Source organism: Treponema vincentii, from assembly GCF_018336815.1.
Classification (GTDB): domain Bacteria; phylum Spirochaetota; class Spirochaetia; order Treponematales; family Treponemataceae; genus Treponema.
The window spans coordinates 1037806-1095476 of record NZ_CP050497.1 but is presented as its reverse complement, the minus strand read 5'-3'; the positions used below and the strand labels follow the sequence as shown (position 1 = coordinate 1095476).

Genomic DNA, 57671 nt, shown 5'->3' with positions numbered 1-57671 from the left:
TTATCGATATTGGAGGAGGCACCACCGATATTGTGGTGATGTCGGGCGGAGCGCCGGTGCTTACGACCGTGTTGCCGGTAGGCGGCGGCCATGCGACAAATGATTTGGCGATTGTGAAAGGGCTTTCGACCGAAACCGCCGAAAAGGTTAAAATAACCGACGGATGCTGCTGGCAGCCGCTTTTGGAAGATAATAAATCCGTACTGATTTCCGCTCCGGGCGGACGAGCGCCGATACAGATTGAAAGAGCGGATATATGCGATATTCTGCAAGCCCGAATGGCGGAAATTTTTACGATGGCAAAAGATAAAATCGCACCGGCGACAGCGTCCAACCGATTCGCAGGCAATGTGATCCTCTGCGGCGGCGGCTCTCTGATGCCGGGCGCTACGGAACTTGCTTCCGAAATCTTCGGCACGCCTGCAGTACGGCTCGGGATTCCGGGAACTTTCGGCGGGCTTACCGGAGAATACCGAAGCCCCGAATTTGCGGCCGTACTCGGACTGATTTTATCGCAGTACAAACAGCGGGCGGCATCCGGTGAGGAAACAAAAAAAACAGAAGCCGAGCAGGGTAAAATTGTCGGTAAACTCAAAAACTTTTGGAAAAATTTATTTTAACCAGCAAGGGGGAGGGAATATATATGGATTATCAAGTGATGCAGCAAAATGAACTGTTACCGGTCAATCCTACCGTTATTAAGGTAATCGGCGCCGGCGGAGGCGGTTCGAATGCGGTTAATAGAATGTTGGAGTGCAATATCCGGTACGTCGATTTTATCGTAGCGAACACCGATGTACAGGCGCTCAATTATTCAAAGGCGCCGATGAAATTGGTGATAGGTTCAAAGTTGACCGGAGGACTCGGCGCGGGAGGCAAACCGGAAGTCGGCGAAAAAGCCGCTATGGAAGACACCGAAATTATTGCGAATGCCGTCCGCGGAGCGCACATGGTCTTTATCACTGCCGGTATGGGAGGCGGCACTGGCACGGGTTCCGCACCGGTCATCGCAAAGATAGCCCGTGACCAGGGAGCCTTAACAGTCGGCGTCGTTACCAAACCATTCAGTTTTGAAGGACGTGCAAAAATGCGCACCGCCGAAGCGGGGATTGAAAAACTCAGGCAAAACGTCGATACGCTGGTCGTTATTCCCAATCAGCATTTATTAAATATGGTAGACAGCAAACAGACGATAAAGGATGCTTTCGTTATGGCGGACGATGTGTTGCGCCGTGCCGTGCAGGGCATTGCGGATATCATTACAAAGAACGGATTGGTCAATATCGATTTTGCGGATGTGCGTTCCACGATGGCAGGGCAAGGCGATGCGTTAATGGGCGTCGGTACCGGATCGGGAGAAAACCGCGCGGTTGACGCAGCAACGAATGCCATCAACAATCCACTTTTGGAAGATTCCCACATAGAAGGAGCAACACACATACTGGTTAATATCTACGCAGCGGAGATGCCTTCTACGGTGGAAGTCAACGATATTATGGAAATCGTTACCGCGAACGCCCATCCCGATGTTGAAACCATTCACGGCATTACCATCGATGAAACCGACGAAGCCATGAAAGACAAAATCACCGTAACGGTCATCGCAACGGGCTTTCCTACCGATGCGGATCCGATTCAGAGTATAATACAGCAACCGGGACAACCGGCTGGAACAAGCGTTCAGAGTGAACCGCTTCATACGTCATTTTTACAAAACGATTTTATTTCGGCAAGCGAATGGGCAAAGCTGCAAACACCGCAACAGCCTACCCTACCCGGCCTCGGCCCGCGGAATGCAAGCATACCTGCTATGCCTCCGCCGCCTCAACAACAACCGGAAATGACCGAAGCCCCGCGGCAGCCTATCCGCGTACAGCTTCCCGGCGCCAATACCGATTTGGATGTGCCGGCGTATATACGAAATAAAAGGTAGCTCCTTTTAAAAATATGCGGGCATCTGCGTTGTCGCTACGCCGAAATAAATACTCACCGTATACCCGATACGCCTCCGTTTTATTTCGGCTAGCTCCTAGCATCTGCTCCACCTATTTTTAAAAGGCTAACGGAAAGACTAGGTGCAAAAGTTATGACCACCTTTAGTCGTATGAGGGCTTAATATCTCGACGCTCTGCATCGAGGTTGTTGATTACAGTCCTTTTGTGCGAAATTTTGGATAAAATTTCGCACAATTTATTTTAAAAGAAGAATAAGCACACCAGATGAATTAATCACAATCGCAAAATAATTGAGGCCGTGAGACCATTTGAACCGCGAAGAGGTTCAACTCTGGTTGAACGACCTCAATTATTTTGCGGGGAGATTCAAACAACGTTTGTGGTGCTTATTCTGAGTAAACTACGATGACAGAAATACAATTACGGGCATTTTACGGGTATTTAATCTCGGCGGAGGCGCGGGCGCAGCTTACTGCAAAAACATATCTCAATACACTGCGCCTCTTTCAGCAGCAGCTTGGGGATGAGCGCCTTATCGAAGATGCGTCTCAAGACGATTGCATCGGCTTTCTCCTTGTGCGGGCGAAAGAAGGGGTAACGGGGAGAACGCTTGCAAAAGATCAGGCGGCGCTCCGCTCCTTTTATCGCTTTTTGCAGCTGGAAAACGTCCGCGCCGATAATCCTGCAGAGCAGCTGGAAAGCCCCCGCCGCGAAAAAAACTTGCCGCGGGCGCTCGCCCCTGATGAAGTAGACAAACTTTTGGCAGCCATCCCGCTGGATACGCCGAACGGTATCCGCGACCGCGCCCTGTTTGAGCTTATCTACTCGGCGGGGCTGCGCGTAAGCGAAGCGGTAACGCTTTCACTGGAGGATGTTTTTTTTAACGAGCAGCTGCTGAAAGTTCACGGCAAGGGCGGAAAGGAGCGCATCATCCCCTTTGGGGCGCAGGCGGAAGCGCGGCTAAGCGTCTATTTAAAAACAGCCCGTCCGCTTCTTTTAAAACCGGCGCATCGCGAAAACACCGAAACGACAGGAGCCGTATTCCTAAATCACCACGGCGAACGGCTTACCCGTAAGGGTATTTGGAAACGCTTGCAGGAAATCGAACAACTCAGCGGCGTTACCACAAAAATCCACACACTCCGCCATTCGTATGCAACCCATCTGCTCGCAGGCGGCGCCGACCTCCGCTCTGTACAATGTCTCCTCGGTCATGCGAGCATCGCTACTACGCAAATTTACACCCATATCGAAGACAAGGATTTGGAATCCTACCACCGCAAATTTTTTGAGAAATAGTTGGAGAAATCAACAACCCCGACGCGAGCGTCGGACACAGTGCTCAACGTTTCGCACTGTGTGTTCTCATAAGGTGGTTGCAGTCGGCTTTAATACCCTTTGCTACGACGCAGAGCGTTCGTCAACACTATACATCCGTGTATAGTGTTGACTGCAAGTTGTGGCTCTGCCACAACATTGCTACTGTTCGGAATAACCGCCGTCCGTGGCGGTAGATGAACGGCGGGTATTAAACCCTCCGCAAACGGCGCTTGCTTTTTAGGTCTCTTTTTCTTATAGTAACATCCTTATGAATATCCTCGAAAAATTTTATAGCGATGCACGGCGGCGAACGGAAAAATTACCTGATCCTACATTCCGGCAAGAGCTGAGTTCGTTTTTTGTTCAAACAATCCGCAGTTACGATAAAAACCTTCTCCCATTAGCGGAAGATTCGGCTGAATACTGGTTACGCACACATCTGAAAGATACAAGAGAAGATGCCGTCAACTGGTTCTACACCGTCTTTTCGCTTTTTGACGGCAGCTTCGGCAGCGATATGGATTTTTCCGATGAAGATTGGGAAGAACTGCACACAATTGTTTCGGCGGCGGCGGAAACACTCGATATGCACACCGTAAGCGCAATTATGAGCGTTATGGTTGAACGGAATAAGCTTAAATAGGAACGGTATTTGTGATACGGGATTTTTGCTGCGCCGACTATGAACACTGTAACGCCTGTCCAAAACGCTGCGGGGTAAATAGGAACGCCGGAGAGAGAGGCTTTTGCGGAGAAACGGCGGAGCTGCGCATTGCATGGGCAGGGTTACACTTTGGAGAAGAGCCTCCGGTAAGCGGAGCGGGCGGTTCGGGAACGATATTCCTTACCGGCTGTAATCTCCGCTGTGTTTTTTGCCAAAACTTTCAAATTTCGCAAGAAGGTATGGGACGTGCTGTAACGGAACAGGGATTTATCGAAATATGCCTGACACTCCAAAACGCAGGCGCAGAAAACATCAACATCGTTACGGGCAGCCATGCGATACCGGCTTTGGGCGCAGGGTTCCGTGCAGCAAAGCGGCACGGCTTAACTATTCCCGTTGTGTGGAACTCCTCCGCTTATGAAACGGTGGAAGCGCTTGAATCGATTGCGGATACCGTCGACGGCTGGCTGCCCGACCTCAAAACACTCAATACCGAAACCTCCCGCCGCGTTTTTGCCGCTCCGGATTATCCCGAACAAGCATGCTCCGCAATCCAGACAATGGCACGGCTTTCGCCGCTCAACCTTACGCAGCCTGATGAGCGGTATCCGTTCGGTAAAATGCTGTCAGGCGTTATTGTCCGGCATCTCGCGCTTCCGGGAAAATTAGAGGACTCGCAAGCGGTACTCCGTTGGTTCGCTCAAAACCTTAAAGGCAAGGCGCTCCTTTCACTGATGACACAGTACACCCCCATTACGGCAAATCCGAAAGCGCGGCGAATCGATGCTTTTTCCAACCGCCTGCTCGACGAATCGGAAGACATCACACTGCGTACCTTTCTTGAAGAATTAGCCATCGACGACGGTTTTTATCAAGAATTGGTAAGCGACTTAGACTGGCTCCCGGACTTTAACCGCGTACAAACCTTTTCTTCCGCGCTGTCAAAACCGCTCTGGCATTGGAAGACCGGCTGGGCAAAATAAAAGCGTATCTTCAGCCGCGCCATTTCAGTGCGCCTGCGGTAACAAAGTCAGACTGCTGTTAAAATCATAACTCAGTTAAAGAGCCTCTCCAAAAAGTGCTTTGTAGTATGCAATATATCTTTTACTTTTTGCATTGTATTTGCAAAGAACATCAATGGGCTTCATCATAAAGCTGATATCGTCTATCGAGTAGGTACTATCGAACCCGCGAATGTTACTTTTACCTCTGCCGCAGCGCAACACACATTTATTTCCGCATCCGTTTTGAGACTGTTGTGTAAATCAAATACATATATGGCGCACCCAAATTGGTTTCCATCAGCGAATTAACAACCAAAGTACGAAGCCCCGCATTACGGATACCCGTTATAAATAAAATAAATTCCCATGCAAACTGCACCAAAAGCCCGATTGATATAATGCTCCAAAGAGGTACTCGCTCATCGTCGCGCGTAGCAGATAAATTTTTCATGAGCAACCACGCATAACCGACAAATAAAAACACCGCCATAATCCAATGATACCCGCCAGTTCCGCGCTGAATTGTAATTATCGGGAATGACGCCCCAGCCCCGTTACTGATAACCGCCGCAGAAAACCACCACACGATAATCAAAAGTGAAAACTCCAAACGATTTTTCGGTTCGGCAAACCACAGCCACATCCACGCCATATTTGTAAACCCATAACTCATACTGAGCCACAGCAAAAACCAAAAAGGATTTGCCCCAACCACTTTTCGTGTTCCAAGCAACCAATAAAACCCGCCGTAATCTACTACAAAATAGAGTAAGCCCCCGAGTATTCCAACCAGAAGAGGAATATATCGCTTACTCTTTAGAAAATAAAATGCGAGTAATACTAAAAAAGCACAATCCAAAAATACATACAAGCTGCTCAATGATCGGTTTGGAATTAATTCCATTTTTTCCCCCATACAGTTTTATATCACACAAAACAACAGGAACTTCCAGACGACAATTAACGTAAAAATTCTCTCATCTGGAATGCACCTTTGCCTTATAACCAAACTTCGTTATAATTTGAATCTTTTTGAGTTGCCATCTCAGCGGCAACTCAAAAATTCATCAAGGGCTGTCCAAAAACTGAAAGCCTATCGGCTTTTTCTGTAAGGAAATGATTTGTCATATCCGCTAAAGCGGATTGCGTAACAGTTTTTGGACAGTTTCCTTAGATTTAGATACGACGTTTAAAATTAAGTCATTATTGTATAAAGACTTAATTTCAAACTCGCTATCAGCTGTGCTGATGGCGATGTCCAAAAAGTAACCAACTTTTGAGACATCCCCATACCGTATACCAAATCCCTAGGCGGCTGTGTGCCGTGCTTCTCTCCGCGCGAGTATGCGCTGGATAAAGATAGACGCAACAAAGATGCCGACACCGGCAAGGTCGGTTAATAAGGCACTGTCGATGAGCAAGAACGCGCCTGCAAGCATCAAAAGCCGGATAAAAATATTTACCTTAGTATGGAAATACCCTTCTACGGCGGCACTGATTAAAAAGACGCCGACGCATGCGGTAATCGCAACTTGAATACCCTGCAAAATATTCGTATTCATCAATAACAGCTGATTATTGTAGACGAACATATATGGAATGATAAAACCGGCAAGCGCCAGCTTAATGGATACAATTCCCGTCTTCATCGGATTACCGCCCGATATACCTGCCGCGGCAAATGAGGCAAGCGCAACCGGCGGCGTAATATTGGCAAACATCGCAAAGTAGAAACAGAACAAGTGAGCAGCCAACGGCGCAATGCCGAGCTCTATCAGCGCAGGAGCCGCAATCGTTACGGTAATAATGTACGCAGGAATACTCGGTAAGCCCATACCAAGCAGCATACAGGTAACCATCGTAAAGACGAGCGTCAACAACAAGCTCTTTCCGCCGAGCGAGATAATCGCACTTGCCATATTGATGGTAAAGCCGGTTAAACTCGACACACCGATAACGATACCGACACAAGCACAGGCAATCGCAACCGATACCGTCGATTTTGCGGAAGCGACAAAGGCAGCCTCTATATCTTTTAAACTCATGCGCGTTTCTTTTTTCAGCTGCGCAATAATGATTGTTAAAAGGATGGTTAAAAAAGCGCCTTTGATAACGGTATAACCGCTGAAGAACAGCATATACACCAAGAATAAAATCGGGATGGTCAGGTGCCAGTACATCTTCAGCGTTTCTTTCACCTTGGGCAGCTGATCTTTCGGCATACCGTCGAGTTTGTCCTTCGACGCACGCAGTTGAATCTGGAAGATAATACCCAAATAGTAAATCAGCGCGGGGATGGCTGCCGCAACGACAATCTCCTTGTATTTAATACCGAGCGTTTCCGCCATAATAAATGCGGCAGCGCCCATAATCGGCGGTAAGAGCTGACCACCTACGGAAGCAGTTGACGAAACCGCACCGGAGAATTCTTTGCTGTACCCGATTTTTTTCATAAGAGGGATTGTAAACGAACCGGTGGTAACGACATTCGCAATCGCAGACCCGTTGATACTTCCGAGCAAGCCTGCTGCAATAACTGCGACCTTTGCGGGACCGCCTTTCGTATGCCCTGCCAAACCGATGGCGATATCGTTAAAGAATTTTCCCATCCCGCATTTATTCATAATTTCGCCGAATACGATGAATAAGAAAATGTACGTTGAAGAAACGTTGACCGACGTGCCGTAAATACCTTCCGTGTTGGAAAAGAGGTGCCCAATCAATTTAGGCCATTTAAACCCTCTATGCAAAAACAGACCCGGCACGTTTATCGGAATAAGCCCCTGCCGTGCGCCCATCAGCGCATAAATCATAAAGATGATTCCGATAACCGGTAAGGCCCAACCCGTAATCCGCCGCGCCGCTTCTATTACCAATGCAACCAATATGGTACCCATGATAACGTCCGTTAGGTTTGCGTCCCCTACCCTGTCGATAATCGCTTGATAATTCACCCACATATAGACGGGAATGATAACGGACAAAATCATCAGTATGTAATCATACCATGCGATAACTTTTCTGCTCGATGTTTTAAATGCAGGATAGATTGCAAACGTCATCAACAAAATCATGCCGACGTGAATGGAACGATGGCGCAATGTCTCCGGCCGGATATAGCCGGACGCATAAGCTAAATGGTAAAAGGTAACCAGCAGTGCAGTCCACTTGAGAATCTTTGTAAAGATCGGGTTAACAAAGTTTCGAGTTCTGCTTTCCCGTTCAAATTCTTCCAAGAGCGCCTTTTGGTCTATAGTTTTTTCTGTAGCCAAGATGTACTCCTTAATGGGGCATCGCTATTCCGAAGGATGCGAAGCAAATCTAACCAAGTTTTTAGCGATTGCCCGATAATAATGAAGAAGCGGTACAGCCTTTCGGCAGTATCAGTGCTTCCTTTGTAGCCTAATCAAAAACCTCTAAAAACAGCAAGCCTATCGGCTTGTCCTATAAAGAAATGATTTATCGTATCCGCTAACGCAGATTGCAAATCAGTTTTTAGAAAGCCTTAACCGTATTTTTGCCCGTTGGGGAAGCTCCTCTCCCCATATAAGCACGGTATCATTTATCGTAATGTTTTTGAGATGTTTTTGCGAATGGATCCAATTAAACTCTTTGAACACACTACCTTCTATATTTTCCATATAGATCAGACCATCTTCGTATCGATAGGTGCAGTCCATTTCTGCCGGAATACCGGCGCCGAAACCTTGAACGGCAATGGTAAAAAGTTTAAACGTATGTTCATCGGTTACCCGATAAAATTCTTTCCATAAGACATGTTCAAACGAATGTTCCCACTCAAACGAAAGAACATCGCCTGTCTGCACTGTTTGAATGCAATAGCGTTCTTTCGTTACTTGATTGGAAATTTCGACAGTCTCACCGGAGGAACAGCCTGCCAGTAGTACGGCAAAAACGAGCAACCACACTTTATACAAGTATGTTCGTATATGCATTAGTCGCAATGCAGTAAAAAACCATTCCATCCGATATATTCTTATATGCAGCCGGTCTGTGTAAATACATATACATTCAACCGGCAACAACTTTTCAAAAACTCAAACGACGAATTTAGACGTAGCCGTTAATTCTGCGGAGTCTTAAAACCTTTTTCCTGCCAGAATTTTACAGCGCCCGGATGCAGCGGAATTCTTACATCCTCTACACCGAAGGATAAATCGATATGCTTATTTGCCGCATTGTGTGATGCTTTAATCGTCGAGATATTATCGAAAATAACGGTCAGCATATCATACACAACATCTTCGGAAAGCTCGCTGTTTACCAGCATGATGTTATATACAAAAACGGTATTAACATCCTCGGTGTTGTTATAGGTATTCGCCGGGATAATCGTCCGCGAGAAGAACGGATACTTTTCAATCAACGCATCTCTACCTGCCCCATCAATAGGAACAATTTCCATATCATAGCTGGTAGCAAGCTCCATAATCGTTCCGTTCGGAAGACCGGACGTAACAAAGGCTGCATCGCACTGACCATTTTTCATTTGATCGATTGCTTCGCCGTAAGACAGATAGTCAACCTTGCTGTCGGCATAAGTCATACCGTAGGCTTCATAAATCATACGGGCATTTAATTCAACACCGGAGTTTGCAGCACCGACACCGACACGTTTTCCTTTCAAATCTGCAACGGTTTTGATACCGGATTTGCGCAGCGTTACGAGCTGTACGTAATTCGGCCACAAACGCATACATGCTCTCAGCTTAGGATTTGCTTTACCTTCATAGGCGCCGAAGCCCTTATATGCCTGCATGACGGAGTCCTGCATTGCGATTGCAAGCTCCGCTTCACCCTTTGAAATCATCGAAATGTTTTCAGCTGATGCGCCGGTCGCTTGTGAACTGGTATTATACCCAGCCGATTTTAAAGCTTCGGCGAAAGCTCCGCCGATTGGAAAATAAATACCGCTTGTAGGTCCCGTAGCAACCGTGACGAACTCTTTTGTCCTATCAAGCTGATGCTCGGATTTTTCTCCTCCTTCTTTCTTTTCGCAGCCGATTGTCGTCATTGCAACCAATGCCAGCATACACAACAAACCGAAAGTTACTCTTACTGTTTTCATACTTTCTCCTATAAAAACTTTTAGCCGTACGCATTACGCGCACCCATAAATAATCAAGTTTGCAACGCAAACCTTCTTGCCTATTTCTCTGTTTTAAACTTACCGACTTCCAAGGCAAGACCGTCTATACTTTGCTTATTTTTAACGGCAATTTCAAGAGACTCTTGCGCAGCCTCATTGATCAGCTCTGTTTGTGAGGCAATGTTTTCTATATTTTCCCGCAAAATACGTGTTAAATCGTCCAGCCGTTTTGTTGCCGAAACAACTTTCTCTCCGTCGGCAAGCATATCACCGGAACCGCTCTTTACCTCGTTTGTTACGCCGGTAACATCGTTGATAATGCCCCAGATGATTTTTCCGTTCTCTTCCTGCTCATCCATCGCCTGCACTACTCCTTCGATGGAGCTGCTTAAGCCTTTTGAATAACCGGAAATGATGTTAAACTTTTCAACGGCGCCGGCAGCAGCACTCGCAAGCGTATCGATCTCGGCAGAAAGGTTTTTCAAGGTTATGGAAATCTTTTTACCCTGTGCGCTGGACTCTTCTGCAAGTTTTCTAATTTCCGAAGCGACGACGGCAAATCCCTTCCCTGCCTCTCCTGCATGGGCAGCCTCAATAGCGGCATTCATTGCAAGCAGGTTTGTTTGGCTTGCAATATTTTCTATTATAGCGCCTGTTTCGATCAGATCGCCCGATGCCTCCGATATCCGCTGCGATACCTCATTTGCCTTTACCAGCGTTTCACGACCGTCGTTCGTAGCTGTAGAAAGATTACGGATAACTTCACGGGTTTCTTCAACGTTTTCCCCTACGGTATCGATACTGTGAGTCATCTTATCAAAGGATGTGGAGGATTCGGTAACCATAGCAGCTTGCCGTCCGATACTTTCATCCAAAAGCCTGAGCGTCCGGATGATATGCTCGATAGCGGCAGCCGTACCGGACACACTTTCCTCCTGCTCGACAAACCGCTCCTTCAACCCTTCAATACCGGAAGTGATATTTGCAACCACCTCGCTGACCGAAACCATATTACTTTCAAGATCGGAACCGACCGATTCCATCTCACGGGAATCGATACCGATTTTTTGAATTGAATTTTTCAATTTAGCAATCGTCTGATTAAAGTATGCTGACAATATGCTTGTTTCATCTTTACCGCTTGCCGGTAGCTCTATGGTAAGGTCTCCTTCTCCCTGCGCAATATTTTTCAGCGCGTCTATAACGTGATTAATCGGACGAGTAATATTTCGCGCAATAAGAACCCCTAACGCAAAGGCGATAATTAATTGGCATAACGCAATGATGACAAATGTTTTAATCAGATTTGTCACATTCTCCGCCATAAACTCGGAAACGGGAGCCGTTAAAAGGAGTGTCCAATCCGCATATCTCATTGAAGCAACGGCGGATATATACTTGACGCCTTTTATTTCGGATACGTTAACCGAAGATTTATGCGAAGCGAGCGCCTGCTTAAGAAATTGTGCGAATGCACTGGTATCGCTGCCGATTATCTCGTTGTAGATACTCTTATAAAGAATTTCGGGGCGGCGGTTACCTAAAATAGTACCGGAGGAACTTACCAAATACGCAGTGCCCGTTTCGCCGACAATAATATCGCTTATCAAATTCGAAAGCGCATCCCCTAAAATCGTTGCATTGATAACACCGACGATTTTTCCTTGTAAATCGCGTACAGGAATTGCAACGATAAAGAGATATTTCCGTTCGGCGGATGACATCGTAGGTTCCGTAATAACATACTTTCCTTTACGTGCCGATTGGAACCATTCCTCACCCATTACTTTTTCTATTGTATTGTCGGTTCGATAGAGCATTCCGTCAAGACCGCTTATACCGAAGCTCATCCAGCCGCGCTGTTTTTGCATTTGAATTTCATTTTTAAACAGTTCTATTTTATCGCGATACGACACAGTCTCATCTTGAATGAGCGGCAGGTTTGAAAACGCTTCCAGCTTTCCAAACAATGCCTGAGAACGTTCATCTAAAACTTTCGATGAGCTTTTTCCGAGCTCTTTTAAGAAATATTCGGTATTATTCAAAAGTGAAACGGAAGCAAAGTATATTGCGACAATATAGACAATCGCTAAAATAGTAACGGCGAATACGGCAAAAGATGTAATCATCTTGTTTCTAATAGAAAAAAAACTCGTTACTGTTTGTTTATGTGAAGCTGTGTGTGCCATTGTGTTCTCCATTTTTATCAGTTAGAAAATTTTCCGTTATTCTTTCAGTGTGCCGTTTGCATTTCGCACAAAGGTATCAAGCGCCCTCTGAACATCCTGTCCCGCAGCGGCATCCTTTAAAAGCGTATTCCAATACTCACGCATCTTCGCAAAACCGGTAATATTATTATAATACTGACCGAAAAAACGCTGCAGCACCGAATTATAGAGTATTTCGGCATCCTCAGTCTCTATTTGAACTTTAGAGCTTGCCGGAAATCCGCCGGTTGCGTTTATAAGCTTAGGCGCCCACACCTCGTCGGTAGCGGCAAAATGAAGGAATTTCTTTGCAGCTTTTATTTTATTCGCATTGCCGTTGTTAAAAACACAAGCGCCGCCTGCCAAAAATTCCAGGAGCGGAGCGCCGGCATTATTGGGGAACGGCATATAAATCGGTGTAAAATCTTTTCCTTTATAGCGGCGTTTACCGTCATTCATTTTATTGAGCTGAGGTGAATACAAGATAGTATGAGCGGCCTTAGCGGAAACGAACATTGCAATCGCATCATTTGAAGTAAGATCCTTTCCGTCGAGCAAAATGCCCCGTTTCATTGCACGTACCGTCCAATCCACATTCCGTACCGCTTGCGTAGAATTATAAATATAACTGGAATAATCTCCGTTCAAAAGATTTGCATTTCCATAAAGGTTGACCAAAAAGGCTCTAGTCCCCTGATCGCCGCCCATATTTTTATAATAGAAAACACCCGGGACGGTTCCTGCCGGTAGCTTCTCTTTAAGGGCAGTTAAGAGCCTTTCATACTCTTCAACCGTCCATTGGCGGTCTCTCCGCTTATACGGCAGCAAATCGATAAGATGCAGGTCTTCGAGCATTTCTTTATTGAACGCCATCGAAAAAGCGCCTTCATGCATCGGGTACATATACGTACGTCTATCTTTACCCGCGGAAACGGTCAAAAGCTCCGTCGTGATATACGGTTTTTCAGTTGCGAGCACATCATCCAGCGGTTCAAGCAAGCCCTTCCCCGCCCATCCGATAATTCGGCCGGGGGCATCATAAATAATATCGGGAGCTTTGCCGTCTTTTATGGCTTTTTCAATCTTTTCCGCTCCGTCGGTAAAACTGAGTAACGTAAAATGTACTTTAATAGAAGGATTTTCTTTTTCGAACGCAGCAATTAAACTTTTTTCAAAATCACCTTCGACACCGGTTTCGGAGGTAAAATTGGGAAACGACCAAAATTCAATTTCCGCAGCAGTATCGGCTTTTTTAGCATTCATACAGCCCATCAACAAAATCACCGGAAGGGCAAACAGCATAAGCAAACTTCTTTGCAATAAACCGTGAAAAATCTTAGTCATAACAGCACCTTGATCTTTTGTTTTAAAAATTATCGGCACATTGTAGCATAAGCGGTAAAATATAACAATCAGCCCTGATACCTCTATTATTCTGCGATTCTTATCTACTCTGCCTGATGTGTTTGCCCGCTTGCTGAAATAAATGCTCAACGTACAACCAGTTCATCTCCTTTTTTTAATTAGACCGCCGGTAAGTACTTTCGCGAATATTCCGTTTGTCGGCATAATACATTCGCCCATTGTGTGATAGATTGCGCAATGGCTGTGGCACTCCTTCCCGATCTGCGTTACCTCAAGCGTTATGTTTCCCGATGTAAGAATCGTACCGATAGGAAGATGCACGAGGTCTATGCCGCTCACCAAAAGATTTTCACCGAACGCACCGTCTGTCACGTCTGCGCCTTTCGCTCTAAACCGTTCTCTTGTTTCAAAGGAGAGCAAGCTGACTTGCCGGTGCCACTTACCCGCATGAGCATCGTTTTCCAGTCCGAAATCTTCAATTAAAACGGCTTGCTCTACCGCATGTTTTGCGGTTCCTTTTTTTTCGCTGATACATATTCCCATCACGGTTCCCACAGGCTCACCCTCCTATCGTGTTCATCACGCGCGTTTCCGTTTTCCGCCTGTTGTTAAAATGATGACTTACCGGCTTATGAAACACCGCTTGTTTTAAAGCCCTCTCCAGCTCGGCATCTCCGGCTCCGCTTCTGAGTAAGCGCTTTATATTATATGAAAGCGTACTTGCAAGACAGGGCTTGATGACCCCTTCAGCAGTCAGCCGTACCCGATTACACGAGGAACAAAACATATCGTGTACCGCCGAGATAAAACCGACCCGTTTACCGTCTCCGAATTGATAATATCGCGCGGGGCCATTGCTTCTAAAATCGTCCTTTGTAATATCGGGATGATGCCGCTTAATCAAGTTGAATAAGTCCGCATTTGTTACCCGTGTCCGTTCCGCGATACCGATGGGCATCAGCTCTATGAACCGCACCGTGATACCTTTGCATGAAAAAAAATCGAGCACATCGAGCAATTCTGCCGGAGCGCTGTTCCCACTAACGACGGTATTCACCTTGAGGGCGATACCCAGTTCCTGCGCCGTATCTATTCCGCGCAGCACCTCCATAAGCCCGTCTTTGCGGCATATTTTCGTAAAGTTTTCTCTATTGACCGTATCGACACTGACATTGACCGCGTCTATCCCCGCCTCTTTTAGCTTCTCGGACGCCTGTTCAAGCAAGTACCCGTTTGTCGTCAGTGTAACCTGCTCAATACCTTCAAGCGCTTTTAAATCATTAATAAGAGAGCAAATACCCTTTCTAACCAGCGGTTCACCGCCGGTAATTTTGATATGTTTGATACCGATCCGAGGGAGTAACCGGCCTATCCTGATAATCTCCTCAAACCTGAGAATTTGATCATGCGGAATAAATCCGACCCCTTGAGCGGGCATACAGTAACGGCACCTGAAATTACACCGGTCGGTTACGGATATTCTGATATAATCGATTTCCCGCAGGAACCTATCTTTCATAGCGGCCGCTCTTTCCACCGTCTTTCTTCAAAAGCTCTATTCCCGATATACACATCGAACGATCCAGCGCCTTGCACATATCGTATATCGTCAGCAACGCGGCGGAAACACCCGTCAACGCTTCCATCTCAACGCCCGTCCGTCCGATAGCCCCGACCGTACATACAGCTTCGATTTTACATTCCGCTTCATACAGGGTAAAGTCAATACCGGCACTCGTAACCTGCAGCGTATGGCAGAGAGGGATAAGCTCCGGCGTCTTTTTTACCGCCATAATTCCGGCAACCCGCGCAATTCCCAGCACATCGCCTTTTTTGACGCTGCCTTCGCGTACCGCAAGAAAGGCCTCCGCGCTCATGCTGATAAAGCCGTGCGTAACCGCTATTCTTTTTGTCTCATCCTTACCGGCGACATCCACCATCACGGCTTTACCGGAGGAGTCAAAGTGATTAAGTTGTTTTCTTTCCATGTTATTATATCATAAGCAACTTTTATGAAAAAATAAATGGGAACCTGTAAAAACTTCCGTTTTTAGAGGTGAGCTTTGCTCACCGGTTTTCCCTTAGATGTAACTTGCGATTGAAGGAGATATTAGATAAAATTTTTTGATTTTATTTGATACATTAACTCAGGAATTGATTCCGACGCAATAAGCCAGATTCGATCTGTTAAGATTTCCTCATAATCATGAACAATTTTGTTTCTTAATCTTTTATCACGCTCATTATGAAACATAGAGCAGCTCCCGAGAATTCATTATTGCTTCTCTTCTATATGGATTTACTAAAGCAGCAGGTTCCACTATATCAACATTTCTTTTTGTAATATTTTGAAGATAGTCTTGTATATCCAGTATATCAAAAAGTGATATTTTCTCAGAATTTCTAAACTCTATAAGGAAATCGACATCGCTTTCACTTGTAAAATCATTTCGTATTGAAGAGCCAAATACAGATATTTCTTTAATATTATACTTAGAAATTATATATTCCAAATTTTTATGAGTCAAATAGATGCCATTGTTTGAAAGTTTTTCAAAGGCTGTCATATTTCATTCCCTTTTAAATATACCATACCCTTATTAAAATCACAAGACGAACTCCTTTAAGCTGCCGATAGGAAAGAAAATCGTATTTTAGTACTGCGCCTTTATATTCGTTGCCGACACAGCTTCGTTCCATACATCCTTTGCTAACCGGAATGCTGCCCAGCCTTTCGGCCAACCTGTGTACATCGCCGTATGCGTGATGATCGCCGCAATCTCCGCCTTGGTTACGCCATATTTTTTGGCATTCTGCAAATGATACGAAAGCGACGTGTCGGTAATTCCCGAAGCAATTAGCGCGACAACCGTAACGATACATTTTGTCTTTACGTCAATAGCGGTTTCGTTCCACACCTCACCGAACAGTACATCATCATTTAAATGAGCAAATAGCGGCGCAAAATCGCCGAGCATATCGCGTCCCGCAGTCTGCGTTATTTTTTCCATAAGAGCCTCCTTTTAATAGCAAAATCGCTTTCTATGATAAAATTTTGCTGTAAATCGCAAAATCTTCGTTTTTGAATACGTTAAACACGACTTTCATCCCGCTTCCGGTTTGCTCGAAGTATTTTCGGACGGTTTCTACCGCAATTTCCGCTGCGCACCGATTCGGAAACATAAACACTCCGGTTGAAATACGGCAAAAGGCAATGCTCCGCACGTTATATTCTTCCGCTTTATTTCCATTTAGAACGTCTCTTTTGCAGTTCTAAAATCGGTAATCATTTTTTTGATTTGTGCACTATCTCTAAGCCAATCACCGAATATGATTTCTTCATTTGATGATATATGCACCTCTAAAAATCGAAGTTTTTAGAGATGCCCTCATCCTTATTTTCCGCTGAATACGGGAAAGCGGCTGTCGTCTCCGTAATCGAAAAAGTCTTTTAGTGTGGAAAGCTTTCCCCCGCCATTCATTCCACGGCTGCGGGCTGTGGATGATCATCATATCGAGGTAGTCCAGCTGCATACGCTTAAGCGTTTCATCGATTGAAAGAGCTGCCGCCTCATAGCTTTTATGCTCTGCGGCGACTTTCGACGTAATGAATAATTCAGTGCGCGGTATACCGCAGGTACGCACACCTTCGCCGACTCCCGCTTCGTTTTGATAGGCTTGCGCCGTATCGATATGCCGGTAGCCCGCTTTTACGGCATTGCGTACCGCATTCGCCGTCGTATCGTTTTCGATAAGCCATGTACCCAGTCCGAGCTTAGGAATTTTTACCCCATTCGCCAAAGTATACGTTTCGTTTAAAGTCATGTTATTCTCCTATAAAAACTTTTATCGCTCTCCGGCATATCACCGCCGGGAACAAAACGCTCTACACTCATGTGAAGGTTATATTTTTCACGGAGTTTAGAAATTGTTTCCATCATAGGCGAAGCATGATGAGCGTCAATCGCCGTCTGATTGTCCCATTGATCAATCAACAGCACGGTCTTTCCATCATTCCCGCTGCCGTCAAACAGCGGAACAAAATATTCGTAGCGCAAGTTGCCCTTTTCCGCACGGATTTTTTCCACCGTTCCGCTTTCAGTCATTTCCTTTGCAAAGTTAACCGCGGCATTTCCCTTACCGCTGTAACGAATGTTTACCGTTATGCTCATTGATTTCTCCTCCCGGATTTTTGTTATTGTTTTCCCCTATTTCAAAATCCCGTTCACGTATTTTGAAATATCGTTACCGCTTCCGCGCGTAAAGTCTTTTCCGCCCTTGAAGTCTGCTCCCTTTGCGTATTTTGCAAGGTCTGAACCGCTCCGGCCGAGCCCGCTTCCGCCTGATGTGCAGAAAGTAATAAGTTTTTTCCCGCTCCAATTCTGACTTTCGGCAAAGGTATACATGATCTTCGGCGCATATCCCCACCAGATAGGATAGCACAAAACAACGGTGTCGTAGCCGGATAAATCAATCATATTTGCGATTGCCGGACGGGATTTTGGGTCGTTACACTCGATTGTGGTGAGTGATTTTTTATCATGCCAGTTTAGATCGGCGGCAGTGTGTTTGTGGACAGGCTCTATTTCAAAGATATCCGCCCCCATCGCGTTTGCAGCATTTTTCGCCATCCGTTCCGTCGTACCGGTTGCGCTAAAATATACCACCGCTGTTTTTGCCGAAAGTCCTACGGCCATACCGGCGCCCATTAAAACTGAAAGAATAAATTTTTTCATCTTTTGCCTCCTGTAAGTATAAAACGAATCTGCGGAAAACCGCTATCTCTCTGCATTCTTTTGCAATCTGCACGTTCGTATATCGGTTTTCTTTAAATTATTACTGACATAGTGTCAGCTTTATAAGTATAATATAGCAATAAACTGACATTGTGTCAAGTTGAAATTTCTTGTTGTTAAACTGTTTTGCAGCAGGAAGAAATTTATACGGTAATACCGTGTTCGCGTTCATTCGTATAGTGTGTTACTTCAGCAGGTGTCAATCGGCGTATCTGTGTATGCGGATATTCTTTATATTCTCCGGCTGTAAAAAGAGGCGCGGTCTGCTTGCACTGTTTATCTTTATTTTTTTTCAAAAAGAGCAGAACATCATCATAAGAAGGAAAAATTTTATACGATTTTTTTCCCTTGCTGTTTTCGATTTCATAAATATCGCAGGACTTTTTTTCCGTATAATCCGCTGTCCGTAAATAAAGCTTTGCAATTTCCAATGACTTAAAGGGAAAATTCCATCTTTGTAAGCCTCTCTTTGAATCATGCTCAATACAAATACACCGCCCGCATGTTCCGCATATATACTGCGTATGATGTTCCAAACACTCAATAGGATTAAGCAGCGGCGTAATTCTGCTTTCGTTTACATAACATTCTTTGCACATGAAGCATCTTCCTGTTTCAGAGTTTTTAGCAATTTCCAAGCAACCGCGTAACACACTGATACACCAGCTTATAAATCGTAACCTTTGGGTATTCAAATCCGCACCGGTTCATGGCTTCAATCTGTTTTTTTGTTGCAAAGGCATAAGGATAGATTCCAAAGAGGAAAGGGAAAAATGAAAACAGGAATTCTTGGCGGCGGGCAGCCGAAAACGAAGGATAAAAGCGCTTGAGCAGATTTTCAACTGCATCAAAAGCGGCTTTGTAGGCACGCTTAAAGCATATCAGACATTCCAGACTGCTGTGTTCTTCCATATCGTACATATTCATCGCAAGCAGCTTTAAAAGCAGGCCGCGTTTTTCAAGGCTATGAGCAATTCTTTTTGGAAGTGATGCTGCAGAAAGGTTGAGATTTTGATGTATGGTATTCAGTTCATCCGTCCAAAGCTCATACTCCGTCTGAAAAATTGCAAGAAAGATTTCTTCTTTTGTTTTAAAATAATTGTAAATGGAAGGGCGGGAAAAACTGGTTGCCGTGCTAATTTCCTTTATCGTAATGTCTTTAAAATCCAGAGTCTCATACAGCTTTTTACAGGCATCGATGATTTCATTTCTACGGTTTTCCATATATTCAGGTGATGTTTTCGGCATGATAAAATTCCTTAGCTTTTTTTGTTTTCGGGCAATGCATCTATACTATATGATTTTACTGACACAATATCAAGAAAAAGCGCTGTTTGCATCAATAGCGCACTGATGAGAAGCCTATCGATTTAAAGTTAAGAATCCTCATCAGCCATATCCGGTAATCGCAGGCGCATGACCGGATAGCGCAGATAAGACCGAGCCATCTTGTTAATAAAGCAATGTGGAAACCGCAAAAAAAAGTATTAAGCATCAGGGTTGATGCGGATTTACTCGAAGCGCTCAAAGCGAGCGGTAAGGGATGGCAAACGCGGCTCAATAACTGGATTAGAAACGGCATTAACTCCCATTATTTTTAATTACAAGTATTATGCTGCCGGTATGCACGCGGCGGGCAGCCGAAGTTTTTTTAAACACGAAAAAGCCCGCATAACAAAAAAAGCATTGGCTAAAGGCTATCGGCAGCTATTGAGAAAGGTCTTGCTCTCTGCTTGAGTTTTGGGGAGCATAATAGTATGATAAACATCATAAATACTCCCCAAAGGAAAAAAGATAATGGCAGCAAAATACAATGAAATACAGGAATTCCTTAGGGTTCGTGCCGATCTTTATGCCAGATTACATTTACTGCCGTATGACGGTACACCTGAAATTAAAGAACGCGGCGATGGAAAATATTTATATGTTAGAAAGCGTGTAGCCGGTAAACAGACATCGACATACGTAGGGGTCTATACAGATGAGTTATATAACCTGCTCCTTCGTAATGCCAAAGAAGCTCGTGTAATAAGAAAAGAACTGAGAGATATAGAAAAACAACTTGCCATTGCCGGATATTCGGAAGACGGACTATCTTCCAATGTTATAGCAAATATTGCATTTGCAAGAGCCAATATGAAAGTAAATATCTATGATCAAGCGGTCTTAGAGGGAGTTGCAACATCTTTTCCACAGACGGAAGAAATTATAGAAAACGGAAAGGTTTCCGGCATGACAGCAGCTGATGTTCAAAAGATTTTGAACTTAAAACATGCTTGGGAGTTCATTCTGGATAAAGATGTTATTGCAAGTAGATCAGACTATTATATGCTTAGTTATATTGCAAAACTGGTAAACGAAGGTTTTTTTGCGGAAGGCGGGCGTATCCGCGGTGTTCCGGTAACCATCGGCGGTTCATCGTATGTTCCGCCGTTACCGAATGAAGCAGATGTTAAAGATAGCATTCAAAAGATTACCGAAGAGAATGATGATGCGATTACTATTGCTATCAAACTCTGCCTTTATTGTATGAAGACACAGATATTTCTTGACGGCAATAAGAGAGCATCCGTTATTTTCGCAAATCATTATTTAATTTCTCATGGCGGTGGTTTTATTGTAATTCCGGAAAAAGAAGTTCCTGAGTTTAAACAGTTATTAGTAAACTATTACGAAGGAGAAGACGTATCCATTATTGCCGGCTTTATGAAAGAACGTTGCTGGAAAACAATGTAATTGGAACCGTGCTGATTACGGCGGTATATGCGGTGCTCAAGTCTTTCGTAATGCCTTATTCACAAGCTCTAAGCCCGTCCATAATAATCTTTAAGAAAGCGGCGGTAGTATTCCGAAAAACGATCTTCGGTAATTGCTTCCCTGATTTCGGCAACCATTCGATGGAGGAATGCTAAGTTGTGGTAGGTCGCAAGCATCGAATACAGAATCTCCTTACAGCGGAACAGGTGCCGCAGATACGCGCGGCTGTAATTCCGGCATACCTTGCAGGAACAGCTCGGATCGATCGGGCCGAAATCGTATTCATATTCTTTCTTTTTAATTGAGATGGGACCGGTACGGGTAAACAAATTTCCGTTCCGTGCATTCCGCGACGGAAGTACGCAGTCAAAAATATCGACGCCGTTCTTTACCGCCTCTAAAATATAATCGGGGGTGCCAATGCCCATCACATAGAGCGGTTTATGTTTGGGAACATGCGCGGCGGTAAAGGCTAAAAATTCCTTGTATACATCCTCAGGTTCGCCGACGGAAAGGCCGCCGATTGCGATACCGTGCGGATCGCATTCCATAATCGATTCGATACTTCTGAGGCGAAGATCTTCAAAAAAAACCGCCTTGTATAATCGGGAAAAGGCTTCCCTCGTACCCTTCCGTTTGATCCCATTCCCGCACCGCCCGATGCATCCACGCGGTTGTGAGCGTCAGCGCTTTTTCGGTTTCCTTTTTGGGAATGCCGTAGGGGGAACAGATATCGAGCTGCATTTGAATGTCGCTATTAAAGGCGGCCTGCACCTGCACCGCGATTTCGGGGCTTAAAAACTGCCTGCTGCCGTCGATATGGCTCTGAAATGTTACGCCTTCTTCCTTAATTTTTCGCAACTGAGACAGCGAAAATACCTGAAATCCGCCCGAATCCGTCAAAAAGTTTTTATTCCAGCCGGAAAACCCGTGCAGCCCGCCCGCCTGCTTGATAACGTCCATACCCGGACGCAAAAAGAGGTGGTAGGTATTCGCTAAGATGATTTCAAAACCTATTTCATGTAAATCATCCTTGGTGATGCCTTTTACCGTCGCGGCCGTTCCCACCGGCATAAAGGCGGGGGTTTGTACCGTACCGTGAGGCAGGCGTATCACTCCCGTGCGGGCAGCTGAACCTGCATCCTGATGTAAAAGCGTATAGATATTTTTCCGTTCTCTCATATTACAATCCTTTTAAATAGTCCGGCCTGTCCGCGGGCGGTAACGCACAATCTTCGAGCAGTGCATTGCTCGAATCGGCGGCAACCGTATTTTCCGCCGATTCGATTGCCCCGATAAAAAAGCTGCCTTTAACCGATATGACCTGTACCCTGTCATGCTTATAGAGTACCTGTACGGGAAAAGCCCCCCGCTCCGAAAGCTCCGTATCGGATGCGCTTACAGGAGTTTCAAGCGCTTTTTCCATAGCCTTTGCCGCCGCCTCAGCTTCTTCCGATGAAAAAATCGGCAGCCAGTGATAAAACCTCACGTCAAACCACCCGGTCTGTGCAGCGGGAGCAATCTCCAAGCCGGAAATACCGTATACGGAACCTCCGCCCAGCGATTTGATAATCGCTTTTTTATAGCGAATGAGGCGCGCTTCCATATCGCGCTCCCGTTCCTGCTCCTGCGGCGCACTCGCAGCCTGACTTCCGGCGGCATTCATCCCCGTTGCTGCATCGGCAGCAGGTACGGCATCGGCACTCCGCGCAGATTCACAGAGGTTGAAGAACTCCTGAGGCGTGTAATAAATCTTTTTGCGCTCGTAGGCCTCGCGTGTTTTGCCGGTTACGTACAAATGCACCATCAGACCGTCGTATAAGGCAGCGGCTTTGTTTTTGGTATAAGCGCCGGTTATCGTTTGATCGAGTGTTCCGACAGCGGTATAAAAACCGTGTATCACCGCTTCCGCTGACATACCTGCCGTTTCAGGCGGTTTACGGATATGCATTACCACCGCTGACGTTACGGCAATAAGCGCAGCACACAGTACCGCCGCTGCCGCAATTTTGCCGGAATTCCGTCTAACAAAGCGCTTGCGGCTGATGCGCTTCCTCGCTGTTTGAATAAAAGCCTCAAGCGCCGTCTGTTGCGCCGGTACTTCGTCTATCTGTATACCGGCGAAGAGCGACAACGATTCATCGCAATCAACAACCCCGACGCGAGCGTCGGGGTATGTTGTTCTCATAAGGTGGTTGCAGTCGGCTTTAATACCCTTTGTTACGACGCAGAGCGTCGGGGTATTAAACCCTCCGCACGAATAGCTGCAGAGCTGTTCTACAAGCGGCAGGAGCGGCGCGGCGTGGCAGTTAGGCATTATATCGCCGCCCGCAGTTTTTTCAAGCCCGATGCTCTTATACGCGGCAGTTTCGGCACTATCATGCCGGCCTGTAGTTTTAGCACTCCCCTGCCCCGCGGCTATGGCTACCCCCTCATCGATAAGCCGCGCAAACTGCGGACACAGCGCCGGACAGCGGAGTTCAACCGGCACATAAACGCCGTCCCGTATATTCTGCACAAGCTGTTCCGCCGCACCGCTGCCGCAAGCCTCATCCCCGTCTACCGCTACAAACGGGATAGCGGCACTGTTAAAAGGCGGCGCTCCGGTTATACAGGCATAGCTGAGCGTTGCTAAGAAAAAGGACGCAGCATCGTCAAGCGGTACTCGTTCCGCATCAGGATGTACCCACGGATAATGGAAGCGGAGCGCCGCCGCGGTTTCGGCAGTAACGCAGCGGAGTACTAATCGAGGCGAAAGTACGATAAGCTCTTGAGCGCCGCCGTCCGTTCCTCCCTCCGCCAGCAAACACAAGGGGGCGGACACCGCAGCTCGGAAATAATCTTCACTTACTGCGACTTGGTTATACGCTGCGATAAGGCAAGAAAAAAGCCGGTACAGCTTTCGTAATACAGCCTCTGTACGAAGAAGCGCCTGCGGATCGCAGAACGCACCGGCAGCAGCATCCTCTGTATCGGGACAAGCCAAACCGATAAGCGGTTGCGCTTCCCGCAGCGGCAGCACAATCCCAACCTCTTCCCGTCCTTTTTCCGCATTAAAAAACGTAATGGTTTCGTTAAGATAAAACTCCTGCACCGTCCCGTCAGGCGCAATACGCAAACAGGCATCGTGAAGATAATCGGTAACAGCCGAATGCGCAAAAGCACGCGGCTCCATCCCCGAAGCAAGACAGCAATACGCCGCTCCGTTTATCTGATGCATTATTATCGGACTTACACTTTCAAGCATAGACTCTATTGTATCTTATTACATTAAAAACTGCAAATTTTTGTCCCCCTGCCCTCATCCCCTTGACACCTACCCCAATCGGTTGTATGTTTATACGTGTTAGCTAACGCTGTACGCCAAAGAAGGAATCCATGCCGAGAGACAAAACCGCCAATCATATAAAAATTATAGCCGCAGCAAAAGCCGAATTTATGGAGATGGGCTTTGATAAGTCTTCCATGCGGAGTATCAGCAAGCGCTGCGGTATGACGGCTGCGGGAATATATCGGCATTGTGTAGATAAAGCAGACCTCTTTGATCAAATTGTCGCTCCTGCGGTGGATCGCATAAACGCTTGGTTGGATGCGCACGTTGCACGGTATGTGGATGCAGTTCATCACGAAGAACGTATACAGTGGCGGGATTCTGAAATCGACATGATGCGCGAGATTATCTATCCGAATATGGAAGAATATCATCTATTGCTGGCAAAATCGCGGGGGAGTAAGTACGAGCATTTTCTCCACGATCTTACAGAGGGGCAGCAAGCGCAGCTTTTACAATATATGCCGATACTTAAAGCGCAAGGCTACGCGGTGAGGGATATTACTCCAAAGGAGCTGCATCTTTTGCTTTCAGCATATACGACCGCGCTCTTTGAACCGGTTATCCATAATTACAGCGTGGAAGAAGCGCTCCGCAGCTTAACAACGATAGAGGCCTTCTTTGTTCCGGGCTGGAAGCAGTTGTTGGGGTTTTAGAGATTTTCAATAGATAGGTACTTCTAAAAAAATAACCGCCAAGACGCAAAGAGCGCAGAGAAATCACCTAGGGGGCAGCTAACCCAATACCCTCCCAATACCTTTGCGCCTCTGCGGTGAGTAATTGAACGTTGCAGTTTTTTAGAAGTTTCCATAAGGAGAATTGCTTATGAAGGAAAAAGAAAAGAGTCCTTCGCCTATCGCGTGGGCTTTGGGACAAACAGGGGAACACAAAGGACAATATGTGCTGAGTGTTATCCTCGCAGTTATCGGCGTGGCCTTTTCTATCGCACCGTATTTTGTTGTTGCCGGCATCGTACATGGTTTGATGGGCGGAAACAAAGACCTATCATATTATATGGTTCGCTGTCTGATTATCGCAGCGTTCTGGTTTTGCCGTGTACTGTTTCATGCGCTTAGCACATCGACAAGTCATAAGGCAACGTTTGCAGTGCTCGGGGAACTCCGAAAACGCTGTACGGAAAAACTGACAAGAATGCCGCTGGGGGCGATGCTGGAGCAAAGTTCCGGAGCGCTCAAGAATACACTCATCGAACGTATCGACAGCATTGAAACAACACTGGCGCATATCGTTCCGGAGTTCACCGCAAATTTACTGATCCCCGTTATCATTTTGATCTATATTTTTACTATTGATTGGCGTATGGGGCTGGCTTCTCTTGCAACGATACCGGTTGGCTTTTTTTGTTACGGTCTTATGATGAAGGGCAGTCCTCAATTTTATCAACGCACGGTTACAGCCACAAAAGCGCTCAATGATACGGCGGTTGAATATATCGGCGGTATTCAAGTCATTAAGGTTTTCGGAAATACAAAAAGTTCCTACGACCGCTTCGTGCATGACGCGTATGAAGCAGCTCACAGCTATATCGATTGGATGCGCTCCTGTATTCTCACCTTTACATTCGCCACGGTAATCATGCCCGCCACAATGGTTTCCGTGCTCCCCATCGGCGGTCTGTTGGTAAAGGGAGGATATCTTTCTCCGCAGAATCTGGTAACAATCATTATTTTGTCTGTCGGCATCATCACACCGCTTATAACCTTGATGAGTTATTCGGACGACTTTCGAACGATGGGAACCATTTTCGGTGAAGTTCAAAGTATTTTGTATGCTCCCGAAATGGAGCGCCCATTAGACGGAACCGTTCCAAAGAAAAACATGTTGAAGTTGCAGGATGTTCATTTCTCGTATAAAGAACAGGAAGTGCTTCACGGCATTTCTATGGAAATCCCGGAGGGCAGCTTTATTGCGCTGGTCGGTCCTTCCGGCAGCGGAAAGAGTACCATTGCTCGTCTCATCGCTTCGCTTTGGGATGTGAGCAGCGGCTCAATTTTGCTGGGGGATACGGACATTCGCGCAATTCCGCAAGAGGCGTATTCGGATAAGATTGCCTTTGTCTCGCAGGATAATTATCTATTCAACATGACGGTCAGGGAAAATATCCGCATTGGACGGGCGGATGCAACTGATGCAGAAGTGGAGGAAGCGGCAAGACAAAGCGGTTGCCATGAATTCATTTTGGAACTGGAGAATGGTTACGATACCGTGGTAGGCACTTCCGGCGGGCATCTTTCCGGCGGCGAGCGGCAGCGTATTTCCATTGCAAGAGCAATGCTGAAAGCGGCGCCTATTATCATTTTGGATGAGGCAACCGCCTACACCGATCCTGAAAGCGAGGCGGTTATTCAGCGCTCTATCTCTAAGCTGACGGAGGGGAAGACGCTCATCGTGATTGCGCACCGGCTCTCGACGATTACCGCTGCCGATTGTATTTATGTTATTAAAGACGGCACCGTTGCAGACAGCGGAACCCATGATGAGCTTCTTTCTCATCACGGGTTATATGAAACGATGTGGAATGCACATATTGAGGTGAAAGATCATGCTTAAAGTTATTAGAAAGTTTTTTGCGTTCTGCGGTGAAGAAAACCGCCGGAAATTTATCACTTCCATTCGGCTCAATGTTATTCAGGCGCTGTTTGAGGCGCTAAAGATTCCGGCGATTGCAGTGATGATTCGGGCGCTGATGAACGGAACGGTAGACACAAAAGATATCCTGCTCTCGTTAGGGATTATGCTGATCAGCATTGCCGGATCGGGATTGCTAAAATCAAAGGCCGTTATGTTGCAGACCGAAGGGGGCTATGACACTTGTGCGAAAAAACGGGTGGAGATTGCGGAGCATCTGCGGTATCTTCCGATGGGATACTTTAACGCCAACAGCCTCGGACAGATTACGTCTATCACAACTAATATAATGGAAAGTCTTGAAAATATTGCAACCCGTGTGGTAATGCTTGTCTGCGACGGCTTGCTTACAACCTCGCTTATTGTCGTCATGTTGTTTTTCTTCGACTGGAGAATCGCCTGTGTGCTGCTCTGCGGTTTTTCGCTGTTTCTTTTTGCAAACAGCCGTCTCCGGATTGCTTCCGAAAAGGTGTCGGGAAAAAAGATACGCGCAGATGAAAGGCTCGTAGAAAAGGTTCTGGAATACCTGCAAGGGATGACCGAGGTTAAGGCTTACCGGTTGACGGGAGTTAAGAGCAAGGAATTAAATGAGGCAATCTCGGAAAACAGTAAGATCAATATCGACATGGAAATGACACTGGTGCCTCGCATAGCATTGCAGAGTTTTATCGCCAAGCTTACCGGTGTGGCAATGGTAGCTTTTTCATGCGTATTTTATTGTGCCGGAAGTATGGACGCCTTGACTGCCGTTGTCATGGTAATCTCCGCATTTATCATCTATACCGGTCTGGAAACGGCAGGACAATATTCGTCACTGCTGCGCGTGGTTGATATGAGTGTTGACCGGGCGCAGGAAATTCTGAACACGCCGCAGATGGATATATCCGGAGAAAATATTACACCGGCAGTGCGTGATATTACTGCGCAGGATATAGCATTTTCGTATGAGAAGCGGAAAATCATCGACGGGATTTCATTGCATATTCCGGAAAAAACCACGACGGCGATTGTCGGTCCTTCCGGCGGAGGAAAAACCACCTTGGTAAATCTGCTTGCACGGTTCTGGGATGTAGACGGGGGAACCGTTATGCTGGGCGGCCGGAATGTGAAGGATTACGATATGGATTCCTTGATGGCGAATTTCAGTTTTGTGTTCCAATCGGTCTATTTATTCCACGACACCATCGCCAACAATATCCGCTTTGGTCAGTCCGGCGCTCCGATGGAAGATGTGATCGCTGCGGCGAAAAAGGCCTGCTGCCATGACTTTATCTCAAGCCTTCCCCAAGGATACGATACGGTAGTCGGCGAAGGCGGCGCAAGTCTTTCCGGCGGCGAAAAACAGCGCATCTCCATCGCCCGCGCTATGATGAAAAATGCGCCGGTCATCTTTTTGGATGAGGCAACTGCCAACATTGATCCCGAAAATGAAAACGAGCTGATGCACGCCATCCAAGCACTCACCGCCGAAAAGACCGTCATCATGATAGCCCATCGGCTGAAAACCGTAGAGAGAGCCGATCAGATCATCGTCGTAGACCACGGCAAGATTGTGCAGCACGGCACCCATACCCAACTGATGGAGCAGGACGGCATATACCGCAACTTTATCTGCGAACGGCGCGAAGCTGCAAGCTGGAAGGTGCATAAATAATTATATGGAGGAATTTTAAATGAAAAGCGAAAGCAAACTGAAAGGTCGGGATTTGATTAACATCGGAATCTACAGCGCAATTTACTTTGTCATTTTATTTGCGATTGCAATGTTGGGCATGATACCGATATTTTTGCCGCTTCTGTCGGTATTTGTACCGATTATAGGCGGTATTCCTTTTATGCTTTTTTTAACAAAGGTGAAAAAGCCCGGAATGATTTTTATCATGGCTATGATTATGGGAATCTTAATGCTGCTTACCGGTATGGGACCGTGGCCGCTCCTTACCTGCGCAATCGCAGGAGGACTTGCGGAACTGTGTTTTAAGAGCGGAGAATACAAGAACGCCAAAAAAGCGGTTCTCTCTTATGGACTGTTCAGTGTGTGGATTTTCGGAAATTACTTACCGCTGTTTACGGACTACGAGGGATACTTTGCACAGAGAGCGGATTATGGTCAGGCATATATTGATGCGGTTTCAAAACTTATGCCCCTCTGGATGGCGCCGGTACTACTGGCTGCTTGTTTAGTCTGCGGAATTCTCGGAGGGCTTCTTGGCAAGGCTCTTTTGAAAAAGCATTTTGAGAAAGCAGGTCTTGCGTGATAGCATACTCATCCGCACTGTCGCAAGAAAAAAGACGCGGCTTTCTCGACCCTCGCACAAAGCTTGCACTCGTGCTCGTTTTAGCGGTATTTGTTATGGGCGGACTTGGCGGCTCTCAAATGAAATCGATTAAGATAATCTTGTCGGTTCTTCCGTTTTTATTGCTGCTCATAGAACGGCAATGGAAACGGTTTGGACGCGGGGTTATTATGCTTGCGGTCGGTTATGGGCTGCTGATCGCTATGCCGTATTTGCCGGGACTGCTGAACTTCATTGCTTTAATGTGCGGAGGAATTTTAACGCGCTTTGCAGTTACGGTAGTTATGGGCGGATATTTGATTGGAACGACGTCCGTTAGTGAATTTATCTCCGCTATGAAGCGGCTTCATATTCCTCAAGCAATCACCATTCCCATGTCGGTGATGTTCAGGATGTTTCCGACCATTGGAGCGGAATGGAAATCCATCAGACGAGCGATGGGTATGCGCGGAATTCGGTTAGGCGGTGTAAGAGCCGGAGAGGTTGTGGAGTACCAACTGGTTCCTATGATAACTTCAACCGTCCGTATCGGAGAAGACCTATCTGCCGCTGCGTTGACACGCGGATTGGGCGCTCCGATAAAGCGCACTAACATCTGCCGTATCGGATTTCGAGTGCAGGATTTGATATTGCTGATTATCTGCCTCGCCGTTGTTGTCATGTGGATTTTGGAGCTTTGCAGAGTAGCATTATGGTAGAACTTAAAAATGTCAGTTTTCGTTACGGCGCCGGAAATGTTGAGTGCACGTATGCAAGTAGTTTGAAAAATATTGATCTGACGGTAAAAACGGGAGAATGCGTCCTTTTGACGGGCCCGTCAGGGTGCGGAAAGACAACGATATTGCGGCTTATAAACGGTCTGATTCCGCACTTCTATTCCGGAGCACTCAGCGGTGATATCTTCATTGACGGCGACAGTGTTAAGGATCGTGAACTCTATGATACCGCACTCATCATAGGCACCGTTTTCCAAAATCCCAGAACCCAGTTTTACAATGTCGATACCACCGGAGAACTTGCATTCGGATGTGAAAACAGAGGGCTGCCTGAGCAGGAAATCTATACCAGAATCGACCGTACCGTTGCACATTTCCGTATGGCATCTTTGATGGATCGCAATATCTTCCGCCTGTCTGACGGCGAAAAACAAAAAATAGCCTGCGCTTCCGTAAATGTATCCGAACCGAAAATCATACTGCTCGATGAGCCGTCTGCAAATCTTGACTATACGGCAACGCTGATGCTTCGAGAGCTTATCCTGCGCTGGAAGGCAGAGGGAAAAACCATTATCGCGGCGGAGCATCGCATTGCATACCTGTGGGACATCATTGACCGCGCTGTAGTTCTGCGTGACGGAGAGATTGTCGGAGAATTTACCGGAAGCGGGAAAGAGGAGCTTACACAAAATCAGCTTACACAAATGGGGCTTCGTACAACCGTGATGGAATCGCCTGCGGAAATGCAAATGGATTCTTTTCGAGAAGGAGACAGACCAATCACACTGCGAAATTTCCACTTTGCCTATCACGGCGAAAAAAAGAACATTGTGGATATTCCAATACTGCAAATCGCTGCAGGGCAAATTACGGCAATCGTGGGAGCAAACGGCGCAGGCAAGACCAGCTTCCTCAATTGTTTATGCGGACTGGAAAAACGGTGTAAAGGTACCTTGGAGTATGAGGGAAAACTTTACGACAGCAAATCTCGAAAGAAGCTTTGTTTTATGGTTATGCAAGATACCGGCAATCAGCTTTTTACAGAAAGTGTACTGGATGAGGTTCTTATCAGCCTAAAAAAAGGAACAGCAACCGAGAAAGAAACGGCAATGGAAATCATAAGAAATCTTGATTTGGCGGACTTTGCCGATCGTCATCCGCAGAGCCTTTCCGGCGGACAAAAACAGCGGCTCGCCATTGCCTGCGCCCTTGCATCCGGGCGGGACTTACTGCTTCTTGACGAACCGACCAGCGGCCTTGATTATGCGCACATGAAAGAAACCGCCGCATTGCTGGAAAAACTTCGATCGATGGGCACAACAATTCTCGTTGTAACCCACGACGGCGAACTTATCCGCTCCTGCTGCACGAGGCGTATAACCGTATAAGTTTTTTCCGCATCACCACAGATACGGAATGATTTTGTATTTTACCTTCTTTTTATATTCGGTGTATCCGTCTAAATCTTTTTCAAGCACTGCTTCTTCGTTTATAATTCTTTTTGCAATAATGACAGGATATGCAAGAAAAACGACAAAAGAGATAAGAGAACCCAGTACCAAAGGCATCGACAGAAATAAAAAAATCGTTATGGTATACATAGGATGGCGAACGATCCCATACAATCCGGTATCAACGACCTTTTGCCCCTTTTGGACTTCAACCGTTCGTGATAAGTAGGCATTCTCCTTTAATACTTCCGCATAAAGCATATATGAAAGCAGAAATATAGCGGTACCTGTCCATGACAACCAATCGGGTGCTATTATCCATCCGAAGCGGAAATTCAATCCGGCTAAAACAAATCCCAAAAGAAACATTGCGGCACTTAAGTTTATCACCAGACGTTGTTCCGCTTGCGATTCTTTTGTGTTCAAGCGTTTTTTGAGCAAGTCCGGATTTTTCAACAGTAATACAATTCCTGCGAAGAGCATCGGAATAAATAATATCCCCATCAACAACCATGCTTTCCAATAATGAAAAGTTCCTGCAGGTAAAAACAATAAAATTCCTATGGCCACCACGCCGAGAGAAAACTTTAACAGTGCTTTAAAGCATAAATCTTTTTCCATACAACCTCTTTTATATTCCCCTTCGCTCAGTTCTTTATGAGCTGTATAATTTTTTCACAATGCTTTTCTGTTATTTTTACGGAAACTTATCTACGGTTCTGTATATATTCTTTTCTGAGCTTATCGGCAATACCGCTCTTTTGAATATGGTGAATAAGATTTGCATGCGGAAACGGTATGGTTTTGATATCTTTATCATATTCTGTAATTTTTCCGGTTTCATTAAAAAGCGGACGCCCTTCTATCTTGCCGAACTTAATAAACTGTATCCAGTCCTTTTGAATTGCAATAACGGCAGCCTTATTTTCATCGGTAATGTGTATATTCATGTTATCTATGGCGCCGAAGAAAAATGCAAGTTCCGCCCCATGATATGAGCCGCGAAGTCCATTATATAGATTAGGAATATAATTCATTCTATATCCGTATACGGGAGATTTTTCTCCGATTTTTTCCATGAGGAACAGTGCACTTGAGTGAAATACAAGCAACTCCATGATTTGAATTTGTAAGTCTACGATTCCGTTCGCTTCCGGTTTTAGTTCGGATTCAAGAGAATCTGCAAATCCTCCGTATTTTTTCAACAGAAATTCTTTTTAAATGTTCTTTGTTCTTTGTAATTCCAAGGGCTTTGTAGTACATCGGTAATTCAATCATGGAAAATTCATCTTTATTTGACCCTATCAGTACCGGCATACAAGGGAATGATCCTCGTTCCAACAGATTCATCGGGTGCTCTGTAAAAAACTTGCCGTCAATGATATCATTTTGACCTCCTTTTAGTTTCATCAATTTTTTAGCCGACAATTTTTTCAGGGGATTCCGAATAAGTGATAGGGCATCTCGAAAACCTGACCTTGGGCGAATTTGTTCGAGATTTAAAGAAACGATATGAGAGAAGCAAATCAATTAAAAGAATGTCAGAAACTTTGGGCAGCACATAAATATCTCGTTCTCAGCAAGTCCGGCTCTATTTATAACGAGATTCGCGAGTATTTAAAGCGGGAGAATGCACAAGTGCAGTATGTGTTGGCTCTCATTGATCAGGCGCGCACTTTACCGGAGGATCGAGGACAAGTCTGCAACGCGTTTCAGCATATCTGGGGATATTTTAAGAAGCAGGCTACTCAGGATGAAAAGGCGGAGTTTATGTATTGTTTGGAGCAATATCGCAGCGGTCAGGCGGAACAGGAAATTTTGTTGGGCGCTGTGCGCAAGCTCCTTGCAGTCTACCCTAACAAGTATTTGCAGCAATCGCATCTATTATTCGGAGAACAAGATGAGACTTTGGCATCAAGATATGATTAACAAACTCCCGCGTCAACAGCTGTTGGGACAACATAGGGAGTGTTGTGCCTTGCGCGGAAACGGCTGGGGCAGGCAGCATGCAACTGTCAATTATGTTTTTCGTTATTCACCCTATCTGCTTTATTGTTATCACCAACTCATTATGGAGGAGATGAATCGGCGAGGCTACAAGGTCAGTCCTGAGTGGCTGGACAAAGACTATCGCGGCAGAAAATGTCCGGCATATAATAATTTAGCGGTCATCGAAATACTCAACCCCATATATACTGAACATGATGATTGCTATTATCGTGAGTGTCTCAAGAATTTGGAAACCAAGGGAATTCATTTGGATTAAGTAGGGTAACAGCAAATGTATGGAACTTTGTATGGATAAAAGCGAAAAGCTCATTAAATATATACTGTGGGGCTCCATAGCCCTAGACATCACTATTTGTGTATGCTTTGTTATCGGTTTTTCACTGGGACTTGGAAGTGTGGAGATCGGCTTTTTTATGGTAGGTCTTGTTTTCCGGTACGGACTAGCCATAGCCATCATCAGCATTTTATTGAAGTTTGCTGTTATTGCTTTGAGTTTTCAAAGAGATACAAATATAAAAAGAAAGTCATGGTCCATCGCTTTTCTGTCTCTGGTAAGGCTGTTGATTATAGGCGGAGTAATCTGGGGAATTTACTTTATCGGTAAAGTAATGACTGCCGTAGGATAACCCATCGCTAACCCTTTTAATATCTTTTTTTGCTCATCTCTTGCAGCAACAACGCTCTTCAAACAAGGATCTGCCGAATCAATCTTTTAAACATAGATAGTGCTCAATACTTGTGGTATAATACGGGCAGCTGAAAATCGCCGGGGAGTTGTGATTATGGTAAGAGAAGCGGTTAAAGAAGATTTATATGAATTATTGAATCTATCTCTGTTTTTGCACGAAAAAAATATTCCGGAAAATTCAAGCCGCATGGAAAATACATGGAACACAATTATTGAAGATGAGAATCATCATATCATCGTCAATGAAATAAACGGTAAAATCGAAATCCGAGGAGATGATTTTTAGACGATGGAAACAGTGATTATACACGGACAAAATCATAAGGGATCAACATATCATATTGCGAGCAATCTGGCATTGAAAGTCGGGGGAAACATAAAAGAGTTTTTTTTGCCGAAAGATTTCGGTGAGTTTTGTACCGGTTGTACAAAGTGTTTTTTAGAATCGGAAAAACAATGTCCGCATTTCGACAGACTTAACCCTATTACCGAGACGATAGACAAAGCCGATTTGATTATTCTTGCAAGTCCCGTATATGTAATGCACCCAACGGGTTCTATGAAAGCATTTTTAGATCATTACGGATATCGTTGGATGGTACACCGACCGGAGGAAACAATGTTTTCGAAGCAGGGTGTGTGTATTTCCACTGCCGCGGGTGGGGGTATGAAATCTGCAAATAAAGATATGGCAGACAGTTTGTTTTTTTGGGGAGTTGCTGAAATTTACACATACGGCAAAGCTGTTCAGGCTGTAAAATGGCAAGATGTAAGTGAAAAAAATAAAAAATCCATAGATAAAGCATTAAGCTCTCTTGCAAAAAAAATTACCGATAAGTATGGTAAAGCGAAGCCCGGAATAAAAACAAAACTGATGTTCAATATCATACGCCTCTTACAAAATAAAATCCGGAATCGGGCAGATACGGATTATTGGCAGGAAAAGGGATGGCGGGATAAAAACCGTCCGTGGAAATAATGATAAACTTTGGAAATATTCTATAGGGAACCTTTGAAAACCAACCGGGTTTTTAGAGATGCCGCATATTAACTTGAAAGTTTAGTCAATAATTTGGAAACCAAGGGAATTCATTTGGATTAATATTGTGAGGCTTCGCTATAAAAAGAAAGCCATTGTTCATCGTTTTTTTCTTCGGAGGTTTCCCTCACTGCGTTCGGGTCGCTACGTCCGCTGTTCCGCTACCGCTCCAGATTAAGAATATGGACGAGCAGACCATATTTCAAAGATAATCCGAATGAAGCTATTAGACGAATTGCTTCCTTAAAAGAAGATACGAGTGACTATGTTAGGAAATCGATAGGAAACGCTTTAAGGGATATTAGCAAAAAATTTCCGGAATTAATTGAAGCTGAACTCAATAATTGGAACTTAGAAAGCAAAGAAATAAATCAAGTGTATAAGTTGGCGAGTAAATTTATTAGCTGACACATGAGAAATTGTGGAGGGGTAAACTGGCACGGCATATTATTGTAGTTGCATATGACCCGAGATGGGTTGAGCAATATAATTCAGAAGCATTAAAAATAAAAGGGATCTTGCAAGATAACTGCGTTACAATTCATCATATAGGCAGTACAGCTGTTAAAGGACTTTATGCAAAACCAATCATTGATATTATGCCTGTTGTGCATAGCCTTGAAGAAGTAGATGGGGTCAGCACTGAATTTGAGAAAATCGGCTATGAATATATGGGCGAGTTCGGAATCAAAGGACGACGCTATTTGTGCAAAGGCGGCAACGACAGGACGCATCATATTCATATTTTTCGCGAAGACAATACTGCTGATATAAGCCGCCATTTAGCAGTCAGAGACTATCTCAGAACGCACAAAGATGTTTGCGGAAAGTATTCTGCCTTAAAACGTACGCTTGCCCAAAAATATCCCTACGATATAGACAGCTACTGCGGCGGAAAAGCTTCTTTTGTTCGACAGATGGAAAAGAATGCTGTAATATGGAAAGAATAGGCAACATAATTATTGTCCGAGCTTTTTAAACGATAAATTCCAGCTTGCCTAACTCAAACAATTAAATAAGAAGCTACAAAGTAATTCACAAACTAGTAAATCTGCCGCTGCCTACATCAAACCTGGGATAACACCTTTTACAAAAGTATTGCGTTTCTATTGCTTTTGTATTACTCTAATACTAAGAGGTAACTATGAAAACAGCAGTTTTACAAACACGGATAGATAAAACGCTCAAACAAGATGCAGATGCTTTTTTTCGAATCAATCGGAATGGATACGACAACTGCGATACGTATCTTTTTAAAGCAAACGTTAATCCAGCGCAAAATCCCCTTTGAAATCGTTCAAGATAATTCTTTTTATTCGGATAACAATATAAAGGCTTTGGAACATTCTAAAGCTCAAATGGAAAATGGGCAGCATTCAATCCGTGAACTTGTCGAGGCGTAACAATTGCATAAAGATTTTTCAGATGATGCGTGGGCTGATTACACTTATTGGATAATGCAAGATAAAAAAATCCTCAAAAAAATAAATCAATTACTTGCTGATATTGAACGAACTCGTTTCTTCGTTAAGGCTGGAACCTAAATCCACCTATTATCGGAACTGCTGCATTGTAAAGGTTGTGGAACAAAAATGCACATTCGTACTATACATAAGAACGGAAAGAATAGAGAAAAACAGATGATTTTGTATCAGCTTTTTCTGTTCTTCTTCTATCTATTTCTATGAAATACTTGATGGCAAGGGGAAAAATCTGACAGTGAATGAAAGCCTTAAAAATGGTATAATATCGGCAAATACGTAGAGAGAAAACCGTGAAGAAAAAGGAGATGAGTTCGTTTGAAAGAGTATATTGCGAGTTTAGAAAAAGAATTTTAGTTGGTAGAAAACGGTTTCAAAGAGGAAGAAAAAAAGTATGCTGTGCAGCATCATTACAAGTGTACTTGATTATTCTTTTGGGGCAATACCTCTTGCAATTTATAAGGGTCCATATATTTTCAAAAGTATTCTTGTAAATTTGTGGAAAGGATTGTACAATAAGTACAAGCGTTTACTTTTTTGCAGGTAACTTTGGGCAGGTAGTATGGAAGTAAAGAAAGAGCGGTTCGGGATGCTGTCGTCGGGAGATGCGGTATCGATTTTTACGGTTTCTAATGGCACAATGTCGTTTTCGGCAATCGATTACGGCTGCTGTATTACCGCGATTTTATTACCTGCAGCCAAGGGCGGATATGATGATGTTGTACTCGGTTATTCAACACTCGAAGGATATATCCGTAATAAACCTCATTTCGGTTCCATTGTCGGACGATGTGCAGGGCGGATTTCAAATGCCTGTTTTTCTATAGAAGAAAAATGCTATACACTGACCCGTAATAACGGCGGAAAACACTGTCTGCATGGCGGCTATCCTGCGTATGACAAGCAGTTGTGGCAAGCCGACATTATTTCCGGCAACGATGAGGCGGGTATCCGTTTTTCCCGAATAAGCCCCGACGGTGAGCAAGGTTTTCCCGGAGAAGTCCGGTTTACTGTTTCGTATACCCTCAATAAAAACAATACCATTACACTTCGGTACGAAGCTCATACCACGAAAACAACTCCGATCAATCTGACAAACCATACGTATTTTAATCTCAATCCTGCCGGAATGGAGGCCGATGGGGGTTATGTTTCGGCTCTTAATCATCATGTACAGCTGGCAGCAAGTCGCTATGCAGAAGTTGACGCTTCGCTTATACCGACAGGCAAGCTGCTACCGGTAGAAGGAACGCCGTTCGATTTCCGAACTCCGAAGTTGTTATCGCATGATTTTGCTCAATTAAAAGACGGCTATGACGGGACATGGCTGCGCGATGCGGATGGTGCGGACGATGTTCCGCTTGCTGCGGTTGTAACTGAGCCGACGACAGGCAGAACACTGCGTATTTATTCAACACAGCCGGCAATTACGATGTATACCGCGAATTTTTTAAACGGCGAGCAAGGAAAGAACGGCAATGTGTACAACAAGCACTCCGGCGTGTGCTTTGAAACTCAGCATGTACCGGATTCGCCCAATCGTCCTGAATTTCCTTCCGTATGGGTTCATCCCGGCGAAGTATATCGGCACGAAACGCAGTGGCGCTTTACCGTTTAGCGGTAAGGAGCAAACAGCGCACAATTGGGAATAGATACTATCGGGGTTATAACGATACCGGATAAATGCTATACTTATAGTTGAGATTGATATAATAGAAACTGATCGAGCCTGTTATAAAATCGATACAAACAATATGACGATACATACATAAGAGAGGTGAGTTGATTATGGAAGTTCAGTTACAGGATCTTGTTGAAAAGATCAAGCAGGACGGTATTGCTTCTGCTGAACAGCAAGCTGCGGGTATCATTGCCGAAGCGGAGAAAAAGGCAAAGGCTATCGTTGCGGATGCGGAAAAAGAGGCTGAAACCTTGCTCAAAAAGACCGAGGTCGAATCCCAACGGTTTACAAACGCTTCGGAGGCTGCCGTTAAACAGGCTTGCCGCAATGCGCTCATCGCCTTTAGAGAAGGAGTTACCGCTTCTCTCGATGCCCTCATCAAAGCGGAAACAGCAGCGGCATATAACAGCGATGTACTCAAAACGCTGATTCCCGAAGCGGTAAAGGGCTGGATTAAAACAAACGAAGCCGATATTTCCGTTATTATGTCCCCTGAAGATGCTAAAAAGCTGGAAAGCGCTTTGCTCGCTGCGTTTAAGAAAGAGGTTGAAAAAGGCATCGAGGTTAAATCCGATGCACAGCTTGCAGGCGGCTTTAGAATTGGGGTAAAGGACGGTTCGGCATACTATGATTTTTCTGCAGAAGCGGTTGCCGATTTATTTTCCGCCTATATCAGCTCACGCGCTGCACGCCTGTTGAAGGATGCGGTAAAGGAGTTATAAGGAGTGGCTTCATACTATTATTTGATGGCTCAGCTGCCGTCAATTATGCCGCACACCGACCCGCCGCTTTCTTACGCGCAATTTAAAGAGCTTGCCCTGCGGTTTTTAACTGAAAAAGATGCCGCCGTGCTGGAATCTTTAACGCTTGTTCCGCCCCGCGAGGCTGTCTATACGGCTTCTGCTGTGGTGAACGAATGGTATGCGTTTGAACAGGAACTGCGGTTTGCGCTTGAACAAATGCGCGCTGCAAGGCTGAAACGGGATGAGCGGATTGCTCCTGCAGAAACACCTGCTTCCGCCTTTGATATCGGCGCTATTGTGCGCGGGGTTTCAAACATCGATGACCCCTTAGCGGCGGAACGGTATTTGCTGAATGCGCGGCTTGCGGCGGCAGATCAGCTGCGGAAACTGCATTTCTTTGACAGCGAAGCGGTTTTCGGCTATGGAATTGTATTACTGTTGAGCGAACGGGCTTCAAAATTTAAGATGGAAACCGGCCGCACAGAATATCACTCAATTTATACACAAATTCTCGGAGAAAAGATATGAGAGGAACGAAAGGAAAGGTAGTCGGTATTAACGGGAATATGGTCAACGTTGAGTTTGACGGTCTGGTTACGTTAAACGAAGTTGGCTACGTCCATATCGGCGACACTAAATTGAAGAGCGAGATTATCCGTATACGCGGCTCCGTCGTTCAGATGCAGGTATTCGAAATTACCAAGGGTATCCGCGTCGGTGATGAAGTTGAGTTTACCGGCGATCTCTTGTCGGTTGAACTCGGGCCGGGGCTGCTCGGCAGAGTGTATGACGGTTTGCAGAACCCGCTCCCCGACCTTGCAGAAAAGGCGGGCTACTTTTTGGAGCGCGGTATCTATCTGAATGCGCTTTCTACTGAAGCACGGTGGGACTTTACGCCGGTTGCACAGGTCGGTGATACGCTCGTGCGCGGTGATGTGCTGGGAACCGTGCCGGAAGGAAACTTTACCCACCGGATTATGCTTCCCTTCGGTATGTACGGCACATACACGCTTTCTTCCATTAAACCGGCGGGACAGTACACCGTACACGAAACCATTGCGGAAGTAACCGATGAACGGGGTAAAAAGTACCCGCTTACGATGAGCTTCCGCTGGCCGGTAAAGCGTGCAATCGACTGCTATGCCGAACGGCTCAAGCCCTCCGAAACGCTTGTTACCAAAATCCGCACCGTAGATACCTTCTTTCCGGTAGCAAAGGGCGGAACCTACTGTATTCCGGGGCCGTTCGGCGCCGGTAAAACCGTTTTACAGCACGCAACCAGCCGTAACGCAGAGGTTGATATCGTTATCATCGCCGCCTGCGGTGAGCGTGCCGGTGAAGTTGTAGAAACCTTAAAAGAATTCCCTGAATTGATTGACCCCCGCACGGGACGCACCCTGATGGAGCGGACGGTTATCATCTGTAATACATCGTCGATGCCGGTTGCGGCGCGCGAGGCTTCGGTTTATACCGGTGTTACCCTTGCCGAATACTACCGCCAGATGGGGCTTGACGTTCTGCTCCTTGCAGACTCCACCAGCCGCTGGGCGCAGGCTTTACGCGAAATGTCCGGACGCTTGGAGGAAATCCCCGGTGAAGAAGCCTTCCCCGCCTACTTGGAATCCTACATTGCAGCATTCTATGAGCGCGCCGGTATTGTCCGCTTAAAGGACGGTAGCAAAGGCTCCGTAACGATCGGCGGTACGGTTTCCCCCGCAGGCGGTAACTTTGAAGAGCCGGTTACGCAGGCAACGCTGAAAGTTGTCGGCGCTTTCCACGGACTTTCCCGCGAACGCTCCGATGCCCGTAAATATCCCGCCATCCACCCGCTCGATTCATGGTCAAAATATCCGAGCGTACTCGGCACGGCGCAGGTGGAATACGGCAGAGGAATGCTCCGCCGCGGCACCGAGGTCGAACAGATGATGAAGGTTGTCGGTGAAGAAGGTACCAGTATGGAAGACTTTATCGTCTACTTGAAGGGCGACTTCCTCGATGCGGTTTATTTACAGCAAAACTCCTTCGATAAGGTTGACGATGCCGTTTCCGTAGAGCGCCAGCGCTATATTTACAAACTGATCCTGCGCATATTGGGTTCTCAGTTCTCCTTTAATACCAAGGATGAAGCCCGCGCATACTTTAACAAGCTGCGCCAGTCCTTTATCGACTATAACTATTCGCCGTGGGAATCGCCGGAATTTAAGCAGCACGAAGCAGCTATTACCGGAGCGCTTTCCGATAAGGCAACCGGGCTGGATGAAAAAGCGGCAAAACTCATAAAAGAAGCGGAGGCACATCATGAAGAAAGTGTACAGTAAGATTGAATCCATTAACGGTTCGGTTATAACCGTCAAGGCTGAAGATGTGTCCTACGGGGAGCTTGCACAGGTACAGACAAGCTTTGGCACCTCGCTCGCACAGGTCAATAAGCTGGATAGAGGGCTTGTTTCGCTACAGGTATTTGCAGGCGGACGCGGCGTTTCCACCGGTGATGAAGTACGCTTCCTCGGTCGGGAAATGCAGGTAAGCTTTTCCGATGACTTACTCGGACGTATCTTTAACGGTTCGGGTGAGCCGCGCGACCAAGGCCCGATGCTCAAGGATAATATGGTAGAAATCGGCGGCCCGTCCGTAAACCCGTCCAAGCGTATTATGGCAAAGCGCATGATCAGAACCGGTATTCCGATGATCGACGTATTCAACACCCTCGTGGTTTCGCAGAAGCTGCCGATTTTCTCAAGCTCCGGTGAACCCTACAACGAACTGCTCGCACGTATCGCAATGCAGGCTGAGGTTGATGTCATCGTACTCGGCGGTATGGGACTGAAATACGACGACTACCTCTATTTTAAGGACACGCTGGAAGAAGCAGGCGCGTTGAGCCGCACGGTGATGTTCGTACACACCGCCGCCGACCCGACGGTAGAATGTTTGATGATCCCCGATATGTGTCTTGCAGTTGCCGAACAGTTTGCACTCAAGGGCAAGGATGTCCTCGTCCTTTTAACCGATATGACCAACTTCGCCGATGCGATGAAGGAAATTGCCATTATACAGGAACAGGTTCCGTCAAACCGCGGCTATCCCGGCGACCTTTACAGCCAGCTTGCCGCCCGCTACGAAAAGGCGGTTGACTTTGACGATGCAGGTTCGGTTACCGTTCTTGCCGTTACCACCATGCCCGGCGACGACGTAACGCACCCCGTTCCCGATAACACCGGATATATCACCGAAGGTCAGTTCTATCTTAAACACGGACGCATCGAACCGTTCGGAAGTCTTTCCCGTCTCAAGCAGAACGTCAACGGCAAGACCCGCGAAGATCACCGTGCGCTCATGGATAATATGATCAAGCTCTATGCTTCCTACAAGGACACGCTTGAGAAAAAGTCGATGGGCTTTATGATGAGCGAATGGGACGGCAAACTGCTGAAATACGGTGAACTTTTTGAATCCCGCATGATGGATTTGTCGGTGAACATTCCGCTTGAGGAAGCGCTCGATAACGGATGGAAGATTCTTTCATCCTGCTTTACTCCTGAGGAAACCGGTATTAAGTCCGATTTGATTAAAACCTTCTGGCCCAAGGATGCGCAGAACAATCCCACTGCGGATTAATGCGTTTCCTTCTAATTATAAGGAATAGCGATGGCTATTAAACTGACGAAAAACGAGCTGAAAAATCAAAAAGAATCGCTTAAGATGTTCCAGCGGTACTTGCCGACGCTTCAGCTTAAAAAACAGCAGCTGCAAACCGAAATCCGCACGATTGAGACGCATGCAAAAGAGGTTCGGCTGAACCGAGACGCGCTGCACAAGGAGTTTGAGCAGTGGATTGCCGTCTTCGGTGAAGCGGGAGTCTTTACACCTGAAATCCTCAAGGTGAAAGAAGTGCGTACCTCGACGGGAAATATTGCCGGTGTTTCGATACCGGTATTTTCCGGGGCGGACTTTGAACGCAGCAGCTACGATCTTTTTACAACGCCGCTCTGGCTCGACATTGCTTGCGACCGGATGGAGCGGGTTTTATCGCTCGATCTTGAAGCCCAAATCCTCGACGAACAGGTTGCACGGCTCAACAACGAACTGCGTACCACAACGCAGCGGGTCAACTTGTTTGAAAAGGTAAAGATACCGGAAACAAAGCGGAACATCAAAAAAATTTCCGTGTATCTGGGAGATCAGCAGGTAGCGGCGGTTGTGCGCGGGAAGATTTCCAAGAAAAACTTGGAAAAGAACGCTCCGGATGAGGAGGAAACAGCATGATTTTACCGATGAAAAAACTGACGCTCCTTGTGCTGGATTCTCAGAAAAAGGCAGCGTTAAAAACATTGCGGAACTTCGGTGCGGTGCATATCGAAAAGGAAAACGCTTCAAGCGATACCTTGGCGGAATTGCAAAACACATACACGAGAGTACAGCAAGCGGAAGCATTGATTACCGAATCGCAGCCGAAAAAAGCTGAAAAAGCACAGACTGAAACGCTCACATTGAGCCGGAATGACTTATTGCAGGCAGTTGACGAGATTCTTGACCTCAAAGACCAAGAATCAAATACACGGGCTGCAATCAATAAGCTAACCGGCGACATTGAAGCATACAATGCTTGGGGGGATTTTGAGCCCAAAGATATACACAGCTTTGAAGAAAATGGCATCTATTTGACGATGGGTGAGCTTCCGGAAAAGTCATATACAGCATTGCCTGAAACGATTAAAACGGTACGGCTTGCAGGCGGCAAAAAAACAGTCCGCTTTGCGATAGTGTCCGAAACCGCAGATGTTCCTGCCGATTTGCCGTCCGATTTTAGTCCGCTTATTTTACCGGATATGCGGCTTTCGGCAATGCATACCGAAAGGGAACGGCTGCAAAAACAGCTGCCCTCATTCAAAGCAAAGATTGGGGCACGGACTGAATTGCTTGCACCGTTAAAGGCAGAGGCAAAAAAGCTTGCAAAAGAGATTGAGTTTGAAAGCGTCCGTGCCGGTATGGAAGTCATTCCGCTTGAGGAAGATACGGCAGCTGCTTCCGGTGCCGATAGCTCGGTAACGCTTGCTGCATCCGGCAGCGCAGCTACTGCGGCGGTCGGTTCAAGTAATGCTGCAAACGGCACTGCCGGGAATGCCGAAAAAGAGCCGATACGGCTTGCACGGCTTTCCGGTTATATCCTTGCTGAAAAACAAGCTGATTTTGCAGGGCTTGCAAAGGCAAACGGCTGGGCATTTATTGCTGATGATCCGGCTGAAGAAGATGCCGTTCCGACTGCAATGCGGCATAATCGGTTTGTGCAGTTGCTTACCCCGCTGACGGACTTCCTCGGTACGGTGCCGGGCTACCGCGAACCCGATATTTCGCTGTGGTTCCTGCTCTTTTTCGGTATCTTCTTTGCGATGATTTTCGGGGACGCAGGCTACGGCGCCATCCTCGTGATTTTATCACTGATCGGAATCGTCAAAGCAAAAGCGAAGGAGCAGCCCGCTCCGCTCGCTATGCAGATGTTCCTCTACCTCGGTGTTCTAACTGTTATCTGGGGGACTGCAACCTGCAACTGGTTCGGCATCTCGGTGGAGTACATCCCCGCATGGATGAAAAATCTCTCCATACCGGCTATCTCGAACGCAACGGAAGAGAGCATCAGAAATGCCAACTTGATGCAGTTCTGCTTTACACTCGGGCTTATTCAGCTGACAATCGGGCATATCATCTCGATTGTGCGGAATATCCGTTCTCCGCAGATACTGGGACATGTCGGCTCCATTGCGATGCTCTGCGGTATGTATATCGTGGTACTCAGCCTTGTCGTCAGCGCCGAGCGGTATCAGATTAACCAACCGGTAATGATTGCGGTAGGCGGCGGCTTTGCGCTTAACTTTATTTTTTCAAATTATCAAACCGGTATCGGGCAGAGTATTGTAGACAGCCTTAAAAATATTATCACGATGTTCTTAGGGGTGGTAAACGTCTTTGCCGATATTATGAGTTATATCCGCCTTTGGGCAGTCGGGCTTGCAGGTTCTGCAATCAGCGCGACAGTCAACCAGATGGCGGGTCCGGCGCTCGGCAGCTTCCTCATCTTTTTAGGTGTGCTGCTGTTATTCTTCGGACACGGGTTGAACTATATTATGAACGTACTTTCGGTTATCGTACACGGGGTGCGGCTTAATACCTTAGAGTTTTCAAACCATGTCGGGTTAACGTGGGCAGGGTTTAAATACGAACCTTTTGCAGAATAAGGGGTTCTAAAACGAGAAGCTTTTAAAAAGCCGACGTTCTTAGAATATATGATAAAATGCCGGTACGTCAGTATCGGCGGATAGAAAGCGGTAACGCTAACATTTCTTATTTCATACGCGGGAGCGGTGAGATAGATCATGTAGATATTACTTGGAGGACTTCAATGAGTTTTGGTATGTTTGGTGCAGCAGCTGCACTCGGTATTTCGGCATTCGGATCGGCATTAGGGCTTGCTATCGCAGGACAGGGCACAATCGGAGCGTGGAAGCGGTGTTATTTGAATAATAAACCGGCTCCCTTCATCCTCCTCGCATTTGCAGGCGCCCCGCTCACGCAAACCATTTACGGCTTCCTGCTGATGAACAAAATGCTTACTTCAAAAGCGGATCCGTGGTTTCTGTTAGGTGTTGGTGTTGCATGCGGTCTCGGTATCGCAGCTTCCGCTATTGCACAGGGCAAGGCTTCCGCAGCAGGTTCCGATGCGTTGGCGGAAACCGGTAAGGGCTTCGGTCAGTACATCACCGTTGTCGGTCTTTGCGAAACCGTTGCGCTGTTCGTTATGGTTTTCGGACTGATTAACTGCTAACAGTGCTGCTTAAACGGATTTCGGCTTGTGCCGGAATCCGTTTTTTATTTTATGACTCGTGAGTCATAATCAGATTTCTTTTTAACAACTCCGCATAATAAAATAGGCTATTCAACCATTCGAAGAAACATATCCGGTGTAAGTACCTTTTAGGGCTTTACACTTTAAACTTGCTTACTTCTGCAGCAAGTCCGGCGATACTCTCTTTATTACGCTGGGTGATTTGATTAACTTCCTGCACGGATGTATTGATATATGATGCACCAGAGGTCATTTCGTCCATACTGCCGGTGATAACACGGGTAAGGTCGTCAAGTATCGCCATTTCCTTTGCAGCTTTTTCACCGCCTTTCAGCATTTCCGAAGAACCGCTGTTAACTTCAACTGTAACCGTATTGATATTCTTAATTGCAGTAAGAACTTCTCTACTGGCATTTTCCTGTTCGCGCATTGCCTCGGTCAGTTGATTACTCATCATCTTAACCTGTTCCGACAGATTAAAAATAACATTGAATTTTTCTTCAACGGTATGAGCCGAAGCGGAGAGACTTTCGATTTCCGTACCGAACTGTTTAAGCGTCGTCGTAATAGTCTTTCCCTGTGTCGCCGAATCTTCGGCCAGCTTGCGAATCTCGTCGGCAACAACTGCAAAGCCCTTCCCCGCCTCACCGGCATGAGCCGCTTCGATTGCCGCATTCATTGCAAGCAGGTTGGTCTGACTGGCAATATGTTGGATAACACCGCTCGCCTCTATTAAGCTGCCCGACTCTTCGGCAATTTTTTGCGTAATGGCATTAGAGCTGTGTAGCGTTTCTTTGCCGTCGGAAGTGGCAGATGCGAGGGACTTTATCGATTCATCGGTTCTCTCCAAAGTCTTAGTAATCGAAGCAATATTGGCAACCATTTCTTCAATTGCCGAAGAAGACTCCGCAACGCTTGCAGCTTGGGTTGCAATACTGCTGTTTAACTGCTTAATAGTTTGGATAATTTCTTCGATGGTCGCGGAAGTTTCGGTAACACTAGAAGCCTGTGTAAATATCTTTCGTTTTACATCCTCAATATGAGTACTGATTTCGTTCGCTGCTCCGGCAGTTTCCGACATATTTTGCGCAAGCTCATCGCCTATCTTTGTCATTGCGCCGGTGTTTTTATCAACCGATTGAATTGAGGCTCTAATCTTCCCGATTGTTTCATTAAAATACTCGGAAAGATTGCGAATTTCATCCAAACCGGTTACCGGTAAGCTGACGGTTAGATCTCCTTCTCCCTGTGCAATATCTTTTAACGCAGTCGCCACACGTACAATCGGCCCGATAATCCGGTGCGACAACCAATACACTACGACAGCAGCGATAATTAGCATTGCTATCCCGATCAAATACATCCAACGGTTCAATGTACGAACATCGCTTAAAAACTCTTTTGCAGGAGCACGCAGCATCACTACCCAACCGGTCTCCATCTTCTTTCCTACAACAAATTGAGTTTCGCCGTTATACGAACCTGAACCGCTTACAACATCGTTTGAGTTAAAAACCGATTCGACAAGAGCAGATAACGAAGCCATATCTTTATCGTCAGTCGCAGCCTCAGTGATAGACGTTTTTGCAGTAACACGGCTAAAATCGGTATCACCGATAATGTTCCTACTAATTCCAACTATAAAGACGGAACCGCTCGTACCGACGGTAACTGTTTTACAAATATCGGAAAGATATTGACCGTCGATATCGATTGAAAAGAAACCGGTAATCTGCTTATCCTTGTCATACATGGGAATTGCATACGAAATGAGAAAAACATCTTTGCCTGCTTGGAAAGGCTCGGACAAAAACGGCGTCCCGCTCATGACCATGCTGTACCACGATTGATTCCCGCAAAAGAAACTGCTGCCGTCGGCACGGATAAGGTTCCCGTCCATCCCTGCCATACCGTAGTTCTTTACGGACGGTTGCCGTTTAATCAGGAAGTCAATCTCTTGCAACCGTTTCTGAATACTTAAACTTTCATCAAATAGGACGGGACTATCGGCAACGCCCTCCAACCAGAAAGAAAGATCATAAATTTCATGATCGATTTTTTCAGCAGTTGTAACCGCCTTGTTTTGCAATAACTCCATGACTTTTGCGGTAATTGACCGTCTGACAATACTGCCTGCTAAAACGGTTTGCAAAATCGATACCGTAACAATAAATATTGCAAAAATAATAATCAGTCTTTTTTGCAAACCAAGTTGTTTCTTCATAGCTTCTCCTCACACTAAAACGAATATGGCCGCAAAGCGGTAAAACGATTATTAATTGCTTAATGGAAATCTCAAAAAAACGCAGTTTCTAGAGATGATATACTGTTTATTATCATTATCTATATCTATCATGTCAATTCCTTACCTTTTAAAAATATGCATACCGTCTACGGCGTTGCTGAGTAACCAACAGTCATAACGTATTTCATATTTTTTTAACTTTTTTCACAAAATATAAAAATTTCTTAGCCAAAATGCTGCTCGTGCCACATAAGGGGAGTATGAACTTTACAAGATTTTATTACGGCATCAAACGTATGCCAACCCTATTGTGTATGTTTGTTACCCTCTTAGGATACGCTTCTACGCAAGGCTACGGGCAACAGTCACTTTTTGACCGCATGGCCAATGACCGTTTTATATTCGGGCAGCAAAACGAGGACGAAGACGATACCGATGAGGATTCCGACACCGAGACGGAGAGGGAATACGATTCGGAGCAAGCTCCCGAAACCGGTGCGGAAGCCGGAAGCGGTAAACGGCAACCGAACAGTACGGATGCTAAACCGGAAACAGGCAGCGCCGGACAACAATCGGAAACAGCGGACGGACAGCAGGCTAACGAAGCAACTAAAGATCAAGCCACTACAGCAGCTGCCGTATCAAACCTGCAAAAAGGCAATGCAGCAAATACCGGCACTCCCGTATCGGAACGCGATTATTTTTTTCGATATACGCACAGCGTTCGCAAAGGAGCACGGATTTCCACCGGAATCAGCGGCCGCGGCTACATCGGCTATTTACAACTTGAATCGCCGATGCCCGTACCCTACTTTGAACTTTCGGTGAGAAATTTCGGTGTTGGACTGTATCCGCTTGCAGCGCTGCAGTCTTCTTTTCCTGAAAAGCCTATTCCGACGCTGTTCCTCGGCGCAGGTAACCTAACCTTTGACAGTTTCTTAAAAGCCGCGAACTTTACCGATTATTCCAAAACGAAGGCAAGCTACGGCGGGTTTAAATTCCCTCGAGAACAGTTTATCGGTATCGGGAGTGCACAGAAAGCCATTCAATATGGGATTGAAGTATACGGCGGCGGATGGAACGGAGCTTTTTTTGCAAGCCCCGAGCCAAAGAAGCAGCGGATGCGCTACGGCATTATGGGCGGCTGGCGTATGAATCGAAAAAAAGCTGATATCAACTTTGCCGTTCAATACCTTACTACTTTTATGCCGGAATTGATTAGAGAGGTAAAAACATCTACCGCAAAGTCTGCAGGAGGAGACGCTTCTGCGGGTCAACCGGCCGGTACTCCAAATACATCCTTAGATATAAACGGCGAATATACACGGCAACGCTATCACACGCTTTTCGGTCTGAATGCCGTTTTTACCCATCCGATTGTCTCGTTTTCAACGACCGGTTTTTGCAGCTATGCGGCAGACAAAACCGTTTCCGGCGCGGTACAAGCCGAAATCGATGCTTGGTACCGGTATGCGGGTATACGAACCGGCGGCAGCTATACCGGAGCGCATGCCGTTAACTGGGATGGAAAACAGCAAAACGAACAGGTTACCGCTTTTATTCAGCCGCACTTTAAGATCGGTCTTTTCTCGCTGTTCGCGCTCTATGGGTTCAGTATGGAAGATAGAACAATGCTGCATAACGGCGGGCTTATTACACAGGTAAAACATAAAGTGATTCGTTGGAAGGCAAGCTGGGATTACCGCAATGAACTACATACGGTTAAAACGGAGCTGACTTGCATAAGCAAACCGAAATGGTTTAGCGGCATTCAATGGTTCCAAAAGGCTGCCGTCGGGGCTTCGGTTGAAATGCAGGACAAAAGTGCCAATCCGTTTATCTTGAAAAAATACACCGCCTATGCAAATAGCAGTTTTTGCATTACCGACGGCGTTTTTTGCGGTATCAACGGCTCGTTTTCTCAAGCAATACGAAAAGAAGAAAATAAGAAAGAACGCCTTATATATTTGCAATGTCCCGTGTACGGCGGCGGTGTGTATGTCAGTTTTAAGCGAAATGGTATCGGAAAAGTACATTCCGGCAAACTTGAAGTGTCGGTGAAAAACGAAAAGCCGTATTACGATGTTAAACTTGTATATCAGATTCGAGCGGCAAACGTATCAGCTACTTTTTAGCCGCGTCCGCAGAATAATGAGGCTACAATCTTCTGAGCAACGGCAGCGCAATCCAAGTCGATCGTATCGATGATGAGATTGCTGCTTTTGCGGTACAGTTCGGTGCGGCGCACATACAATTCGGTAAACAGCTGTTGAGCTTCCGCTTTTTGAGCCACAGGCAGAAAGTGTAAAAATGCCGGATAATAGCCTGTTTGCAGCGCATCATGTGTCAAGCGTTCAAAAAGCACCGCTTCCGTTGCATAAAGGAATACCCGCAGCGGTATCGCCGCAATGATAGTGGACGCTTCCGTGTTATCGCAGATGCCGCCGCCCGCCGCAATGACAGCGCCGTTTTCGGCTGCTGTACCCTGCCCGTTCTCAGCAACGCCGCCGGTTCGCAGCGGCAGAGGCATTGGTTGCTGTGACGGCTCGACCGTGGATAACTGCAACTCAGGTGTGGGCAACAGAGTCCCTACTGCAAAGTTAATGCCGCAGCATTCACGCAAGGAGGCGGCTTCCGCAGCGTGTAGGGCGGATAAACCAGCTTGACGGCAAAGTTCCCGCGGCGTTAAGCCGGTGCGGATACAGATACGCTCATCGGTATCATAAAAGGGAAGCCTGAGCTGTTCGGCAAGGAGCCGCCCTACGGAGGTCTTCCCTGCATGGCTCAAGCCCAAAAGTATCATCGGTTTAGAATAGCGGTGCCGCTAGGCGCTTAACGGATGCGGCGACGGACAATCGGGTTCGGGCGGCGTGATAAAGCGCAATAGCATTTTCAGCTTTTTAATTGCAGCGGGGAGCGCAATCCGCAGCGGACGGGGATGCGTATCATCAGGATTCAGCGCCAAAAGACTTGACGAAGCGGCGCCCATGTACGGCGGAACAGCCCCGAATAACCGCATCATCTCTTCCTGCCCATACTGGCGCCCCGTTTGAACATCTTGCACCATATCCGTCCCATCGACAGGGGTACCGGAAATTCCGTGTGCTGCATTACCGGCGATTCCGGACGGCTGCATATACTTGCACGGCTTCCAGCGGATAGTACCGTCTTTACCGTGGTCTCCCGAAAAGCCGAATAAGCGGCATATCAAGCATCTACCTTTGTATACCGTGCAGTGGTGCGGGCTTTCTGGGTCAAACAGAACGCAGCCGTCGCCTCCGATAAAAGTATCAGTGTCCGCTTCCGCAATACGGTCAGCCCGCTCAGTTTGATTTTCCATCATCCAGGCTGCAAGATATAAGGCTTCCGCCTCGTATACTTCAGGTTCAAAATGAACGCAACAGCTGCCGCAGCCGTCAGGGCAGTGCATAGGACTCTTTGCCTTCCATATTTTTTGATCTGCGTCTATATCATTATACAACGAATCAACTGCCGTCAAAAGATTATAGATCACAGTACCCGCAAATTTTTCCGCTTCTTTTATCATACCGTAAATTCTTTTACCTTATTCGCTAATATTTCGATACTCTCTTTATTTTTTTGTACCAGATCATTTACTTCTACCACAGCATTATTTATTTGAATAGTACCGGCAGACATTTCGTCCATGCTGTTGGTAATAACCTGAGTCAATCCGTCCAGTTTATTCATCTCCTGCGCAACTTCTCCACTACCCGAAAGCATTTCTGACGAACCGGCTTTTACCGTAGTAGTGGTAATATTGATATCTTTAATCGCACTCAATACTTCTTTATTCGCATTCATCTGATCTTGCATAGAACGTGTAATAAAGTCTTCCTGATCGGAAATTTGGGTTGCTAGTTCATATACTTTATCAAAGGTCTGTTCGGCGCCATTACCGGCAGTTATCAGAGTACGAATGATTTCGATAGACTCTTTCAGAACACCGCCGATTTGCTTTCCTTGTTCATTTGATTCTTCCGCAAGTTTACGGATTTCATCGGCAACAACCGCAAAACCTTTTCCGGTTTCCCCCGCATGTGCGGCTTCGATAGCGGCATTCATTGCGAGCAAGTTTGTCTGACTTGCAATATTCTGAATAATCACACTCGCTTCCAAAAGCGCATCCGAGCGTTCCGCTATTTGCTGAGCTACCGAGTTTGCCGTTTTAGCGCCATTTTTCCCATCACGGGTCATCGAATACATCTCTTTTATCAAATCATTATTCTTTTCAAGCGTTTGCGTAATAGTAACGATATTTGCAGCCATTTCTTCAACTGCAGAGGAAGACTGGGTAACGGCATTTGCTTGTACTGTAATGTCTGTATCAAGTTCTTGAATTTGTTCGATAATGTTTTCAACAACATTGCCCGTTTTTTGAACACTTGAAGCTTGAGTTTTCGCTTGCCGTTTAATACTTTCTACATTTGCACTAATTTCGTTTATCGCACTTGCCGTTTCAGCCATATTATTGTAAAGATCATCTCCCACATGCTGCATCGTCTTCGATTCATGGATAAGCGAATTAATCATACCGGCAACTTTATCCATTGTCGTATTAAAATCGATCATCAAACGACCTATTTCATCATTTTTCTTAATATAAAATCGCCCTGTCAGATCGCCGGATGCCATTTTTGTAAAGATGAGCTGCAGCTTTCGAAAATACCCTTTTAAGCGTTTGGAGACCCAGAAAATAAGCCAGAAAAATATAATCAGCATCCCCGTTCCAACGGCAGCCATGCTAATAACAATTCGGTAAAAACTTTCCAATATTTCACTATTTTGCACCAATATCGCTATTTTCCATCCCAATTCATCGATTGAAAAGGCTCGTACCCGCCATTGAATATTATCAATAGTAACAACTTCCGCTTTGGTACCGGCATTTTGAAAGTTTTTAAGATATTGATTACCGGTGTCATCCAGCTTTGTAAACACTAAATCCCGATGCATCGGATCAGCTAAAATAGTACCATCATTTTGAAACAACATTACATATCCTGTCTTGCCGACCTTTATCGAATCAATAAAAGAAGTAAGTTGCTCAAGTTTTACCTCAACACTCACACATCCAATAAATTCTTTTGCCGGTGATAATACTCGCCGAGAAAAACAGATAACAGACGCACCTATTGTTGACATATAAGCGGGTGTTACAATGGTATCGCCGTCGGCAGCTTCTGCTTGTCGGTACCATGAACGCTTCCGAGGATCATAACCGGCGCTCATACTCCCATCCCAAGAGGTTGCATAGCCGCCCCATTTTGATCCGAAATATACTTCCGCAGTATCGGGATAACTTCCATGAATGCGCTTAAACAGCGTTACCATTGCTTGTTCCGTACTGCCTTTTTGCGTATTTTTTACGATAACGTCTTGTTTTGCAGACATATAGCTATTAATTGTTTCATCGGCGGCCTGTACCGTAGGATGGTCTGCAAGCATTTTTACCGTGTTTTTATTATTTTGCATAAACAAGTTGATCGTTTGTTCTATAAGCGAAAACTGTTGAGATGAGGTTCGATCATATTGTTTTATATTAACCTGATATAGTTGAAAACCGATGATAACACAAGCGCATATTATTAAAATACACAACGTAACGACACCGGCAACCAAAATTTTAGTACGCAGGGAGATATTCTTTTTTCTCGTATCCATTTTTTCTCTCCTCAATAACAATTAAAAAATACTTAAATGACAGAACCTATTTTCCAAATAATCCGCGCTGCCCTGCTTTAATCCATTTGCCGGGCATACGCGATAATGCAGGCTGGTTTATTTGTGCAGCCAACCATTCGGTATAAAGCGCATTATCTTCTCCCTCAAGGCGAACAAGCATTGTTTGCAAAAGAGCATTTTCTTCCTGTGCAAGCGTTGCCACCGTTGCCTCCGCCATCCGCACAAATGCCCCGGAAGCAGCGGCAACCGGTATATTTCCGCATGAAGGAGAGACATCCCGATGTACGAATATTAATTTTCCGGATTTTTTATGAATAAAATACCGCATAAATGTATAGACCAACTGTATATTTGCAGTAATCAATTCGGTAACGATCTTGTCGGCATGCAACACACCGGTATTGGAATATAATTCGGTATATGCCGGTGCATCGAAGATCAGCAGTGCAGTTTCAATATTCAACTGTAACGTTTTAAATTGAAGTGGTAAAGATTGAAGAGAAAATACGGATTGGCGGTTCCATAATAGCACAGGACCTATCGTATTCTCCGTTTTTTTTTCTTTTGTCCGTTCGGCATCGGAAATAACGATTACACGCTGACCCTGTACCCGTAAAAAATCAGCTAAGCTTAACGAAAAATTTAAACGATCGTCTGTTATCAGTATATCAGTACTCATAGCTACCAGTATATACCGAATAAATAAAAAATCAAATAGCGGAACCGCCTTTTATCTGCACTCCTATTCGATTAAGGTTGCCTCAACCATATAGCGGAAGGAATCACCCGCAGCGGAATATTCTTTTTTTTCAATAATAAAAATAATAGCACGCGAGGAGTCATCCATCAATATCTTTTTAACGGCATAATTTTTAACACCGCTTCTGACATAATCGGGACGGCCGACATCTTTTTTTACCTTGGTTCCGTTCGGTTTTGTTTTTTCTACCGTTAAATAGAATGAACTTTCTGTTTTTGATTTTTGTGTCGTATTCAGCACAACCGTGTACTCATCGCTTGTTTGGAAGTCGCGGAAGAACAATGTCTGATTCCCTTCCGTTGCTTCTGTCTGCACATAAAGAACTCGTCCCTGCCGTGTTTCGGAAATGCCCCATTTACTCAGAGAAACTTGCGCTCTATTCTGCAGCGCAAGGAAGGTCGATTTACTCTCTTTGCCTTCTGTCTGCTTTGAGGGCGATGTCCTGAAAATACCGTTGGGGAGAAAGGTATTGCCGCCTACATCGACAGCATAAATTTCAGCATAAGCACGATAGGTTTTATCCTGTAAACCGTATTGGCCGAAAGCGAACTTGCTTCCATCGGCAGAAAAGCCTAAATTCACAAAGTTTGCAATGTCTCCTGCATAAACGGCAGCCGCCAAGACCGCCATAACAATTATGGTATAAAGTTTTCGCATAACAACTCCTGCACATAAAGGATGCGTAAAATGGTTCTATACCTTTATCGGAATATAAAAAGCAAACTTTAAAAAGGAGAAACCAAACAAGAACTTTGTCTTGTTCAAAGTAATCGAAATCACTTACCAATTAAAGAAACTACAAATTATCCATTATCCATTACTTACTTACCCGGCTGCCGCCAGACTGTAAGCTGCTCCTGTATCAGTTCTTTGCTTTCTTCCAAAACTTTTAATTGCGCTTCTTTTGTGGTAGGCGCAGGATATATTTTAAGCGCTTTTACACGATAAGAACCGCCGCGCAAGTTTGTTGCCATCCGGGTTATCGAAGAGATATTCCATCCGCCGTCAACCGCAGCAACAACGACCGGCATAGGCGCTTTGGATAAAAACCGCCGGAATCCTGCCGAATGAAAAGTCCCGACTTCGCCGTTTTTTGAGCGGGTACCTTCGGGAAAGAGGATAGGTATCCAATTATTACGCACCACCCGTTGTGCAAATAAATCCATTGCCTGCATCGCTTGGCTGGGGCTGCCGGTACGCCGTACAAGGCAATGCTCGTCGCTTTTTAGCATAACGGAAACTAACGGCACATGGTCTGCAAGTTCTTTTTTCGCAACAAAACGAACCCGTTTTCCGCCGAGATAGTTCATATACACAACAATATCCAAAATACTCTGATGGTTGGAAATCAGCAAATATTGCTCCGGCAACTGCGGCACAAGAGTATAGTCGCCTTTAAAACGGAAATTAAGGTAAGCGGAAAAGATTGAAAAGATACGGTGAGCGATAACGGTTGAAATATGTGCATTGATTTTTTTACACCACGGCCGGTATACGGTGTATGCAATACGGTTTAATAACGCCCATCCGGCTAAAGCGCCGACACAGCATATAATACAAAAAATACCCAGCATAAAGATCCTATCAATACAAAAAGTTTTCGACAGTATAGACTATTTCTTCTAAAGATGCAAAGCATTGCTTGGTTTTGGGAATACTGTCGATAAAAATTCTCCCGTATTGCTTAACAAGCGCCCGTTTGTCGAGCAGCGTTACAATGCCGCGGTCTGTCTGCGAGCGCATCAGGCGGCCGAAGCCCTGCCGGAATTGTACGACCGCCTCGGGAACGCTTAATTGCATAAACGAGCTACCCCCTCTTTTTTCGATGGCATCCGCACGGGCGCGGAAAAGCGGCGCACTCGGTACCGCAAAGGGCAGTTTTACCAAAATGACATGGCTAAGCGCCTCTCCCGGTACGTCGATGCCTGCCCAAAACGATGCAGTCGCGAATAAGCTACTGTCGATATGCTCTTTAAAGGTTTGCAATAGGCGGCTGCGGTCGTCCTCCCCCTGCTGCAAAAGCTCCATATCGGGGAGTTCCTTGCGGGCGTACGCACAAGTTTGTTTTAACGACTCGTAAGAAGTAAACAGGACAAGCGTTTTTCCTCCGGTCATCTCGATCAGTTTAGTAACGGCGGTATTCACAAATTGCTGAAACTGCTCATCATCAGGGGCAGGCGCATCGGTCGGAATGTTCAAAAGCACATTTTTATCGTACGGAAAAGGAGAATCAAAGGTACCGGTGCGTACCGGCTTATCGGAAAAAGGATGCAAGCCGACCCTTCCCAGCCAATACGAAAAGCTCGTACCGATTTTCAGCGTTGCGGAAAGCGCAATAACGGTATCGAAAGGGGTGAATACCGCCTGCCGCAGCAGCCCCGACATATCCACCGGCGTTTGATTAAAGTACGGCACTTCCCCCGCAGGGCTTTGGTATTTTTCTATCCAGAAGACGAAATCCGGTAGTTCCTTCCAGCGGAAAAAGTTTTCGAGTGTTTCGGAAATATCCTGCAGCCGGTGCAGTGCGAGCGAACCTTCCCGCACCGCTTCTTCATACGGAGAACCTTCGTCCGGTTCGGCATTGGTAATCAGCACCGCGAGCTTGACATTGAGGATATTCAGCTCTGCATAAAAATCCTTGCACGCGGCAAGCAGCGCCGCCGTCTTCGATGCCGGTACCTGAGTAAAACCGAGACTGCTTACATTCCCGCAAAACGAAAGAGCCCGCGCCTCCAATGCGGAATAAGCCGTCTGCGTTTTAGTAAGTGCGCCGATGATCGCCGGCATCAGTTCGGCTTTAGTAGAAACCGCAGTGATTTTTTCGAGGCAGCCGACGGCCTTCCCTTTTTTGGTTC

The 57671-nt window shown here is 45.8% G+C and carries 57 protein-coding genes and 3 pseudogenes (2 of these 60 only partly in view); 30 read left to right on the top strand and 30 right to left on the bottom strand.

The genetic code is table 11. The features are described from left to right. From ftsA to GWP40_RS05025, 5 genes are all read left to right on the top strand, one after another. Window positions 1-620, top strand: the 3' end of a protein-coding gene (gene ftsA, locus GWP40_RS05045; RefSeq protein WP_212566312.1) for a cell division protein FtsA. 622 nt of this gene lie to the left of the window's left edge; 620 of the gene's 1242 nt are visible here — the last part of the coding sequence; the start codon falls outside the window, past its left edge; its stop codon occupies window positions 618-620. A gap of 23 nt (window positions 621-643) precedes the next feature. Beyond that, window positions 644-1933, top strand: a complete 1290-nt coding sequence (gene ftsZ, locus GWP40_RS05040) for a cell division protein FtsZ (RefSeq protein WP_212566311.1) — start codon at window positions 644-646, stop codon at window positions 1931-1933. A 427-nt stretch (window positions 1934-2360) separates the two neighbouring features. Beyond that, the gene (locus GWP40_RS05035; protein ID WP_212566310.1) at window positions 2361-3254 is read left to right on the top strand and encodes a tyrosine-type recombinase/integrase; all 894 of its coding nucleotides are present in this window, start codon (window positions 2361-2363) and stop codon (window positions 3252-3254) included. Between the two features lie 289 nt (window positions 3255-3543). Beyond that, window positions 3544-3918, top strand: a complete 375-nt coding sequence (locus GWP40_RS05030; RefSeq protein ID WP_212566309.1) for a hypothetical protein — start codon at window positions 3544-3546, stop codon at window positions 3916-3918. A gap of 11 nt (window positions 3919-3929) precedes the next feature. Then, window positions 3930-4922: a radical SAM protein gene (locus GWP40_RS05025; RefSeq protein WP_212566308.1), complete on the top strand. Its 993-nt coding sequence runs from the start codon at window positions 3930-3932 to the stop codon at window positions 4920-4922. 247 nt (window positions 4923-5169) lie between these two features. On the opposite strand, the gene GWP40_RS05020 is transcribed toward GWP40_RS05025, so the two are convergent. The 18 genes and pseudogenes from GWP40_RS05020 to GWP40_RS04935 form a co-directional block, all read right to left on the bottom strand. Continuing rightward, entirely contained in the window at window positions 5170-5847 is a 678-nt protein-coding gene (locus GWP40_RS05020; protein ID WP_212566307.1) for a hypothetical protein, read from the bottom strand. A 403-nt stretch (window positions 5848-6250) separates the two neighbouring features. Beyond that, window positions 6251-8215 carry a TRAP transporter permease gene (locus GWP40_RS05015; protein ID WP_212566306.1) on the bottom strand — a complete coding sequence of 655 codons (1965 nt, stop codon included), beginning with the start codon at window positions 8213-8215 and terminating at the stop codon, window positions 6251-6253. A gap of 216 nt (window positions 8216-8431) precedes the next feature. Beyond that, window positions 8432-8929, bottom strand: coding sequence for a DUF1850 domain-containing protein (locus GWP40_RS05010; RefSeq protein WP_230974613.1), 498 nt, complete (start codon window positions 8927-8929; stop codon window positions 8432-8434). A 98-nt stretch (window positions 8930-9027) separates the two neighbouring features. Further along, a complete protein-coding gene (locus GWP40_RS05005; protein WP_212566305.1) occupies window positions 9028-10032 on the bottom strand; it encodes a TAXI family TRAP transporter solute-binding subunit in 1005 nt (334 codons plus the stop codon). 80 nt (window positions 10033-10112) lie between these two features. After that, window positions 10113-12242: a methyl-accepting chemotaxis protein gene (locus tag GWP40_RS05000; RefSeq protein WP_212566304.1), complete on the bottom strand. Its 2130-nt coding sequence runs from the start codon at window positions 12240-12242 to the stop codon at window positions 10113-10115. A gap of 36 nt (window positions 12243-12278) precedes the next feature. After that, entirely contained in the window at window positions 12279-13532 is a 1254-nt protein-coding gene (locus GWP40_RS04995; protein ID WP_330997240.1) for an ABC transporter substrate-binding protein, read from the bottom strand. Between the two features lie 234 nt (window positions 13533-13766). After that, entirely contained in the window at window positions 13767-14180 is a 414-nt protein-coding gene (locus tag GWP40_RS04990) for an MOSC domain-containing protein (protein ID WP_212566302.1), read from the bottom strand. A 4-nt stretch (window positions 14181-14184) separates the two neighbouring features. Continuing rightward, window positions 14185-15144, bottom strand: coding sequence for a GTP 3',8-cyclase MoaA (gene moaA / locus GWP40_RS04985; protein WP_212566301.1), 960 nt, complete (start codon window positions 15142-15144; stop codon window positions 14185-14187). Then, window positions 15134-15613 (bottom strand): cyclic pyranopterin monophosphate synthase MoaC, encoded by a 480-nt coding sequence (moaC, locus tag GWP40_RS04980; protein WP_212566300.1) that lies wholly within the window; start codon window positions 15611-15613, stop codon window positions 15134-15136. The genes moaA and moaC overlap by 11 nt, the downstream gene beginning before the upstream one ends. 122 nt (window positions 15614-15735) lie before the next feature. After that, window positions 15736-15879: a HepT-like ribonuclease domain-containing protein gene (locus GWP40_RS04975; RefSeq protein WP_230974612.1), complete on the bottom strand. Its 144-nt coding sequence runs from the start codon at window positions 15877-15879 to the stop codon at window positions 15736-15738. Next, complete coding sequence (locus tag GWP40_RS04970; protein WP_212566299.1) at window positions 15869-16192, bottom strand: nucleotidyltransferase family protein; 324 nt, start codon at window positions 16190-16192, stop codon at window positions 15869-15871. The genes GWP40_RS04975 and GWP40_RS04970 overlap by 11 nt, the downstream gene beginning before the upstream one ends. A gap of 87 nt (window positions 16193-16279) precedes the next feature. Continuing rightward, a complete protein-coding gene (locus GWP40_RS04965; protein WP_212566298.1) occupies window positions 16280-16636 on the bottom strand; it encodes a carboxymuconolactone decarboxylase family protein in 357 nt (118 codons plus the stop codon). 31 nt (window positions 16637-16667) lie between these two features. Further along, window positions 16668-16859: pseudogene (locus GWP40_RS04960) on the bottom strand (macro domain-containing protein); the annotation flags it as partial. 105 nt (window positions 16860-16964) lie between these two features. Continuing rightward, window positions 16965-17450, bottom strand: a complete 486-nt coding sequence (locus GWP40_RS04955; protein WP_212566297.1) for an aldo/keto reductase — start codon at window positions 17448-17450, stop codon at window positions 16965-16967. Continuing rightward, window positions 17447-17797, bottom strand: a complete 351-nt coding sequence (locus GWP40_RS04950) for a putative quinol monooxygenase (RefSeq protein ID WP_212566296.1) — start codon at window positions 17795-17797, stop codon at window positions 17447-17449. The genes GWP40_RS04955 and GWP40_RS04950 overlap by 4 nt, the downstream gene beginning before the upstream one ends. Before the next feature lie 36 nt (window positions 17798-17833). Continuing rightward, on the bottom strand, window positions 17834-18361 hold the full coding sequence (locus GWP40_RS04945) for a flavodoxin (protein WP_212566295.1): 528 nt from the start codon (window positions 18359-18361) through the stop codon (window positions 17834-17836). Between the two features lie 203 nt (window positions 18362-18564). Then, on the bottom strand, window positions 18565-19020 hold the full coding sequence (locus GWP40_RS04940) for a hypothetical protein (protein WP_212566294.1): 456 nt from the start codon (window positions 19018-19020) through the stop codon (window positions 18565-18567). Between the two features lie 25 nt (window positions 19021-19045). Continuing rightward, a complete protein-coding gene (locus GWP40_RS04935; protein ID WP_212566293.1) occupies window positions 19046-19669 on the bottom strand; it encodes a TetR/AcrR family transcriptional regulator in 624 nt (207 codons plus the stop codon). Window positions 19670-19845: 176 nt separating this feature from the next. Between GWP40_RS04935 and GWP40_RS04930 the strand changes: the two genes are divergently transcribed. Beyond that, a complete protein-coding gene (locus GWP40_RS04930) occupies window positions 19846-20022 on the top strand; it encodes a BrnA antitoxin family protein (protein WP_414162765.1) in 177 nt (58 codons plus the stop codon). A 196-nt stretch (window positions 20023-20218) separates the two neighbouring features. Continuing rightward, the gene (locus GWP40_RS04925; RefSeq protein ID WP_212566291.1) at window positions 20219-21157 is read left to right on the top strand and encodes a Fic family protein; all 939 of its coding nucleotides are present in this window, start codon (window positions 20219-20221) and stop codon (window positions 21155-21157) included. A 68-nt stretch (window positions 21158-21225) separates the two neighbouring features. Here GWP40_RS04925 and tgt read toward each other — a convergent pair. Together tgt and GWP40_RS04915 are read right to left on the bottom strand one after the other, a co-directional pair. Beyond that, a pseudogene (gene tgt, locus GWP40_RS04920) lies at window positions 21226-22360 on the bottom strand (tRNA guanosine(34) transglycosylase Tgt). A gap of 1 nt (window position 22361) precedes the next feature. Continuing rightward, window positions 22362-24425 (bottom strand): hypothetical protein, encoded by a 2064-nt coding sequence (locus GWP40_RS04915; protein WP_212566290.1) that lies wholly within the window; start codon window positions 24423-24425, stop codon window positions 22362-22364. Window positions 24426-24556: 131 nt separating this feature from the next. Here GWP40_RS04915 and GWP40_RS04910 point away from each other — a divergent pair, with 131 nt between their 5' ends. From GWP40_RS04910 to GWP40_RS04885, 6 genes are all read left to right on the top strand, one after another. After that, window positions 24557-25165: a TetR/AcrR family transcriptional regulator gene (locus tag GWP40_RS04910; RefSeq protein ID WP_212566289.1), complete on the top strand. Its 609-nt coding sequence runs from the start codon at window positions 24557-24559 to the stop codon at window positions 25163-25165. A gap of 169 nt (window positions 25166-25334) precedes the next feature. Then, window positions 25335-27080, top strand: a complete 1746-nt coding sequence (locus GWP40_RS04905; RefSeq protein ID WP_212566288.1) for an ABC transporter ATP-binding protein — start codon at window positions 25335-25337, stop codon at window positions 27078-27080. Beyond that, window positions 27073-28812 (top strand): ABC transporter ATP-binding protein, encoded by a 1740-nt coding sequence (locus GWP40_RS04900; protein ID WP_212566287.1) that lies wholly within the window; start codon window positions 27073-27075, stop codon window positions 28810-28812. Before GWP40_RS04905 ends, GWP40_RS04900 begins: the two co-directional genes overlap by 8 nt. Window positions 28813-28831: 19 nt before the next feature. Next, complete coding sequence (locus GWP40_RS04895; protein WP_212566286.1) at window positions 28832-29416, top strand: MptD family putative ECF transporter S component; 585 nt, start codon at window positions 28832-28834, stop codon at window positions 29414-29416. After that, window positions 29413-30153, top strand: a complete 741-nt coding sequence (locus GWP40_RS04890; protein ID WP_212566285.1) for an energy-coupling factor transporter transmembrane component T — start codon at window positions 29413-29415, stop codon at window positions 30151-30153. The genes GWP40_RS04895 and GWP40_RS04890 overlap by 4 nt, the downstream gene beginning before the upstream one ends. After that, window positions 30147-31559: an ABC transporter ATP-binding protein gene (locus tag GWP40_RS04885; protein WP_212566284.1), complete on the top strand. Its 1413-nt coding sequence runs from the start codon at window positions 30147-30149 to the stop codon at window positions 31557-31559. Before GWP40_RS04890 ends, GWP40_RS04885 begins: the two co-directional genes overlap by 7 nt. A 12-nt stretch (window positions 31560-31571) precedes the next feature. On the opposite strand, the gene GWP40_RS04880 is transcribed toward GWP40_RS04885, so the two are convergent. Both GWP40_RS04880 and GWP40_RS04875 read right to left on the bottom strand, forming a co-directional pair. Next, window positions 31572-32243 carry a methyltransferase family protein gene (locus GWP40_RS04880; RefSeq protein WP_016519404.1) on the bottom strand — a complete coding sequence of 224 codons (672 nt, stop codon included), beginning with the start codon at window positions 32241-32243 and terminating at the stop codon, window positions 31572-31574. Window positions 32244-32329: 86 nt separating this feature from the next. Beyond that, window positions 32330-33059, bottom strand: a pseudogene (locus GWP40_RS04875) (carboxylesterase family protein); the annotation flags it as partial. 75 nt (window positions 33060-33134) lie between these two features. Here GWP40_RS04875 and GWP40_RS04870 point away from each other — a divergent pair. The 16 genes from GWP40_RS04870 (at window position 33135) to GWP40_RS04795 (ending at window position 46084) form a co-directional block, all read left to right on the top strand. Then, on the top strand, window positions 33135-33551 hold the full coding sequence (locus GWP40_RS04870) for a YbgA family protein (RefSeq protein ID WP_212566283.1): 417 nt from the start codon (window positions 33135-33137) through the stop codon (window positions 33549-33551). Then, window positions 33523-33888 (top strand): TIGR02328 family protein, encoded by a 366-nt coding sequence (locus tag GWP40_RS04865; protein WP_212566282.1) that lies wholly within the window; start codon window positions 33523-33525, stop codon window positions 33886-33888. The genes GWP40_RS04870 and GWP40_RS04865 overlap by 29 nt, the downstream gene beginning before the upstream one ends. 31 nt (window positions 33889-33919) lie before the next feature. Beyond that, the gene (locus GWP40_RS04860) at window positions 33920-34258 is read left to right on the top strand and encodes a hypothetical protein (RefSeq protein ID WP_212566281.1); all 339 of its coding nucleotides are present in this window, start codon (window positions 33920-33922) and stop codon (window positions 34256-34258) included. A gap of 156 nt (window positions 34259-34414) precedes the next feature. After that, complete coding sequence (locus GWP40_RS04855; protein ID WP_016523493.1) at window positions 34415-34606, top strand: hypothetical protein; 192 nt, start codon at window positions 34415-34417, stop codon at window positions 34604-34606. Window positions 34607-34609: 3 nt separating this feature from the next. Next, window positions 34610-35299: a flavodoxin family protein gene (locus GWP40_RS04850; RefSeq protein ID WP_016523494.1), complete on the top strand. Its 690-nt coding sequence runs from the start codon at window positions 34610-34612 to the stop codon at window positions 35297-35299. 479 nt (window positions 35300-35778) lie between these two features. Further along, window positions 35779-36309, top strand: a complete 531-nt coding sequence (locus GWP40_RS04845) for a GrpB family protein (RefSeq protein ID WP_212566280.1) — start codon at window positions 35779-35781, stop codon at window positions 36307-36309. Window positions 36310-36558: 249 nt separating this feature from the next. Beyond that, window positions 36559-36762 (top strand): type II toxin-antitoxin system antitoxin, RelB/DinJ family, encoded by a 204-nt coding sequence (locus GWP40_RS04840; RefSeq protein WP_230974610.1) that lies wholly within the window; start codon window positions 36559-36561, stop codon window positions 36760-36762. Between the two features lie 3 nt (window positions 36763-36765). Continuing rightward, a complete protein-coding gene (locus GWP40_RS13380) occupies window positions 36766-36903 on the top strand; it encodes a type II toxin-antitoxin system YoeB family toxin (RefSeq protein ID WP_212566279.1) in 138 nt (45 codons plus the stop codon). Between the two features lie 499 nt (window positions 36904-37402). After that, window positions 37403-38458, top strand: a complete 1056-nt coding sequence (locus GWP40_RS04830) for an aldose epimerase family protein (protein ID WP_212566278.1) — start codon at window positions 37403-37405, stop codon at window positions 38456-38458. 170 nt (window positions 38459-38628) lie between these two features. After that, window positions 38629-39243, top strand: coding sequence for an ATP synthase subunit E (locus GWP40_RS04825; protein WP_006187903.1), 615 nt, complete (start codon window positions 38629-38631; stop codon window positions 39241-39243). Window positions 39244-39246: 3 nt separating this feature from the next. After that, window positions 39247-39792, top strand: a complete 546-nt coding sequence (locus GWP40_RS04820) for a hypothetical protein (protein WP_212566277.1) — start codon at window positions 39247-39249, stop codon at window positions 39790-39792. Further along, window positions 39789-41582: a V-type ATP synthase subunit A gene (locus GWP40_RS04815; RefSeq protein WP_212566276.1), complete on the top strand. Its 1794-nt coding sequence runs from the start codon at window positions 39789-39791 to the stop codon at window positions 41580-41582. Before GWP40_RS04820 ends, GWP40_RS04815 begins: the two co-directional genes overlap by 4 nt. Continuing rightward, complete coding sequence (locus GWP40_RS04810) at window positions 41563-42882, top strand: V-type ATP synthase subunit B (protein WP_212566275.1); 1320 nt, start codon at window positions 41563-41565, stop codon at window positions 42880-42882. The genes GWP40_RS04815 and GWP40_RS04810 overlap by 20 nt, the downstream gene beginning before the upstream one ends. A 30-nt stretch (window positions 42883-42912) precedes the next feature. Beyond that, on the top strand, window positions 42913-43530 hold the full coding sequence (locus GWP40_RS04805; protein ID WP_162664304.1) for a V-type ATP synthase subunit D: 618 nt from the start codon (window positions 42913-42915) through the stop codon (window positions 43528-43530). Further along, window positions 43527-45497, top strand: coding sequence for a V-type ATP synthase subunit I (locus tag GWP40_RS04800; RefSeq protein ID WP_212566274.1), 1971 nt, complete (start codon window positions 43527-43529; stop codon window positions 45495-45497). Before GWP40_RS04805 ends, GWP40_RS04800 begins: the two co-directional genes overlap by 4 nt. Before the next feature lie 164 nt (window positions 45498-45661). Beyond that, window positions 45662-46084 carry an ATP synthase subunit K gene (locus tag GWP40_RS04795; RefSeq protein WP_006187911.1) on the top strand — a complete coding sequence of 141 codons (423 nt, stop codon included), beginning with the start codon at window positions 45662-45664 and terminating at the stop codon, window positions 46082-46084. Window positions 46085-46241: 157 nt separating this feature from the next. Here the strand turns inward: GWP40_RS04795 and GWP40_RS04790 are convergent, their stop codons facing one another. After that, window positions 46242-48329 carry a methyl-accepting chemotaxis protein gene (locus GWP40_RS04790; RefSeq protein ID WP_212566273.1) on the bottom strand — a complete coding sequence of 696 codons (2088 nt, stop codon included), beginning with the start codon at window positions 48327-48329 and terminating at the stop codon, window positions 46242-46244. 281 nt (window positions 48330-48610) lie between these two features. Here GWP40_RS04790 and GWP40_RS04785 point away from each other — a divergent pair, with 281 nt between their 5' ends. Continuing rightward, window positions 48611-50485: a hypothetical protein gene (locus tag GWP40_RS04785; protein WP_230974609.1), complete on the top strand. Its 1875-nt coding sequence runs from the start codon at window positions 48611-48613 to the stop codon at window positions 50483-50485. On the opposite strand, the gene GWP40_RS04780 is transcribed toward GWP40_RS04785, so the two are convergent. The 7 genes from GWP40_RS04780 to GWP40_RS04750 form a co-directional block, all read right to left on the bottom strand. Beyond that, entirely contained in the window at window positions 50482-51153 is a 672-nt protein-coding gene (locus GWP40_RS04780) for a shikimate kinase (protein WP_212566272.1), read from the bottom strand. The two genes, GWP40_RS04785 and GWP40_RS04780, sit on opposite strands and share 4 nt — an antisense overlap. A gap of 21 nt (window positions 51154-51174) precedes the next feature. After that, window positions 51175-51897 carry a YkgJ family cysteine cluster protein gene (locus GWP40_RS04775; protein ID WP_212566271.1) on the bottom strand — a complete coding sequence of 241 codons (723 nt, stop codon included), beginning with the start codon at window positions 51895-51897 and terminating at the stop codon, window positions 51175-51177. After that, on the bottom strand, window positions 51894-54035 hold the full coding sequence (locus GWP40_RS04770) for a methyl-accepting chemotaxis protein (RefSeq protein ID WP_212566270.1): 2142 nt from the start codon (window positions 54033-54035) through the stop codon (window positions 51894-51896). The genes GWP40_RS04775 and GWP40_RS04770 overlap by 4 nt, the downstream gene beginning before the upstream one ends. A 46-nt stretch (window positions 54036-54081) precedes the next feature. After that, window positions 54082-54735, bottom strand: coding sequence for a hypothetical protein (locus GWP40_RS04765; protein ID WP_212566269.1), 654 nt, complete (start codon window positions 54733-54735; stop codon window positions 54082-54084). 63 nt (window positions 54736-54798) lie between these two features. Continuing rightward, window positions 54799-55473: a DUF2259 domain-containing protein gene (locus GWP40_RS04760; protein ID WP_212566268.1), complete on the bottom strand. Its 675-nt coding sequence runs from the start codon at window positions 55471-55473 to the stop codon at window positions 54799-54801. 164 nt (window positions 55474-55637) lie between these two features. Then, window positions 55638-56390 carry a lysophospholipid acyltransferase family protein gene (locus GWP40_RS04755; RefSeq protein WP_212566267.1) on the bottom strand — a complete coding sequence of 251 codons (753 nt, stop codon included), beginning with the start codon at window positions 56388-56390 and terminating at the stop codon, window positions 55638-55640. Window positions 56391-56400: 10 nt separating this feature from the next. Further along, on the bottom strand, window positions 56401-57671 hold the 3' portion of the coding sequence (locus GWP40_RS04750) for an ATP-dependent DNA helicase (protein ID WP_212566266.1). Its footprint extends 859 nt past the window's final position; only the last 1271 of its 2130 coding nucleotides appear in the window; the start codon falls outside the window, past its right edge — the gene reads right to left on this strand; the stop codon is at window positions 56401-56403.

Coding starts and splice junctions, on each gene's coding strand:
- ftsZ (WP_212566311.1), top strand. CDS start 644: ATGGATTATCAAGTGATGCAGCAAAATGAACTGTTACCGGTCAATCCT.
- GWP40_RS05035 (WP_212566310.1), top strand. CDS start 2,361: ATGACAGAAATACAATTACGGGCATTTTACGGGTATTTAATCTCGGCG.
- GWP40_RS05030 (WP_212566309.1), top strand. CDS start 3,544: ATGAATATCCTCGAAAAATTTTATAGCGATGCACGGCGGCGAACGGAA.
- GWP40_RS05020 (WP_212566307.1), bottom strand. CDS start 5,847: ATGGAATTAATTCCAAACCGATCATTGAGCAGCTTGTATGTATTTTTG.
- GWP40_RS05010 (WP_230974613.1), bottom strand. CDS start 8,929: ATGGAATGGTTTTTTACTGCATTGCGACTAATGCATATACGAACATAC.
- GWP40_RS05005 (WP_212566305.1), bottom strand. CDS start 10,032: ATGAAAACAGTAAGAGTAACTTTCGGTTTGTTGTGTATGCTGGCATTG.
- GWP40_RS05000 (WP_212566304.1), bottom strand. CDS start 12,242: ATGGCACACACAGCTTCACATAAACAAACAGTAACGAGTTTTTTTTCT.
- GWP40_RS04995 (WP_330997240.1), bottom strand. CDS start 13,532: ATGGGCTGTATGAATGCTAAAAAAGCCGATACTGCTGCGGAAATTGAA.
- moaA (WP_212566301.1), bottom strand. CDS start 15,144: ATGAAAGATAGGTTCCTGCGGGAAATCGATTATATCAGAATATCCGTA.
- moaC (WP_212566300.1), bottom strand. CDS start 15,613: ATGGAAAGAAAACAACTTAATCACTTTGACTCCTCCGGTAAAGCCGTG.
- GWP40_RS04975 (WP_230974612.1), bottom strand. CDS start 15,879: ATGTTTCATAATGAGCGTGATAAAAGATTAAGAAACAAAATTGTTCAT.
- GWP40_RS04970 (WP_212566299.1), bottom strand. CDS start 16,192: ATGACAGCCTTTGAAAAACTTTCAAACAATGGCATCTATTTGACTCAT.
- GWP40_RS04965 (WP_212566298.1), bottom strand. CDS start 16,636: ATGGAAAAAATAACGCAGACTGCGGGACGCGATATGCTCGGCGATTTT.
- GWP40_RS04955 (WP_212566297.1), bottom strand. CDS start 17,450: ATGACTTTAAACGAAACGTATACTTTGGCGAATGGGGTAAAAATTCCT.
- GWP40_RS04950 (WP_212566296.1), bottom strand. CDS start 17,797: ATGAGCATAACGGTAAACATTCGTTACAGCGGTAAGGGAAATGCCGCG.
- GWP40_RS04945 (WP_212566295.1), bottom strand. CDS start 18,361: ATGAAAAAATTTATTCTTTCAGTTTTAATGGGCGCCGGTATGGCCGTA.
- GWP40_RS04940 (WP_212566294.1), bottom strand. CDS start 19,020: ATGTGCAAAGAATGTTATGTAAACGAAAGCAGAATTACGCCGCTGCTT.
- GWP40_RS04935 (WP_212566293.1), bottom strand. CDS start 19,669: ATGCCGAAAACATCACCTGAATATATGGAAAACCGTAGAAATGAAATC.
- GWP40_RS04925 (WP_212566291.1), top strand. CDS start 20,219: ATGGCAGCAAAATACAATGAAATACAGGAATTCCTTAGGGTTCGTGCC.
- GWP40_RS04915 (WP_212566290.1), bottom strand. CDS start 24,425: ATGCTTGAAAGTGTAAGTCCGATAATAATGCATCAGATAAACGGAGCG.
- GWP40_RS04910 (WP_212566289.1), top strand. CDS start 24,557: ATGCCGAGAGACAAAACCGCCAATCATATAAAAATTATAGCCGCAGCA.
- GWP40_RS04905 (WP_212566288.1), top strand. CDS start 25,335: ATGAAGGAAAAAGAAAAGAGTCCTTCGCCTATCGCGTGGGCTTTGGGA.
- GWP40_RS04900 (WP_212566287.1), top strand. CDS start 27,073: ATGCTTAAAGTTATTAGAAAGTTTTTTGCGTTCTGCGGTGAAGAAAAC.
- GWP40_RS04895 (WP_212566286.1), top strand. CDS start 28,832: ATGAAAAGCGAAAGCAAACTGAAAGGTCGGGATTTGATTAACATCGGA.
- GWP40_RS04885 (WP_212566284.1), top strand. CDS start 30,147: ATGGTAGAACTTAAAAATGTCAGTTTTCGTTACGGCGCCGGAAATGTT.
- GWP40_RS04880 (WP_016519404.1), bottom strand. CDS start 32,243: ATGGAAAAAGATTTATGCTTTAAAGCACTGTTAAAGTTTTCTCTCGGC.
- GWP40_RS04870 (WP_212566283.1), top strand. CDS start 33,135: ATGAGAGAAGCAAATCAATTAAAAGAATGTCAGAAACTTTGGGCAGCA.
- GWP40_RS04865 (WP_212566282.1), top strand. CDS start 33,523: ATGAGACTTTGGCATCAAGATATGATTAACAAACTCCCGCGTCAACAG.
- GWP40_RS04860 (WP_212566281.1), top strand. CDS start 33,920: ATGGATAAAAGCGAAAAGCTCATTAAATATATACTGTGGGGCTCCATA.
- GWP40_RS04855 (WP_016523493.1), top strand. CDS start 34,415: ATGGTAAGAGAAGCGGTTAAAGAAGATTTATATGAATTATTGAATCTA.
- GWP40_RS04850 (WP_016523494.1), top strand. CDS start 34,610: ATGGAAACAGTGATTATACACGGACAAAATCATAAGGGATCAACATAT.
- GWP40_RS04840 (WP_230974610.1), top strand. CDS start 36,559: ATGCTTTTTTTCGAATCAATCGGAATGGATACGACAACTGCGATACGT.
- GWP40_RS04830 (WP_212566278.1), top strand. CDS start 37,403: ATGGAAGTAAAGAAAGAGCGGTTCGGGATGCTGTCGTCGGGAGATGCG.
- GWP40_RS04825 (WP_006187903.1), top strand. CDS start 38,629: ATGGAAGTTCAGTTACAGGATCTTGTTGAAAAGATCAAGCAGGACGGT.
- GWP40_RS04815 (WP_212566276.1), top strand. CDS start 39,789: ATGAGAGGAACGAAAGGAAAGGTAGTCGGTATTAACGGGAATATGGTC.
- GWP40_RS04810 (WP_212566275.1), top strand. CDS start 41,563: ATGAAGAAAGTGTACAGTAAGATTGAATCCATTAACGGTTCGGTTATA.
- GWP40_RS04805 (WP_162664304.1), top strand. CDS start 42,913: ATGGCTATTAAACTGACGAAAAACGAGCTGAAAAATCAAAAAGAATCG.
- GWP40_RS04800 (WP_212566274.1), top strand. CDS start 43,527: ATGATTTTACCGATGAAAAAACTGACGCTCCTTGTGCTGGATTCTCAG.
- GWP40_RS04795 (WP_006187911.1), top strand. CDS start 45,662: ATGAGTTTTGGTATGTTTGGTGCAGCAGCTGCACTCGGTATTTCGGCA.
- GWP40_RS04790 (WP_212566273.1), bottom strand. CDS start 48,329: ATGAAGAAACAACTTGGTTTGCAAAAAAGACTGATTATTATTTTTGCA.
- GWP40_RS04785 (WP_230974609.1), top strand. CDS start 48,611: ATGAACTTTACAAGATTTTATTACGGCATCAAACGTATGCCAACCCTA.
- GWP40_RS04780 (WP_212566272.1), bottom strand. CDS start 51,153: ATGATACTTTTGGGCTTGAGCCATGCAGGGAAGACCTCCGTAGGGCGG.
- GWP40_RS04775 (WP_212566271.1), bottom strand. CDS start 51,897: ATGATAAAAGAAGCGGAAAAATTTGCGGGTACTGTGATCTATAATCTT.
- GWP40_RS04770 (WP_212566270.1), bottom strand. CDS start 54,035: ATGGATACGAGAAAAAAGAATATCTCCCTGCGTACTAAAATTTTGGTT.
- GWP40_RS04765 (WP_212566269.1), bottom strand. CDS start 54,735: ATGAGTACTGATATACTGATAACAGACGATCGTTTAAATTTTTCGTTA.
- GWP40_RS04760 (WP_212566268.1), bottom strand. CDS start 55,473: ATGCGAAAACTTTATACCATAATTGTTATGGCGGTCTTGGCGGCTGCC.
- GWP40_RS04755 (WP_212566267.1), bottom strand. CDS start 56,390: ATGCTGGGTATTTTTTGTATTATATGCTGTGTCGGCGCTTTAGCCGGA.